The following is a 56,824-nucleotide window of genomic DNA, read 5'->3' as shown; positions in this document are numbered from 1 at the left end:
TTGCCCTTCTTGCCTTGTCGGGCTTGCTACTAGCTGACCTCCTTCAGTCCTTCACAGGTGAGATACAGGCAGATGCTTTTATTCAGAGCTTTTTGAGTAAAGCCATGACCCTGGCAGTTGGGGTTGAATTTATCAAAATGCTCTGCAAACAATCCCCTAGCACGGTGATTGAGGTACTCCTGGTTGCCATTGCTCGCCAATTGATTGTGGAACACGGCTCCAGTATGGATTACTTGATTGGAATCGTATCGGTTGCCATCTTATTTGCGGTGCGAAAATATCTCTTTACCCAGTTTGATGATTCCAATAACATCATCATGCGTGCCAGTCAAAAGGTCAAGGTTGCCAATATCATTGCCCGTGTCAAAATTCCTAGCCAAGGTAGTGAGACTCTGCGCGAATTTGTCACTCGCAAACTGAATGAAGAGGAAAAAACGATCGCCATTGGTGCCTGTGTCTATCTGAAAAATGTCGCCCTACGGATTGACAATATGCACGGAGATTTGATCACACGGGTAGAAATTATTAAGAGCATCTATTGATGTGTAAAAATGCATACCTATTTATATAATTGTTAGAATCTCCACTTCAATTATGGTAAGATAGAATAAGATATGAAAGGAGGAATAGGGGTGTTTCTAGATCAAAGTAGCTGTGCCTTGTTACGGTATTTGATTGGACTGCAAGAGTCGGAAACAATCATGAAAATTTCAAAGGAGTTGCAGCAATCCAGACGGAAAATTTACTACCATCTGGAAAAGATTAACGCTGCCTTTCCAGATCATGTCGAGCCAATCGAGAGCCTGCCTCGCATTGGAATCCGCTTGTCAGATAGCCAACGGCAAGTTTGCCGTTATCTGCTTTCGACCATTGATTCCTATAGCTACATTATGAATATGGATGAGCGCATGCAGTTGATGCTCCTTTATATTTGTATCGCGCGCGAACGGATTACCTTGGAAAAATTAATGGATCTGACAGAGGTTTCACGAAATACTGTTCTCAATGACCTTAATGAAATCCGCAGTCGATTGAGTAAGGAACAGTATCAGATGACCCTCTATGTTTCTAAGTCACAAGGCTACGATCTGGCCTGTCATCCCTTGACAAAAATCCAATATATCCACTCTTTACTCTATAGTTTGTTCACAGAAGCGAGCAAGAGTTTTGTCAGCATTTTGGAAGACAAGGTTAGTCTTTTCAGTGGTTGCCAGTCCCTTTTTTCAAAAGATTTGGCCCAGTTTTTGTCCCGCCAGGTATATGGTATTGAAAAAGACCTTGGTAAGAAAATCAATCGTTCTGAAATTGAACTGATGCTTAAGATTCTTCCTTATATGCTGCTCACCTATCGCAATATGAGTTTAGAACAGGAGGAAAAGGATGCGATTGTCCGAGAATTTGCCTTGGTTTATGAACGGATTGAGTATGGTGTTGCTCAAAAAATTAGCCAGTCCTTAGAAGAGCAGTTTGGTCTTGATTTAGACGAGATTGAAGTGTCGCTGATTGCCGTCTTGCTCTTGTCTTATCGAAAGGACCGAGATGCCCATGTTACTAGTCAGGATTTTGCGGATTTGAAGAAGGTGGTCGATGCCTTTATCCGTCATTTTGAACTACATTCAGATTTTGATTTGGAGAAAAAAGAGGAGCTAGCCCATGATTTGCTGGCTCACTGCAAGGCCATGCTGTTTCGAAAAACCTATGGAATCTTATCGCGAAATCCCTTGGTTGACCAGATTCGCTACAAGTATGACACCCTCTTTCGATTGACAAAATCTTCTAGTCATATCTTGGAGGAAGCCTGGCAAATCCAGTTGACAGATGAGGATATTGCTTATTTGACGGTGCATTTGGGTGGAGCCCTTCGTCGAAGCAGTAGTCGAAAGCTGACCAGTCCGACTGTCTTTCTTATCTGTGATGAGGGAGTTTCTGTGCAGAAATTGTTGATGAAACAATGCCAGCACCACCTACCTGAAAAAACCATCTCTGCCGTCTTTACAACAGAGCAATTTAAGAGTGTGGAAGACCTGTTGGAGGTGGACTTCTTGATTTCGACCAATGAAGTGACGGATACGGATTTGCCTGTGATTCAGGTTCATCCGATTCTGGATTTTGATGATGTCTTGCGTTTGATTCATTTTGCCAAATACCGCAGTCTGACAGACAGCCAAAAAGGTTTTGCCATGGAATTGGACAAACTCCTAGCGTCATATGTTGAAAATGGCCAGGAAGCCTTGGAATTGAAACAGCGTTTGCAAAATCTGATTGCCAATGAATTATTGGCAAGCTTAGCTAGTTCCGATCTGGAAACGGATTTGTATTAGCCATCTGCGTACAAAAGTCCAAATGTGAACACAAGCCTGTGTTTTATTTGGTCTTTTTTTTGTGACCTGTTGCGCATATACTAGAAACATAGAAATACAATCAGCCTTATAGGAGGAATGAAAAAATGGCTAAAGTTCAAGATATTACAAGAGAATCATGGATTCTTTCAACCTTCCCAGAATGGGGAACTTGGCTCAATGAAGAAATTGAAGAAGAAGTAGTGCCAGAAGGCAACTTTGCTATGTGGTGGCTTGGAAATTGTGGTGTCTGGATTAAAACACCAGGTGGTGCGAACGTGGTCATGGACCTTTGGTCATCGCGTGGCAAGTCAACTAAAAAAGTGAAAGATATGGTTTGGGGACACCAAATGGCTAACATGGCAGGTGTTCGCAAATTGCAACCAAACTTGCGTGTGCAGCCGATGGTTATCGATCCATTCGCCATCAATGAATTGGATTACTACCTGGTATCACATGTCCACAGCGACCATATGGACATCAGCACTGCAGCTGCTATCATCAACAATCCAAAATTAGACCATGTCAAATTTGTAGGACCAGTTGAAAGTGGCGACATCTGGGAAAAATGGGGCGTTCCAGCTGACCGTATCATCCGTATCGCACCGGGCGACAGCTTTGAATTCAAAGACATCAAGGTACACGCTGTAGAATCCTTCGACCGTACTTGTTTGGTAACTCTTCCAATCGATGGCTACGAAGAAAATGGAGGCAAACTAGCAGGACTTCCTGTGACAGATGAGCTCATGGCTCGCAAGGCAGTCAACTATGTCTTTGAAACACCTGGTGGAACCATCTACCACGGTGCAGACTCCCACTTCTCAAACTACTTTGCAAAACACGGCCGTGACTTCAACATCGACGTTGCTATCAACAACTATGGTGACAACCCAATCGGTATCCAAGACAAGATGACCTCAATCGATCTTCTCCGTATGGCAGAAAACTTGCGTGCTAAGGTAATCATTCCTGTTCACTATGACATCTGGTCTAACTTCATGGCATCAACGGATGAAATCTTGCAACTCTGGAAAATGCGTAAGGAACGCTTGCAATATGATTTCCATCCATTCATCTGGGAAGTTGGTGGCAAGTATACTTATCCGATGGACAAGGACCGTATTGAATATCACCACCCACGTGGCTTTGATGATTGCTTCTTAGAAGACTCAAATATTCAATTCAAGGCCTTGCTATAAGAAGACAAGAGGGGCGGGACGCAAGTCCTGCCTTTTGAAACTGACAAGCGAAAACGCTTTATGGTATAATGTACCTATGACTTTTATAAAAGGAGAATAAGATGTCACAACTTTCAGTAAACGCAATTCGTTTCCTTGGTATTGACGCCATTGAAAAATCAAAATCTGGTCACCCAGGTATTGTTATGGGGGCAGCACCAATGGCTTACAGCCTCTTTACCAAGGAGCTCCGCATTAATCCAGCACAACCAAACTGGATCAACCGCGACCGCTTTATTTTGTCTGCTGGTCACGGCTCAATGCTCCTTTATGGATTGCTTCACCTTTCAGGTTTTGAAGAAGTAAGCATGGACGAGATTAAGAACTTCCGTCAGTGGGGTTCAAAAACACCAGGTCACCCAGAGTACGGTCATACAGCAGGTGTAGATGCGACTACAGGCCCTCTTGGACAAGGGATCTCAACTGCGACAGGTTTTGCCCAAGCAGAGCGTTTCCTTGCAGCTAAATATAACCGCGACGGTTTCCCAATCTTTGACCACTATACTTACGTAATCTGTGGTGATGGCGACTTGATGGAAGGTGTGTCTGGAGAAGCTGCGTCTTATGCAGGCTTGCAAAAACTAGACAAACTGATTGTATTGTACGATTCAAATGACATCAACTTGGATGGTGAAACCAAGGATGCCTTTACAGAAAACGTTCGTGCCCGTTACGATGCCTACGGTTGGCACACAGATTTGGTAACAGATGGTACCGATGTAGATGCCATCTTTGCGGCTATTGAAAAAGCTAAAGCAGCTGGCAAACCGTCCTTGATCGAGGTTAAGACTGTGATTGGTCACGGTTCACCAAACAAGGCAGGAAGCAATGCAGCCCACGGTGCGCCACTTGGTCCAGAAGAAACAGAAGCAACTCGCAAAGCACTTGACTGGAACTATGCACCATTTGAAATCCCAGCAGAAGTGTATGCGGACTTCAAAGCTAATGTAGCAGACCGCGGTGCCGCAGCCTACGATGCTTGGGTGAAATTGGTAGAAGACTACAAGCAAGCTCATCCAGAATTGGCTGCAGAAGTAACAGCTATCTTGGAAGGTCGCGAATTGGCGGAGTTGACAGAAGCTGATTTCCCAGTGTATGAAAATGGTTTCTCACAAGCAACCCGTAACTCATCACAAGATGCCCTCAACGCAGCGGCTAAGGTCTTGCCAACCTTCCTCGGTGGTTCAGCAGACTTGGCACACTCTAACATGACCTATATCAAGGAAGATGGTTTGCAAGATTCAGTAAATCCACTCAACCGCAACATCCAGTTTGGTGTTCGTGAATTTGCAATGGGAACTATCTTGAATGGTATGGCAGCCCACGGCGGACTTCGTGTCTATGGTGGTACCTTCTTCGTCTTCTCAGACTATGTCAAAGCAGCAGTTCGTTTGTCAGCCCTTCAAGGACTTCCAGTGACTTATGTCTTCACTCACGATTCAATCGCGGTTGGTGAAGATGGTCCAACTCACGAGCCAATCGAGCACTTGGCAGGACTTCGTGCTATGCCAAACCTCAATGTCTTCCGTCCAGCAGATGCGCGTGAAACACAGGCTGCATGGTACTTGTCATTGACCAGCAAGTCTACACCGTCAGCTCTTGTCCTGACTCGTCAAAACTTGACAGTTGAAGAAGGAACCGACTTTAACAAGGTTGCCAAAGGTGCCTATGTGGTTTACGAAGCAGAAGGCTTTGATACTATCCTTCTAGCATCTGGTTCAGAGGTTAACTTGGCTGTTAAAGCTGCTAAAGAACTAGAAGCTGCTGGTACAAAAGTGCGTGTGGTTTCTGTACCATCAACTGAGCTATTTGATGCCCAAGATGCAGCTTATAAGGAAGAAATCCTTCCGAATGCTATCCGTCGTCGTTTGGCGATTGAAATGGGTGCGACTCAAGGTTGGTATAAGTATGTCGGTCTTGACGGTAAAGTTCTCGGTATCGACACATTTGGTGCATCAGCTCCAGCCCAAACAGTTATTGACAACTACGGCTTCACAGTAGAAAACGTAGTGAAATTGGTTGGCGAATTGTAATAAACAATATAGAAACAGCCCCTTGGGGCTGTTTTTTGCTATAATAGACCTATGAATTACACACAAGAAGAAAAAGAATACTTTATGAGCCAGGCCTTGGCAGAGGCTGAAAAATCACTGGACAAGGAAGAAATTCCTATCGGCTGTGTCATTGTTAAGGATGGACAGATTATTGGCCGTGGGCACAATGCGCGCGAGGAACTCAATCAGGCTATCATGCATGCCGAAGTCATGGCCATCCAAGAAGCCAATCAAACAGTGGGAAATTGGCGTTTGCTGGATACGACCCTCTTTGTCACCATTGAACCCTGTGTTATGTGTAGTGGTGCCATTGGGCTGGCCCGTATTCCCCAGGTGGTCTATGGGGCTGCCAACCAAAAATTTGGAGCGGCGGGCAGTCTCTATGATATTTTGACAGACCAGCGGCTCAATCACCGTGTGGAGGTTGAAACGGGGATCTTGGAAGAATCCTGTGCCCAGATCATGCAAGATTTTTTTAGACAGCGCCGAGAAAGGCAGAAGACTGAAAAACGAGCTTTGAAAGCCCAAGAGTGATTAGACAAATCATCCATCTCACTCAGTCTCCGCTTGCACTTTAGTAAATTTGTGTTATAATAATAAACGGAGCAACATTCGTGCGTGAAGCGGGTCAGGGGAGGAATCCAGCAGCCCTAAGCGAAGTCGGGTGTGTGCTCTTTTTGCGTATAATCTAAAAACCCTTTGAAATCAAGCTTTCAGAGGGTTTTCTTTGGCTGATTTTTAGAAATAGGGGCAGTTTTAGCTGATTTATCCGTCTGAGGATGTATTTTTGGGGAAAAGTATTGCTTTTCTGAAAAGATAGTGTAAAATACCAATTCTTAAGAAATGTTTTGGAAACCTATGGTAGCATGATGGGTACAAAGGAGGAAAGCCTATGTTTTTATTTGCTTTTCCAGGTATGGGTAAGACGACCCTTGCAAAGAATTGGAGCAAGGTAGTCGATCTTGAAATGTCCGACATAAAATATGACAATAGTAGCGTCAGCCATCTAACAAAAGAAGAACGCAAATCCATCAAACGACCAATTAAGGATAAACAATACCGGCAGACTTATGTAGAAAAGGCCTTTGAGTGGGAGCAGGCTGGGAAAATCGTCTTGGTCGCCCTCAATTTTTTGCCTCGCATGTTGTGGGCCATGTGGCTGGCTGGGAAAAAGAATGTCCACATTTTCATTCCACACCCTTCCTTGAAGGAGGAGTACCGCCAACGGTATATCAAACGTGGCAATAATGCACGCTTTATCTTTGAGGTTATGCTGATATGGTATGTCACCTTATTGCCCCTCTATCTTTTATCCAAGTGCTTGCCACAGCTGATTACGGTGACAGAAGCGGGGGAGACCTTGGAGGATTACCAAGAGCAAATTCAGACCGAAAAAATGATTGCAAAAATTCTGTTCACGCAAACCATTTCATGAAAATGAATGAAAATTCACAAATCCCTTGAAAAAAATATGATAAAGCGTTATCATATTATGGTACACAAATGGAGGAAAAAGATGACACATATTACATTTGACTATTCAAAAGTCTTGGGCCAATTCGTTGGAGCTCAAGAAGTAGACTACATGCAACCACAAGTTACCCTTGCAGACCAAATGCTCCGTCAAGGAACAGGTCCTGGTAGCGACTTTATCGGCTGGTTGGATTTGCCAGAAAACTACGACAAAGAAGAGTTTGCTCGTATCAAGGAAGCAGCAGCTAAAATCCAAAATGAAAGTGAAGTTTTGGTAGTTATCGGTATCGGTGGTTCTTACCTTGGTGCTAAAGCAGCTATTGATTTCTTGAGCAATGCCTTTGTAAACTTGCAAACACGTGAAGAGCGCAAAGCTCCACAAATCCTTTACGCTGGAAACTCGATCTCATCAAGCTACCTTGCTGACTTGGTGGACTATGTGGCAGATAAGGATTTCTCAGTTAACGTGATTTCTAAATCAGGTACAACAACTGAGCCTGCCATTGCTTTCCGCGTCTTCAAAGAATTGCTTGTGAAGAAATACGGTCAAGAAGAAGCTAACAAGCGTATCTATGCGACAACTGACAAGGCAAAAGGTGCTGTTAAGGTTGAAGCGGACGCAAATGGTTGGGAAACCTTTGTTGTTCCAGATGATGTTGGCGGCCGTTTCTCAGTCCTGACAGCAGTTGGTCTTTTGCCAATCGCGGCAGCTGGTGCAGACATTGATGCCCTTATGGAAGGTGCAAATGCTGCTCGCAAGACCTATACATCTGATAAAATTGCTGAAAACCAAGCATACCAATATGCAGCTGTTCGCAACATCCTTTACAGAAAAGGCTATGTAACAGAAATCTTGGCTAACTACGAGCCATCACTGCAATACTTCAGCGAGTGGTGGAAACAATTGGCAGGTGAGTCAGAAGGTAAGGACCAAAAAGGTATCAACCCAACATCTGCTAACTTCTCAACAGACTTGCACTCTCTTGGACAATTCATCCAAGAAGGAAACCGCAACATCTTTGAGACAGTGGTTCGTGTTGACAAACCAAGAAAAAATATCTTGATTCCTGAAATGGCAGAAGACCTTGACGGTCTTGGCTACTTGCAAGGTAAGGACGTTGACTTTGTAAACAAAAAAGCAACGGACGGCGTACTCCTTGCCCACACAGATGGTGGCGTACCAAACATGTTTGTGACCCTTCCACAACAAGATGAGTTCACACTTGGTTACACCTTCTACTTCTTCGAGTTGGCGATTGCTATCTCTGGTTACCTCAATGCGATCAACCCATTTGACCAACCAGGTGTAGAAGCCTACAAGAAAAATATGTTCGCTCTTCTTGGCAAGCCAGGATTTGAAGAACTCGGTGCAGAATTGAACGCACGTTTGTAGGATAATTTCAATTATTGAACTAGATAGGAGCAGCTCCCAAAGGGGGCTGTTTTCTTTTTCTGATTTTTTTCAGTAAGATTCTGCAGTCAATAAAAATTTGCTATACTAGAAGACAAGAGACTTCTAGACAGTATTTTTTATCCATGGGAAAAAACCTGTCCTTAACTTTAAATCGTTTTCATTTTATACTGAGAATGTAAATAGAAAAGGAGGACAGATGATGACAGATTGGTTAGGAATCAAAGATAAGGTCTATGTTGTCACAGGAGGAAGTTCAGGGATTGGTCTAGCAATTGTAGAGGGCTTGCTTGAACAAGGAGCCTTGGTTGCGAATTTGGATATTCGAAATTCAGACCTGTCTCATGAAAACTTGTTGTTTGTAGAAACAAATGTGGCTAATCATCAAGCTGTAAAAGAGGCTGTATCCAAGGTAGTAGAACACTTTGGAACCATCGATGGTCTAGTGAATAACGCGGGGATAAATATTCCGAGCTTGTTGATGGATATCAAGACGGAAGCAGGCCCATATGAACTAGATGAAGACAAATTCGATCGAATGGTTGGAATCAATTTCAAAGGACTATTTTTTGTTAGTCAAGAAGTAGCACGGGTATTGGCAACTAAACAAGCTGGTGTTATTGTCAATATGGCATCAGAAGCAGGATTAGAGGGTAGTGAGGGACAGAGTATCTATGCAGCAACTAAAGGTGCCGTATACTCGCTGACTCGGTCATGGGCTAAGGAATTGGCCAAACATGGAATTCGTGTAGTGGGGATTGCCCCAGGGATTATGGAGGCGACAGGTCTTCGCACGATAGCTTATGAAGAAGCGTTAGCTTATACGCGCGGAAAAACAGTTGAAGAACTACGGGCAGGCTATGGAAATACAAGTACGATCCCGCTTGGAAGAAGTGGGCGACTGAGCGAGGTGGCAGACTTGGTTTGCTACTATCTTTCAGATAGATCAAGTTACATTACTGGTGTAACGACAAACGTGTCCGGAGGAAAAACCAGAGGTTAGGAAGAAGAAATGAGTTTAGAGCTAAACAAGAAAGCCTTATTGTACTATTTATCATCTCATGCTGGTGTCAGCTACGAGAACTTGGAAGAGAGATTGAACCTTTCCAAGCATTCTGTAAAGCTGTTGATTGAGGGGCTTTTGTATAGCTATGACCATATCTTTTCCATTCAGGAACAAGGTGGAAAATTAAGTCTGCATATCTTTGATGATACCGCTTTTAAGACCTTGGTAATTGAGGATTTGTTGTTGTCAACGGACTTGAACTCTTTCCACAAAAGGCAGGCCATTTTTTTCAAAATGCTTCTGGAGACAGATGACTATCTTTCAGCTGATAGTATCGCAGAAGCACTGGGCATTAGTCGGCGTAGCCTCAGTCGAGATATCAATCGGATGAAAGAGGTGCTTCAAACCTACTGCTTGCAGTTAGAATCTAAATCAGGTGTCGGCATTAAGATTGTAGGAGAGGAACTGCATAAGCGACTTCTTTACCTGTATGAAATCATGGACTATCTAGAGCCTGAGACTGGGTTGCCACAGGAGCTTCTAGATACTTATATGGATTTTATGGAAAGCCAACACTTTCCGATTGATGTAGAGCGAACCTTTCTAGCTACACTTAACATTACTGTGTTGAGGAGAGAACATGCTTTAAAAGACAATGTCTTGACTTGGTTTACTAGCCAGGATAAGTTGGACTTGCCATCGATTTTTTACGAGATATTAGCCTATTTTCTAGGTAGAGAGGTGACAGCTGCTGAAAGAGCCTTTTTGACTTTTCCAATGCAAATTGGGTTGCTGGCATCGGAGATCGGTCGGCCTGATATTTTGACCATGGCAGAGGATGTTTTATCGCTCACAGTTCAAGAATTTGGAATTAGTCTTGATATCGAAGAGAGTGCTCTTATCTTGCAACGTCACCTGGTTTACATGCTCAATCGTAGCGTTATGAAGTGGCAGTTCACAGAAATTAGTTTGAGAGAACAGCTGATTCAGAGTTCGTTCTCTAAGGTGGTTTCACAGTTTTTTGTAGATCGTATAGTGGAACGGACTGGTTTGAACATTTCTGACAAGGAAGTTGTTCTGTTGGCAGCTTGGATGGAATTGTTACTGGCTCGAAAGAGTAAGCCGTTGATTGCTAAAGTAGCGGTGATTACACAGTCAGGTCAGTCATTCAGCTATCTTGTTGACCACCAAATTCGTCAAATTTTTAACAGTGACATTCAGTTGGACTTTCTAGATTTTGTGAACCATCCGCCTTATGAAGAGTTGAATCGTACCTATGATTTGATTTTTACAGACAATCTTTTGTACAGTCAAGAATTATTTCAGCCCTTTTTATCATTGTCTTTGGTTACCAAGGAAAATCAAGCAGAGCGAGAGGCCTTGGAACGGACGGTATTAGGACGAAAAATACAAATGTATTGCCAAGTTGAAACCGTTCGATTTGATGAAACCAAAAGCTATGAAGCGAATCTAAGGATTCTACTAGATCAGCTAGTGGAGAAGGGGCTGATCCCACAGGAGGTCGTTGAAAAGTTAAAACAAAAAGAACAGGCTCATCCAGCTATTTCAGATAATGGCTATGCTTTTCCGCATTTGACGGATGTTAGTTTGGAACAAATCTGCATCGTTGTGTTGGAACAAGACCAGCTGCAGTTAGAAAGTCGTATAGGCACTCCTATTCGTGATTTTATCTTGCTATTTGTTCCTTCTGAACTGGATGACTTCAATCAAGATCTACTGTTTAATATATTTGATAATACTTTCCGAATGAAAGAAACCTTGCGTATCAAACAACGTTTGGGACTAGAAAACTGTGGTAAAAAATAGCTGATTAGCTAATAAGAATAGGAGGAAAAATGGATTCAGTTTATATTTTTGGAGCTGTTGTGATTGCTGCCTACGTTTTGCAAATCTACTTAGGTCTCAAACAGTTGAAGCATTTTAATGCCGCCTATTCTGAGTTGCGTCAGAAAGGCCGAGTAGCGATTGGGCGCCGATCAGGGAAGATTAAAGCTGGGACAATTGTAATGTTTGCCGTCGATAGAAACGGCAAGGTAGTCGATGCCAAGCGGATGCAGGGTGTGACAGTCGCAGCGCGCTTTAAGTCAATGCCATCCTATGTCGGTCAAGATATCCATTACCTAGATACTTACAACCCACTGGTTAGAAAGGAGAATAAGCTGTTACAAATTGCAATCGAAGATGCGAGGGAGCTATTCCTTAGAATTGAAGCAGGAAACTATGAGGATGTTCCGAAACTTGCACCAGTGTTAAGTGTGGGCAACCAATTGAAACTCTTGTCCACAAGGTTAAAATTACAATTTAAAAAATAGAGAAGGAGTTTACTATGGACTATATTGTGCAATTTGCCGAAGGATTTATGAATCTTTTTAAGCTGGGTGGAGAGACCTTTATCAGCTGGATGACAGGGATTGTACCTGTTGTTCTCATGCTCTTGGTGGCAATGAATACCTTGATTGCTCTTTTAGGAGAGGAGAAGGTGAACAAGTTAGCTCAAGCCTCTGCTAAAAATCCAGTTAGTCGTTATATGATTTTGCCATTTGTCTCTGCATTTATCTTAGGAAACCCCATGTCTATCAGTATGGGGCGCTTCTTACCTGAGTATTACAAGCCAGGATTTGTTGCAGCACAGATGCAATTCTGCCACACTTCAAATGGTGTTTTTCCTCACATTAACCCAGGTGAACTATTTGTATGGATGGGGATTGCTTCTGGGATTCAAACCTTGGGGCTCAATACAATGGATTTAGCCATTCGCTACCTGTTGGTTGGTTTGGTGATGAACTTCGTAGGTGGCTGGGTGACAGACTTTATGACGGCTTATGTATCAAAACAACAAGGCATTACGCTTAGCAAGACACTTTGATAGAAAGAGGAAACAGTTATGGCATATAAAAGCATTAAAGTGGTAAAAGGTAGTGGAGGATACGGTGGTCCGTTGGTCATTACTCCAACGGCAGAGAAACACAAGTTTATTTATATTACTGGTGGTGGAGAGAAACCAGCTATTGTAGATAAAATCGCTGAGTTGACAGGTATGGAAGCTGTAAATGGATTTAAAACATCGATTCCAGATGAAGAAATCGCACTTGCTATTGTTGATTGCGGTGGAACGCTTCGTTGTGGTATCTATCCTAAGAAAGGAATTCCGACGATCAATGTGATTCCAACAGGCAAAAGTGGTCCGCTAGCCCAATACATCAATGAAGATATTTATGTTTCAAATGTTGGAGTGGATCAGATTCGTTTAGCGGATGATTCGGATGAGGTGACTGTAACAAGTGTTGCAGAGGAGAAAAAACCAACTTACGACACTAGCAAAAAAATTACAGAACAGCGAGCTGAATCAAGCTTTATTGCTCGGATTGGTATGGGAGCTGGTAAGGTCGTTGCCACCTTTAACCAGGCTGCACGAGATGCCATCCAAACGATGTTGCATACCATTTTACCTTTCATGGCCTTTGTTTCGCTGTTGATTGGGATTATTCAAGGTTCTGGCGTAGGGAACTGGTTGGCCAAGTTAATGGTTCCGCTAGCAGGAAATATTTGGGGCTTGATTTTGATTGGTTTCATTTGCTCGCTTCCATTCTTATCTCCGCTCCTGGGGCCAGGTGCTGTTATTAGCCAGATTATTGGAACCTTGATTGGTGTTGAGATCGGAAAAGGCAATATCCCACCGCAAATGGCTTTGCCAGCACTCTTCGCCATTAATACCCAGAATGGCTGTGATTTCATTCCAGTTGCACTTGGTTTGTCAGAAGCGGAGTCTGAAACCGTTGAAGTTGGGGTGCCAGCAGTGCTTTACTCACGTTTCCTAAACGGGGTTCCACGTGTCATTGTGGCGTGGTTAGCAAGTTTTGGATTGTATAGTTAGATAGAAATAATAAATTAGGATAGGATAGAAGGATGACAAAAATTTTTGAAGCAACTATTGTAAGTGTTGGGGAACAGGCTCCAAGTATGATTATGGAAGCAAATATGCTGATTCTATTTGGCATGGAGGCTCCTGCAGATTTGGCAGACTACTGCTACAAGATAAGTAATAAGGATTTGTCAGGTTCTATCCGAGTTGGAGGTCAACTGGTTATTGATGGAAGAGCTTATCCAATCACAGCAGTTGGCTCTGTAGTGGAACAAAATCTTTCTGCCTTGGGTCATATCACGATTGCTTTAGATGGGTCCTCAGAAGGCTCTCTGCCAGGGACGCTTCATGTAGCAGTGGATAAGATGCCAGAATTACAGGAAAATAGTATCGTTCAGTTATTTGCATAACTATGGCCACCATTTCTCTTGTTTACTAGTCGGCAAATCATTGATTGTAGCTAGTAAACAAGGGATTTTTGTCTATCCAATTTCTTATGGTACAATAGTGCAGTAGAAATAGGAGATCGGATGAAAATAGAATTTTTTGTAGTAGGTGATATTCACGGTAAATTTGAATTGCTGCTCGATATTTTAAAAAAATGGGATGAAGAGAGACAACAGCTTATTTTTCTTGGTGATGTGATTGACCGTGGTGAAAATTCAAAGGGCTGTCTAGAGCTGGTCTGGCAGCTGGTGCGTGAAAAGGGAGCGATTTGTTTAACAGGTAATCATGAACGGATGTTGTTGGCCTGGTTGCGGAATCCTTTGGAACGCTATGACCACTATCGGAGAAATGGTGGCGATACGACCATCAATTCTCTACTGGGCCGTCCCTTGGATGCCCCTGTGGATGGTCTGGTGGATGCAAATGCGGTGATGGAGCAATATGCGGATATGATTGACTTTCTCAAGTCTTGCCCCTATCATCTGGAGACCGAGCGCTATATTTTTGTCCATGCGGGCATTGATCTGACCTTGACAGACTGGAGAGAGACTAGTGAGCATGACAAGGTTTGGTTGCGAACTGCCTTTCATGAAGCGGAAAATACCACAGGTAAAACCATTGTCTTTGGACATACCCCTGTTTACAATCTTTATCAGACCAAACTCCGTATCAGTCAGATTTGGACCAGTCCAGATGGAAAAATGGGAATCGACGGTGGAGCTGTTTACGGAGGGGTTCTACACGGCATTCATCTAGATACTGACGGGCTTGTGGCAGACTATAGTGTTGCTTGTGTGAAGGGGCAGAAATTTACCTAAAAATTAGAAGAATAGCTTTGACTTTTGATCCTTTTTATACTAATATATAAGTAAATAGGAGGAATAAATTATGAAAAAGAAACTCTTTTCGCTCTGTGCTACTGGCTTGGTGCTGCTTGGATTGACTGCTTGCTCTACGACAAGCAAAGAGTCAACAAGTGCCTCTTCATCAGAAGCATCTAGCTCATCTACCGTTGCATCCTCGACAACTGAATCTTCCAAAACAGTGCTCAAAGAGTCAACGGTGACCTACCTTACTGATGAGGAAATTCAAAACATTGTGACCATTGGTGATTTTAAAGCTGCCTTTAAATCCTTAATGGATTCTTATATTGCGGATTTCGAAGAGTTGATTGCCCAACTCCCAGAAGAGCAACAAGACACCTTATTGCAGACGAGAGATCAATTGGTTGTGTCACTAGAAGAGCAGTATGCACTTTTGGACCAACAGTTTGCAGTGATCGGTGGAGACGAAACAGAGATTCCAGCTGATGTCAAAGATATGCTGTTGACAACGGTGACGACTGTCCGTGACCAATTAAAATCCGCAATGGATTCTGCTCGTTCACAAGTGGAAGAATTGCTTCAGTAATTGATAGTTACATAAAAAAGAGAGTTTTTCATAGACTCTCTTTCTTTATACCAAATTTTCTGAAAATTTGATATAATGGTAAAAATACTTTTATAGATTGGAAAATATTATGACTGCACAAAAAATGACTGCCCAAGAGATCATTGCCTTTATCGGTAATGCTGTGAAGAAGACAACTGTTAAAGTAACTTTTGAAGGTGAATTGGCTGGGCCTGTTCCTGCTGAAGTGACAAAGCTTGGCAATGTCCTCTTCGGTGACTGGAAGGATGTCGAGCCACTCTTAGCAAACTTGACTGAAAATGTGGACTACGTTGTAGAACAAGACGGCCGCAATTCAGCTGTGCCCTTGCTTGACAAGCGTAACATCAACGCCCGTATCGAGCCAGGTGCCATTATCCGTGACCAAGTGACCATTGGTGATAATGCCGTTATCATGATGGGAGCAGTGATTAACATCGGTGCGGAAATCGGTCCAGGTACCATGATTGACATGGGAGCTATCCTTGGTGGTCGTGCAACGGTTGGTAAAAACAGCCACATCGGTGCAGGTGCGGTCCTTGCAGGTGTCATCGAGCCAGCTTCTGCCGAGCCAGTTCGTGTCGGCGACAACGTTTTGGTCGGTGCCAATGCTGTTGTTATCGAGGGCGTGCAAATCGGTAGCGGTTCTGTTGTGGCCGCAGGTGCTATTGTGACCCAAGATGTTCCTGAAAATGTAGTGGTAGCAGGTGTGCCAGCCCGTATCATCAAGGAAATCGACGCTCAAACCCAACAAAAAACAGCCTTGGAAGAGGCTTTGCGGACACTTTAAGAGGTAGCTATGCTAGATTTAATCGCGACACGTCGGGCCCTCCACCAGATTCCAGAGCTGGGCATGGAGGAGTTCAAGACCCACGCCTTTCTTATGGAAACTATCGAAGGTTTACTTCAAGATTGTACTTTTGCCCAAGTCCGCACTTGGAAGACAGGAATCTTGGTTTATCTGACAGGTTCTGCTCCAGAGAAAACGATTGGCTGGCGGGCGGATATTGACGGTCTACCGATCGTGGAGGAGACGGGCCTGGACTTCAAGTCCCTCCACCCAGACAGGATGCACGCCTGCGGACATGATTTCCACATGACCATTGCCTTGGGGCTTTTGGAGAAAATGGCAGAGCAGCAACCGAAAAATAATCTTCTCTTCTTGTTTCAGCCTGCGGAGGAAAATCTAGCAGGTGGCATGCTCATGTATGAAGCGGGAGCTTTCGGGGATTGGTTGCCAGATGAATTTTATGGGCTCCATGTTCGACCAGACCTCAAAGTCGGTCAAATGGCCACCAACCGTGCGACCCTCTTTGCTGGGACCTGTGAAGTCAAGATACGGTTTACAGGAAAGGGTGGCCACGCAGCATTTCCCCATACCGCAAATGATGCCTTGGTGGCAGCAAGCTACTTTGTGACCCAGGTCCAGTCGGTGGTCAGCCGTAACGTTGATCCGATTGAGGGGGCTGTGGTGACCTTCGGCTCCATGCACGCGGGTACGACCAATAATGTCATTGCGGAAACGGCCTTCTTGCATGGCACCATTCGGGCTTTGACCCAGAGCATGAGTCTTCTGGTGCAAAAGCGGGTGCGGGAAGTGGCAGAGGGAATCGCCCTGTCTTTTGGAGTGGAACTGGACATCGAGCTCAATCCAAGCGGCTATCTGCCTGTGGAGAACAATCCTCAGTTGGCGGATGAACTCATGACCTACTTTGAAGGTGTTGACGGAGTGGAGATGATTGACTGTCCACCTGCCATGACGGGTGAAGACTTCGGCTACCTGCTTAACAAGGTTCCGGGTGTTATGTTCTGGTTGGGTGTGGATACGCCTTATCCCCTTCACAATCCACGTCTCAGTCCCAAAGAGGAAGTGCTTCCCTTTGCTGTGGATAAGTTGAGCGATTTTTTGAAAATGAAAGCAAACTAGACTGGTTTTTCCGGTCTTTTTCTGAAAAGAAAGGAGTTCCTGTGGATAAAAAAGAAATTCGGCAAGAGGTCTTGCAGAGATTGAAAGCCTTGACTAGTAGCCAGCGAGCAAGATGGAGTCAGCAACTAACAGAAAGGCTCCTTTCATCTGACACCTATAAGTGCTCAAAGTCGCTTGGGACCTACCTTTCCATGCCCCATGAGTTTGACACTTTTTACCTGATTGAGCAGGCTCAAAAGGACGGCAAGCAGATTTTCATCCCTAAGACCTATTCACAAGGGCGTATGGATTTTGTAGAATATAATCCTGATGATTTGGTGAAATCTAGGTTTGGAGTTTGGGAACCTGGGACTTATTCACAACCTGTGGATAAGTCTGTGGTTAAGTTGATCCATGTTCCTGGTTTAGCTTGGAATCAAGCGGGTTTTCGAGTGGGCTATGGAGGCGGTTTTTATGATCGCTACCTAGCAGATTATCAGGGGGAGACGGTATCGACTTTGACAGACTTTCAAGTCTATGATTTTGAACCAGATGTATTTGATATTCCAGTAAAGGAGTTGTTGATTTTTGAAGAACTTTTTTGATAAGCGCTATCCTGTGACCAATGCCTTGTTGGCAGTCACGGCTCTTGTTTTTCTTTTGATACAAGTGTTTCGATTTGGGCAGACCACTACAGCCTATACGATTTTTGAATTCGGTGGAATGTACGGTCAAGTGGTGCGTTATGATCCGACTCAGTTGTGGCGCTTGATTTCCCCTATCTTTGTCCACATTGGTTGGGAACATTTCTTGTTTAACAGCTTCACTCTCTATGCCTTGGGATATCAGTTGGAGCCTTTATTTGGCAGTCGGAGGTTTTTCTTGCTCTACCTTCTTTCGGGAATCATGGGAAATGTCTTTGTTTACTTCTTTACTCCTGGAGTTGTTGGTGCAGGCGCCTCCACTTCCTTATTTGGATTGTTTGCTGCTATGGGCTTCTTACGTTATTACAGTAGAAGTGCCTATCTTCAGCTCCTGGGGCAGCGTTATACAGCTTTGCTCTTGATCAACCTAGCCTTGGGGCTCTTTAATCCAGCTATTAGTATGGCAGGTCATATTGGTGGGGCTATCGGTGGCTGTTTGGCAGTGGTTTGTCTGCCGCCAAGACTGGAAAAACAAACCTTTACTGCCCAGCAGACAGGATGGGCCCTTGTGGGCTATCTACTCTTGTTTTTTGGTCTCTTATTTGTAGGATTTTTGTTTTAAAAGGACCGTTTCAGTCGGTCTTTTTTTGTGGAATAACCAGAGCATACAAATAATTGCTTTTTTACAGAAAAGACTGTATAGTGAATGGAGAAGCTAGATCGGCCTTGTGGATAAGTCCTTCGAGTAGTCAAGGCTCTAGCCAATAGGACATGGGAGGGTCTGACTTGGGATATTTTTTGTTGGCACTTGTATCTTTTCTTGCTTATCTGGCAAGCGAGGGACACTGGTATGATTACCGCAGAAAAGTAAGAAGTGGTGAATTGAGAGACCGTGGAGATTTGTTTTATACACAGGCTAGCCAATTCACACCTTCAGCTCCAATTAGTTTGTTAGAAATCTATAGGCAGTTGCCAGAGGAAGAGTGCAGGAGATGGGGCATCAGCTGTCAGTTGAAAGAGCAAGAGCTGATTTTTCAATTGCATCCGCTACTTGGCTACCATCGCATGGATTTTAAGATAGAAGCGCGCATGGTCCAGTCGCCTCTGTCGGGTTGCTTGCTGTATTACATTAGCCATTGGCAGGAGCGTCATCCTGAATTGGCTTTGGAGCAGTGTAATCGTCTGTTGACAATGCTTGAAGAAGCCTTATTGTTGTTGGATTCTCGTTTGGAAATACATTAAGAAAGGACAGGTTATTTCCCTGCTTAGCTCAGGGGAATAGCCTGTCCTTGTTTTTTTATTGGTTTGATTATTCTGCGTCTTGGAGTTGTTGAGCGAGCTCAATGATGTAGTCTTTGACATCATCTTTGACCTGTGGATGGGTCAATGCGTAGTCAATCGAAGTTTTCATGAAGCCAAATTTATCTCCGACATCATAACGTTTGCCAGTAAATTCACGAGCAAATACGCGCTGTGTCTTGTTGAGGGTATCAATGGCATCTGTCAACTGGATTTCATTGCCGGCACCTGGTTCTTGATTTTCCAAGATATCAAAGATTTCAGGTGTCAAAAGGTAGCGACCAATAATGGCAAGGTCAGATGGTGCATCTTCTGGTTTTGGTTTTTCTACAAAGGTTTCAACACTGTAAAGGCCGTTGACTCCTTCACCATGAGGTGCGATGACACCATATGATGAAACTTCTTCATGTGGAACAGGCATCACTGCGATGGTAGAAGCATGTGTTGCTTCATAGTCTTCAATCAGCTGTCTGGTGATTGGTTTAACAGACTCATCGGTGATATCCATGAGGTCATCGCCTAGCATCACGACAAAAGGTTCATTTCCAACAAAGGCTTTGGCTTGCAAGACAGCATCTCCCAATCCTTTTGGATAGCTTTGGCGAATGAAGTGAAGGCGAATGGCAGTTGCATCATCCACCAGTTTCAAGAGGTCATCTTTTCCTTTCTCACGTAGGTTATGTTCCAATTCAAAGTTTGAGTCGAAATGGTCTTCGATGGAACGCTTTGATTTATTGGTTACGACCAAGATATCTTCGATACCAGAACGAAGGGCTTCTTCAAAGATGAATTGGAGGGTTGGCTTGTCAACGATTGGCAACATCTCTTTGGCAAGGGCTTTAGTTGCTGGAAGGAAACGTGTTCCCAAACCTGCTGCAGGGATAACGGCTTTTCTAACTTTTTTTGTCATGATGGATTCTCCTTATTCTTTATGACCATTCATTTTCCTGGCGGAATTCACCAGACATGATTTCTTGGATAGCATCTTGGATACTTGCCCCTTGGTAAATCACGCTGTAGATGGCCTGGGTAATAGGCATGTAAACACCCAATTCTTGTGCCAATTCGTAGGCTGCTTTGGTAGTGGAAATCCCTTCGATAACCATGCCCATATTGGCTTCGATATCTTCGAGTTTCTCTCCTTTGCCAAGCAAATCGCCGGCTCGCCAGTTACGAGAGTGAACAGATGTACCTGTAACAATCAAGTCGCCGACGCCAGATAGACCGCTGTAAGTCAAGGGATTGGCCCCCATGGCTACACCGAGTCGGGTAATTTCTGTTAATCCACGAGCAATGATAGCTGCCTTGGCATTATCACCGTAACCGAGGCCGTGAAGGGCACCTGCACCAACTGCGATGATGTTTTTCAAAGCACCCGCTGTTTCCACACCGATGACATCATTGTTGGTGTAGAGGCGGAAGTAGCGGTTGCTAAAGAGATTTTGGACGTAGGTTGCAGTTTCCAAATCTTTCGATGCGGCAGAAATTAAGGTTAAATCGCGGACAATAGTTTCTTCTGCATGGCTTGGTCCTGAAACCACAACGATTTCTGATCGGAGTTCAGCAGGAATCTCTTCTTCCAAGACCTCTGACAAGCGCTTGTGACTATCAGGCTCCAGACCTTTAGAAGCGTGCATCACAACGACCTTGTGCTTGAGAGCTTGGGCCACTTGCTTGGCAACCAGACGGGTCACCTTGGTCGGTACAACGAAGAGAACGGCATCCACACCGTCTAAGGTTTCTGCCAAATCCTTGTAGCCTTTAATCTTCTCGTCTAGGACGATCTCTTTGAAATACCGTTTATTGGTATGCTGTTCATTGATTTCGTCAATTTGTTCAGGAATATTTCCCCAAATACGGACCTGATGGCCGTTGTCATTGAGTACCTGTGCGAGGGCTGTTCCCCAAGAGCCAGGCCCTAGGACAGCGATGGTTTGTTGACTCATATGCTTCCCCTGTAATAATATTTTCTCCATTATACCATAGATGTTTTTTTTTGGAAAATGGCAGAGCAGAAACTTGACAATAGTTCTCTAGAAAACTATAATAGTTCTCATGCTAATAAATTGATTGGGAAGGATCTATCATGGGACACACCATTGCAGATTTTCGGAATCTATTAAATCAGATTGAACAAATCAGTGAAACCATTGCAAAGGAATATGATGTGGAACACCTGGCAGGTCCACAGGGTTGGGCCTTACGTTTCATAGCGGAACGGTCTGAAGTTGAAACCTTTGTAAAAGACATTGAAGCCGAGCTAAAGATTTCCAAATCCGTTACCAGTAATCTGGTCAAGCGAATGGAGAAAAACGGCTTTATTCAGGTTTTGCCATCTCAGGTTGACAGACGTTACAAGCAGGTGGTCTTGACAGAGAAAGGTCAGAGCAAGATTTGTCACCTAAAAGCCTTTCATGAGGAAATGCACCGCTCGCTTTTTCAGGGAATTCAGAAGGAAGAATTTCAACTGATTAAGCAGGTTGCCGATCAATTAAAAGAAAACATTCGAAATTATAAGGAGAATTACCATGTTTAAACAAGCAATTCTACGCTATAAATGGTATGCCTTGGCCTGTATCACCTTGACATCGATTGTCGTTATTACGACCCTCTTGCAGCCCAACTACTTAAAGGATGTCTTGGCAGCAGTCTTGGCTAATGACAAGGAAGAGATTGTTCGTGTGGGCCAGTTGCTCTTGGTGATTGCGGGGATTGGTCTCTTGGCTGGTCTGGCTAACACTATTGCTGCGGCGAAAATTTCACAAGGGGTATCTGCGGATATTCGTGAGCAAACCTTTCGCAAGATTCAGAGCTTTTCTTATGCTAACGTTGAAGAATTCAATGCGGGGAACTTGGTCGTTCGGATGACCAACGATGTAACCCAGATTCAAAACTTGACCATGATGCTCTTTACCATCTTGCTACGGGTTCCCCTCCTCTTTATCGGAGCCTTCATCATGGCGGTACGGACCATGCCAGAACTCTGGTGGATGATTATCCTCATGGTGGTCTTGATTATGGCCATTATGGCAGTTGTCATGGGGCAAATGGGACCACGTTTTGGGAAATTCCAGTCCCTTATGGATAAGATGAACAGTATTGCCAAGGAAAACCTACGGGGAATCCGAGTAGTCAAGTCTTTTGTACAAGAAAAAAATCAGTATGCCAAGTTCAAGAAAGTATCCAATGAACTCTTGGACCTCAACCTTTTTATCGGCTATGGTTTTGCTATCTTGCAACCCTTGATGATGTTTATCTCTTACATGGCGATCTTTGCCTCGCTCTACTTGGTGTCTGGGATGTTGAAAACCAACATGGAAGCAGTTGGTGGCTTTACTTCCTTTATGAGCTACCTCATGCAAATCATGTTTGCCATTATCATGACTAGCTTTATGGGGATGCAGGCTTCACGTGCTGCCATTTCTATTAAACGTATCAGTGAGGTCTTGGATACGGAGCCTGCAATGACCTTCAAGGATGTGGCGGATGAAGAATTGACTGGTAAGATTGTCTTTGACAATGTTAGCTTTACCTATCCACACGATACCGAGCCGACGTTGAAAAATATCTCATTTGAGATTGAACCAGGGCAAATGGTCGGTGTGGTTGGTGCAACAGGTGCGGGTAAATCTACTCTTGCTCAGCTGATTCCGCGTTTGTTTGACCCGCAAAAAGGAACGGTATCCATCGGTGGCCGGGACTTGAAAGAAGTAAGCAAGAACACCCTGCGTGATACGGTATCGATTGTCTTGCAAAAGGCTATTCTCTTTTCGGGAACCATTGCAGACAGCCTGCGTCAAGGGGCACCTGGTGCTGATTTAGCAAAATTGGAGCGGGCCGCAGGTATTGCCCAAGCCAAAGAATTTATCGACCGCTTGGATGATACCTATGAGAGCCAAGTAGAAGAACGAGGAAATAACTTCTCTGGTGGTCAGAAGCAGCGGATGTCCATTGCACGTGGTGTGATTGGCGAGCCTAAGGTTTTGGTCTTGGATGACTCGACCTCAGCCCTGGATGCCAAGTCTGAGAAACTAGTCCAAGAGGCTCTCAACCATGATTTGAAGGGGACAACAACTGTCATCGTTGCCCAGAAGATTTCTTCTGTTGTCAAAGCTGATAAGATTTTGGTTCTTGACGAAGGTCGTCTGATCGGCCAAGGTACCCACGCTGAGTTGGTAGCTACGAACGATGTCTACCGTGAAATCTACGAAACACAGAAAGGGAGGGAGGAATAGATGAAGACGTTACGTTTTTTCTGGTTTTATTTTAAACGCTATAAACTGTCCTTTGCTGTGATTTTTCTAGCCATTGTGGCAGCGACCTACTTGCAGGTTAAGACACCTGTTTTCCTTGGAAATGCCATTACAGAAATGGGAAAAATTGGACAGGCTTACTTTGCTTCGGTACAAATGGGTCAGTCAAATTTCAAACCTGACCTGTCTGATTTTAACGGGGTTATGCTCAATCTTTTCTTTGCCTATGCGGCGACGGTTGTGGCTTCCTTGATTTACACCCTCCTCTTCACGCGTATCGTGGCACATTCGACCAACCGTATGCGTAAGGGCTTGTTTGGCAAGCTGGAACGTTTGACAGTTGCCTTCTTTGATAGCCACAAGGACGGGGATATTCTTTCTCGCTTTACCAGTGATTTGGACAATATCCAAAACGCTTTTAACCAGTCCTTGACCCAAGTGGTGACCAACATCGCTCTTTATGTTGGTATGGTCATCATGATGTTCCGTCAGGATACTCGCTTGGCCTTGGTGACCATTGCTTCTACGCCAGTTGCCTTGATTGCCTTGGTCATTATCATCCGCCTATCACGGAAATACACGGATAAGCAACAGGCTGCGGTATCTAAGCTCAATGCCTACATGGACGAGAAAATTTCTGGACAAAAAGCGATTATTGTACAAGGTGTACAGGAAGAAACGATTGAAGGTTTCTTGGAACTCAATGAAGAAGTTCGCCGTACGACCTTCAAGGGTCGCTTGTTTGGTGGAATTCTCTTCCCATTTATGAATGGGATGAGCTTGGTCAATACGGCTATTGTTATCTTTGCAGGCTCCAGCATTGTTCTCAACGATAGCTCGCTGGAAACAGCTGCCGCACTTGGTTTGGTGGTGACCTTTGTTCAATATTCGCAACAGTATTACCAGCCAATCATGCAGGTTGCTGCCAGCTGGGCAGAATTGCAGTTGGCTTTCACAGGAGCTCATCGTATTCAGGAAATGTTTGATGAGCCTGAGGAAGTTCGCCCTCAAAACGCTCCGCTATTTACCGAATTAAAAGAAGGTGTTGAAATCAAGGACATCGACTTTGGCTATCTGCCGGGTCAGAAGGTCCTGGACAAGGTGTCAATCTCTGCTCCTAAGGGCAAAATGGTGGCGGTCGTTGGGCCGACGGGGTCTGGTAAGACTACCATTATGAACTTGATCAACCGCTTCTACGATGTCAATGGTGGTAGCGTGGCCTTTGACGGTCGCGATATTCGGGAATATGATTTGGATAGTTTGCGGGATAAGGTCGGTATTGTCTTGCAGGAGTCGGTACTCTTCTCTGGCACTATTGCGGACAATATCCGCTTTGGCGATGAGAGTATTTCGCAAGAAATGGTGGAAACCGCAGCTCGTGCCACCCATATTCATGACTTTATCATGAGCTTGCCAGAGGGATATGAAACCTTTGTGACCGATGATGAGAATGTCTTCTCCACAGGTCAGAAACAGCTGATTTCCATTGCCCGTACGCTCTTGACAGATCCGCAGGTCTTGATTTTGGACGAAGCAACGTCTAACGTTGATACCGTAACGGAAGCCAAAATTCAAAAGGCTATGGAGGCCATTATCGCAGGACGGACCAGCTTCGTTATTGCCCACCGCCTCAAAACCATTCTCAACGCGGATGAAATCATCGTCCTCAAAGACGGAAAAGTTATCGAGCAAGGCAATCACAGCCAGCTCCTTAAACAGGGCGGCTTCTACGCCGAACTCTACCACAACCAGTTTGTGTTTGAATAGTAAAAAATAACAGCCAAGATAAGCAGGCCACAATCCTTAAACTTTTAGGATGTGGTTTATCTTGGCTGTTTTTGTAGTATCATTACTGTTCAAGGTGGTTGGTTTTGGTCTGATTGAGCCAAGCATAAGCAATTCCAATAAAGAGGCCGGCTCCAAGCCAATTTCCAAAGAAAACAACAATCCACTGACGAAGAATATTTACTATAGTAAAGGTATCTACATTAGTACGAGCAGCATTAAAGGCTAAGAGCATGAATGATGCGAAATTGGCGACCAGATGCTCATTGATGAGGAAAACGAACATAAAAATGGAGGAAATGATGACAAAGAACTTAGCAGACTGTTCTTTGATGAGCATGAAGCCAAGGATTGCCATATTTACAAACATATTAGCCGTGATCCCTTCAATAAAATTGCTCCAGTCAGATTTTCCAAGTTTGATGGTAACGGCATTGACGACAAAGCTCTTATCAGAGAGATTGAGGTAGGAAAAGGACTGATTGAAGAGCCAGGCTAGAATAGTAGCGCCTACAAAGTTAAAGAAAGTACAGTATAGCAGCATCTGTGTCACTTTTTTCCAGCTAATTTGCTTATAGTAGGCACCAGTTGTGAGATACATCATGTTAGAAGTGGCTAATTCACCACCAAAAATAAGAACAAAAACCAGCCCAATAGCAAAGATGAAGGTAAAGACAAAGCGCGACAAACTTGGAAATTGACTGGCAATAACGTCTGCTCCGATAATACCGACAGCTGTTGACATAGTCAGGTAGGCTCCTGCATACATAGAACGCAAGGCATAGCGGCCTAGACTTTCGTCAAAAAGGGCTTCTTTTTTTGAAACAGCAACTGAAATTTTTTCTTGAAATGGTGACATAGGAACTCCTTGTGAAATCAATATCAATGTTTTTGTTTGAAAAATATGGGAGTGGGAAAGAACTCGACCAGTCTAAAAAGAGTTCGTCTTCCCACCCCCGCACAGTTGATTAGGCCAGATTTGGAGTGTAAAAAACGAACAAATCTGCCAATCAACCACTGCGCTGAGATGTTGACACGAACTCTGAGAAGAGGTGCTGGGCTTTCTTCCCAGCCACTATATGTGAACGATTAGTGAGCGGATGCACCAGAATTTGCATCTGTCGGTGTGGAAGTAGCAGGGGCACTACCAGCATCTGATGCACCAGAGGTTGCGTCAACATGTGCAGGAGCTGCGGCAGTTCCCGAACCACCAACCAAGCGTTGACCAGTAGCTTCAAGATACCAATCTAGCCATGGTTTGAAATTAAAGATAATTTCATTGATACCAGCGTAGGATCCGTCAGGATAGTACATAGCTTGGTAGTTGTGGGTGTTGATAATTTCAGCAGGGGTACCGGGTACAATGGTACGAACATATTCCTGGTTACCATTACGCAAGGTACCGACAACCCATTCAACATTCTTCATGCGGGCAGGAGGTAGCGTACCGTGGACAGTTGACAGGCGATTTCCTACTTGAGCAAGTACCCGTTTACCCAACATGGTATCAGGTTCTTGGTGACTATTGTTGTAGTAGAGGAACTGGTTATTATCATCTGCATAGGTCAATTCAAATGGCATCGCATTGAGGAACATATTGAGTTGGTTAACGGTCAACAGACCATTGTCCAGTTTAACATAGGTGTCTCCCTCAACTGCGTTAACCAATTTAGAAGCCTTTTCTAGCCAATCTGGATCATCGGGATCCACACCAGTGATGGTCGTTGCGATTGGTTTGGTACAGTCTAAATCTTCTGGTGCGATTGGTTTTGGTTTTTTCAATTTGGATACAACACCGACATACTTGATAAAGTTGTCTAGACAGCTTTCTAAGAATTTCACGGTGCCTTCATTGATGATATTGCCCTTATCGTCAAAAGCTTCTTTGGCCTTACCAAGGAGGAATTCATTACCTGGTAGTGTGTAAGCATTGACACCTGGTGCATCTAAAATTTTCCGTAGGTGAACTTGGGCACGAGAAGTTCCTTGATCGTAATAAGAAGCCCCGATAATCATAACTGGTTTATTTTCAAATGGATGTAAATTGAAACTGAGCCATTCCAGAGTACTCTTAAGGGCAGGGGTAATGGTATGATTGTGCTCAGGTGTAGCAATGATGACACCATCAGCACGTGTGATTTTGTTGTAAAGGTATTGGATCGCAAAACTATTAGACTGGTCTTCGTCCTGATTGAACATTGGGACATCTTTGATTTCCAAAAGCTCTAATTCAAATTTTACTTTAAAGTGGCGTTGAATAAATTGCAATAGCATGCGGTTATAAGATTGGTCTGCATTAGACCCGACGATTCCGACAAATTTCATAGTATATTCCTCTCTTACAGGTTTTCCCAATCGAAGTTTTCAGCTTCTTTTTGGAGTAATTTTTTTGCGTTAGACAGCTTGCCAGTCATGGTGACAAAGAGGCGGAAGTCATCAAAGATGGCATCCAGTTTTTGACTAGTTTCTAAATCAATGAGCTCCCCATTGGCATCAAAGGCTTGCAAGGAATGTGACAATAAAAATTCATCTGGCAAGACAGTGGCCTTGAGTTCAGGAGCGTTGAGAATTTGACGTAGCTGTAGTTGGGCACGAGAGGAACCAAGTGTTCCATAAGAAGCACCAGTAATCATAACTGGTTTGTTTAATAGTGGATAGACACCGTATGATACCCAAGCAAGGGCATTCATAAGGACAGCTGGAATAGAGTGGTCATATTCGGGAGTTCCGATGATGACTCCGTCAGCAGCCTCAATTTTTGCGACCAATTCTTTGACAATTTCTGGTAATTCTCGATTGGCTGGTTTATTGAAGATTGGGAGTTCCTTGATTTCAACCAGTTCGATATCTGCCTTATCAGCGAAGTGCTGTTCAATGTACTGCAAGAGTTTGCGGTTGGTTGAGCGAGCGGAGTTTGTTCCGACCAGTCCTAGAAGTTTCATAGCGTCTTCTCTCTTTCCTAAATTTGGTACCTTTATCATACCCTTTTATCCAATAAAATGCAAGCGCTTTCTGAAAATGTGATAAAATTGTTCAAAAATTCACGAGTTCTTTTGGTATAATATTAGTATGCAGAGAATATTCTATCTAGTATTTGGTTTTGTTAGTTTGATGGTTGGTGTCATTGGGATTGTTTTACCGATAGTTCCGACAACCCCTCTTTTACTTTTGGCTGGTTTTTGCTTTGCGAGAAGTTCAAAAAGGTTTGAAAAATGGCTACGCAATACAAAAATTTATCAATTTTACGTAGCTGATTACGTTGAGACCAAATCCATTTCCCGTAAACGAAAAAAGCAAATCATCTGGCAAATTTACTTACTTATGGCAATTTCTATCTGGCTGGCTCCTATTTTATTGGTCAAAATAGGACTGGGACTGTTAACAATCTTCATCACTTACTATTTGTTTTGGGTCATACCGGAGAAATAAAGTCAGATTTGAGGGTTGAACATCGTCCTAAAAGACGGAAAAGTGATTGAGCAAGGCAACCACAGCCAACTCCTTAAACAGGGCGGCTTCTACGCCGAACTCTACCACAACCAGTTTGTGTTTGAATAAATTCAAAATTCCAGCCATTAGGTTGGAGTTTTGCTTTACCTTGTATTTCCTGTATAATAGACCTATGAAAAGACAGAGTGTTCGAGTTGAATTATTTCCCCTGAAAAAAGAAGAAATCCCTGCCTATTTAGATGACAAGGGGATTTTGGTAAATGACTATTTCAAGACCTACTTAGCTCATCCAACTTATCAAGAAGTGGTGGAGAGACAGAAGTGTTTAGTTGAGATTGTCAGTCTAGCCGAAATGGGATTTGATCGGGAAGCAACTGCTCCTCAGATAGAGGGGAGAGCCGTGGAGATGGGTTATCAGTTACCACCAGCTCATCTGGGAGTTTATCTTCGCCTGGCCTTGTTGGAACAGGAAGTCAGTCGGGATGCTATACTCTCCCAAGGGAAATCACCAGACGGAGCCATTTGCCTGCTGTCGCCTCAGTTGGAAGAAGAATTCACCTTCCCTCGCAGTGTCTATCTCCGTAAGGTTGACCAAGACTTGTGGCTACGTGCGGCTCGCTTTGATGACGAGTATGCCTTTCCCTTAACAACGCTTTTTGCATTTGTGACGAACAATGCGAATGAATACAATGAATAAAAAGAAGAAAATGATGTAAGGAGTTCTTATGAAAATCCGTGGATTCGAACTGGTTAGCCAGTTTACTGATGAAAATTTATTGCCAAAACGTGAGACAGCCCACGCAGCAGGTTACGACCTGAAAGCTGCGGAGACGGCTAGCTTGGAGCCAGGTGAGATTAAGCTGGTGCCGACAGGTGTCAAGGCCTATATGCAGGCCAATGAGGTCCTCTATCTCTACGACCGTTCGTCCAACCCTCGCAAGAAGGGTTTGGTCCTGATTAACTCGGTTGGGGTTATTGACGGCGACTACTATGGCAATCCAGCTAATGAAGGTCATATCTTTGCCCAGATGCGAAACATCACAGAGGAGACCGTCGTGGTGGAAGCTGGCGAGCGAATCGTACAGGCTGTTTTTGCCCCCTTCCTCTTGGCTGACGGTGACCAGGCCGACGGCGTTCGGACGGGTGGATTTGGCTCAACGGGGAAATAGGAGGAAATCACCATCGCTAAGAAAAAAACAACCTTTATCTGTCAATCCTGCGAGTATCACTCGCCCAAGTATCTGGGCCGTTGCCCCAACTGTGGCTCCTGGTCTAGCTTTGTCGAGGAAGTGGAAGTCGCTGAAGTCAAGAACGAGCGGGTCAGCCTGACAGGTGAGAAGACCCGACCTATGAAACTCAATGAAGTGTCGTCCATTCAAGTGGCTCGCACTAAGACCAACATGGAAGAGTTCAACCGTGTCCTGGGTGGCGGCGTGGTGCCGGGCAGTCTAGTTCTCATTGGAGGCGATCCAGGGATTGGCAAGTCCACCCTGCTCCTGCAAGTATCAACCCAACTTTCGACCATTGGCACCGTCCTCTATGTGTCGGGGGAAGAGTCTGCCCAGCAGATTAAGTTGCGAGCGGAGCGTTTGGGCGACATCGACAGCGAGTTCTATCTCTATGCGGAGACCAATATGCAGAGCATTCGGACCGAGATTGAGAAGATAAAACCAGATTTCCTGATTATCGACTCTATCCAGACCATTATGAGCCCTGACATTTCTAGCGTGCAAGGTTCTGTCAGTCAGGTCCGTGAAGTGACCAATGAACTCATGCAGATTGCCAAGACCAACAATATCGCAACCTTTATCGTCGGCCACATGACCAAGGAAGGCACCTTGGCTGGACCGCGGACCCTGGAGCACATGGTGGACACCGTTCTCTATTTTGAGGGCGAGCGACAGCACACCTTCCGTATCTTGCGGGCGGTCAAAAACCGCTTTGGCTCCACCAACGAAATCGGCATTTTTGAGATGCAGTCGCAGGGTTTGGTCGAAGTCCTCAATCCTAGCGAGGTCTTTCTAGAAGAGCGTCTGGACGGGGCGACAGGTTCTGCTATTGTCGTGACCATGGAGGGCACCCGCCCTATCCTTGCAGAAGTGCAGGCCCTGGTGACGCCGACCATGTTTGGCAATGCCAAGCGGACCACGACAGGCTTGGACTTCAACCGTGCCAGCTTGATTATGGCGGTTTTGGAAAAACGGGCAGGCCTGCTCCTCCAAAACCAAGATGCCTACCTTAAGTCAGCAGGCGGTGTCAAACTGGATGAGCCAGCTATTGACCTAGCGGTCGCAGTTGCCCTTGCCTCCAGTTACAAGGATAAGCCTACCAACCCACAAGAGTGCTTTATAGGCGAAATCGGTTTGACAGGTGAAATCCGCCGCGTCAATCGGATTGAACAACGGATTAACGAAGCCGCCAAATTGGGCTTTACCAAGGTTTATGCCCCCAAAAATTCTCTGACAGGTATCAAGGTCCCCAAGGAAATCACCGTTATCGGCGTGACTACCATTGGCGAAGTCTTGCAGAAAGTGTTCAACTGATGAAATCATTCGGGAGTGACAGCTAGTCGCTCCTCTTTTTGCGACAAATGGTCGGGAATGTGATAAGCTAGGTCTAACCTATTTCTGAAAATTTCAGAAATTCTCATCAGACAAGGAGGTCCTATGTCTTATTTTCAAAACTTTATGAAGGCCAACAAGGCCTATGTTGACCTGCATGGTGATTACCATTTGCCTCTTCGTCCAAAGACCAAGGTGGCTATCGTGACCTGTATGGACTCACGGCTTCATGTGGCGCAGGCCTTGGGCTTGGCTCTGGGTGATGCCCACATTTTGCGGAATGCAGGTGGGCGCGTGACGGAGGACATGATTCGCTCGCTAGTCATTTCCCAGCAGCAGCTCGGCACAAGAGAAATCGTGGTCCTTCACCATACAGACTGCGGTGCCCAGACCTTTACCAATGAGGACTTTGCGGCTCAACTCAAGCGGGATTTGGGAGTGGATGTGGCTGGTCAGGACTTTCTTCCTTTTACAGACATTGAAGAAAGCGTGCGGGAAGATATTGCTCTCTTGAAACAATCTCCGCTCATACCTGATGACGTTGAAATTTTTGGTGCGGTTTATGATGTGGATACGGGTCGTATGACAGAAGTTCGATAGTAAAACTGGGGAAACCCAGTTTTTTTTATGAAACAAAATACTTCGCTAAAAAATCCTTGACAAAGATTGGTAGATGGTTTAAAATTGTGTTATAACAATAATACAAAAGTGAGGACCTCTTATGTCAGACAACCGTATGAAATACACAATTGATAGCAATATGCAATTTCCTTTGGTTGAAATTGCTTTGGAAGCGGGCGAGTCTGCTTACATCCAACAGGGAAGCATGGTTTACCATACACCGAGCGTGACCCTTAATACCAAGCTCAACGCCCGCGGTGGTTCAGGACTTGGTAAGTTGATGGGAGCCATCGGTCGTTCCATGGTATCGGGTGAGTCCATGTTCCTTACCCAAGCTATTTCAAATGGGAATGATGGTAAAATCGCTCTGGCTCCATCTGTGCCCGGTCAAGTTATTGCCCTTGAACTAGGTGCCAAGCAGTACCGTCTTAATGACGGAGCCTTCCTGGCTTTGGATGGTTCTGCCCAGTATAAAATGGAGCGTCAAAGTGTTGGCCGTGCCTTCTTTGGTGGCCAAGGTGGACTCTTTGTCATGACAACAGAGGGTGAGGGTACTCTTTTGGCCAATGCCTTTGGTTCCATCAAGAAAATTGAGCTAACAGGTGGAAGCATTACCATCGATAATGCTCATGTCGTTGCATGGAGCCGTGATCTCAATTATGATATTCACCTTGAAAATGGTTTCCTCCAGTCTATTGGTACTGGTGAAGGGATTGTCAATACCTTCTCAGGCTATGGGGAAATCTATGTGCAAAGCTTGAATATTGAAACATTTGCCCAAGTCATCGGCAGCCATATTGTCACAGGTGGCGATGGCGGTGGTGGTAGCACTTCCTTGCTCGATGCGATTTTCTAAGACCCAACCAGCTGCGGCTGGTTTTTTACTTATCTTTCGTCACCACTTACCAGGCATTTTTTACCACTTACTAAAAAGCCCTTGTCTTCACACCATAGCCTGATATAATAGGTATATCAAATGAAAGGGAGGTCTTATGAAAGTTCGGATTGAATTAGATGACAGCTTAGAACAAGTCGAAGTGATTATCAGAAGCAATCAGTTAGGACCAGAGTTGGAACAAATCCAGCAAGCACTGAGTCGCCTGAGTCGTCCTAGCCTGGTTTTTTACAAGGGCACTAGTGAGTATTTCTTGAAACTAGAAGACCTACTCTTTTTTGAAACCGATGGGACTAAGCTGATGGGGCATACTAGAGATGACGCCTATGAAGTCAAGATGAAGCTCTATGAACTGGAAGATTGTCTCCCTTCTCATTTTTGCCGGGTTTCCAAGTCAACCATTGCCAATAGCAAGGCCATCTACTCGCTGGACAAGTCCTTTTCAGGGACTAGTCGGATTTCCTTTTATAAGACCCACAAGGAGGTCCATGTGTCGCGGCATTATTACCATTTATTAAAAGAGAAGTTACAGGAAATGAGGTAGGACGATGAAAAAATATGGTTTAGGAATTGCTCTGCTGGTCTTGGCAGGCTTGGTTCTGTTTAGGGATTCACTAGGTTTGCATTTGGCCATGTCCTTTTGGACCACTGTCTGGTTTGTTTTAACTTTTGTGACTGGTTTTCACCGCTTGGTGAAGCTGGATTGGCTTGCCAGTATCTTTTGTTTTGGTCTAGCTTTTATAGCAGTGAACTCTGCCTATGAATGGGTGGAATTTGGGACCTGGAATATGGTTCTGTCACTTGTCCTGCTGTGCCTTGGTTTGAAACTGATTTTTAAACCGAAGAAGCGCAGACCAACTCATGGAGTTGGTACAGGGGTGATTGGCGACAAGGGTAGGGAAATAGCTTTTGGTTCCTCTACTCGTTATATTCATGAGGAAAATTTTACCTACGATAGTGTGGAGGTGGCTTTTGGCTCCAGTATGGTTTACTTTGATCAGGCGATTATTCTGGGAGATACGGCTGAATTTCATATCGATGCGGCCTTCGCGTCAGTTGATCTTTATCTGCCGGCTAACTGGCAAGCTGTTGTACAAGTAGACAGCGCCTTGTCAACCACTAATAATTATGCATCTGAGCCAAAAGAAAAGATTCTTTTGGTAACTGGTGACCTAGCCTTCTCAAGCTTAACCATTTATTCTATATAAAGGATGAAGAGGAAAGTCTATCCAGGCTCCTCTGCGGAATGAAAAGTCAGAATATTTTGGAAATTATACAAAAGAAAGGGATTATCATGAAAAAGATTTTGAAAAATGCTACCTACCTATGGGTACTGACGGCGGATATGCTGTCCAATTTTGGTGATGTTGTCTATTATCTGGCCCTGATGAACTATGTTTTACTGGTGCCCAACAGCCGTCTGGCTCTGGCGATTGTGACCTTCTCGGAAATCTTCCCTAGCTTTATGGGCCTCTTCACAGGCTACTTGGCAGACAAGACGGTCAACAAAATCAGTACTATCAAGCTGACCCTCCTCTTTCGTGTCCTTCTTTACGTCATCCTCGGATTCTGCATGGGCTTTGAGCCAGCCCTCTGGATTGTCGTGGTGGCTGCAAGCTTCAATGTCTTTGCAGACTTCGCTGGCTTCTATGAAAATGGCCTCTATACACCTCTGGGATTGCGAGTAGCGCCCAAAGAAGAGCGGGAGCAGTACTCGGCCTTTCGCCAGACCGTGACCAGCCTCCTCAACATCGCCTTTCAGGCCCTCTCTGCCCTCTTGGTCGGCCTCCTCTCCTACCAAAACCTCGCCTTTCTCAACGCTGGCACCTTTTTGGCTGCCCTCCTCATCATGCAACTACTGACACCAGCCTTTCGTAAACTCCTGACGGAGCAGCCTTTGAAAATAGCCGAGCAGCCGAGCCAGCCCGAGCCAGAAACCAAGGGTCCAGGCATTCTAGCTTCTTTCAAGCAAGCCATCGTGGAGCTTCGCAAGATTCCCGAGTTCCGCCTGGTCCTGATTACCAGTCCCCTTATCAATGCCTGCGGAGCGATTCTCTATCCTATTCTGGTCCTGCTGATTAGCGAAGACTCAAGCCTTGTCTTTCTCAATGTTGAAACCACCCTTGCCCTGACAATTCTAATCTTCTTTGTCGGCAATATCTTGGGCTCGACCTTGGTCTTTACCCTTTTCAAAAAGACCAGCATGGTGACGCTTGAAGTGGCAGCCACTTTCTCTCTATTTGGAGTGTTTGTCGGAATGTTGCTCCATCAACTGCCAATTATTTTCTTCTTCCTTACAACTATGGGGATTAGCTTTGGGGCTAGCGGTCCCAAGTTTAATGCCAAGTTTGTCAATTCTATGCCAGAGGAGCAGCTGGCAACTATCGGCGGTGCAGTATCCACCTACTTCATGCTGGGTCAGGCCTTTGTCCGACTACTGGTATCAGGTCTGGTCTTGGTTCTGGCCGTCGATCAGATTAGCGGACTTTTCCTAGCGGCAACTGGCTTCTTGGTCCTCTATGTCCTCTACTGGCTGGCTAGTAACCAAAAAACACCTCAAAATCAGTCTATCTAGGCTGATTTTTTCTATCTTCTTATGCTTATCTATGCTATAATGTTCTTGATTGCTACTCTTCGAAAATCAAATTCAGACGTCGTTGACTTGACTTGATGAACTTCAGTTCTATCTTCGTCTGCATCGCCTAGTCTGATTTCGATTTTCATTGAGTATGAAAATTTTACAGGAGAGAAACATGACTAAACCAATTCGTGTGCGTTACGCACCAAGTCCAACGGGACTGTTGCATATCGGAAATGCCCGTACAGCATTGTTCAACTATCTTTTTGCCCGTCATCACGGCGGTACGTTCCTTATTCGTATCGAAGACACAGACCGCAAGCGCCATGTGGAAGACGGCGAGCGTTCTCAGCTTGAAAACCTGCGTTGGTTGGGTATTGACTGGGATGAAAGCCCAGAAACCCATGAACAATACCGTCAATCAGAGCGTTTGGATATTTACCAAAAGTATGTTGATCAACTTTTGGCAGAAGGTAAGGCCTACAAATCTTACGTGACAGAAGAGGAATTGGCGGCGGAGCGTGAGCGTCAGGAAGCTGCGGGTGAAACACCTCGCTACATCAACGAATACCTGGGTATGTCTGAAGATGAAAAAGCAGCCTACATGGCAGAGCGTGAGGCGGCTGGCATTGTCCCAACTGTTCGCTTAGCTGTCAATGAAACAGGTATTTACAAGTGGAATGACATGGTTAAGGGCGAAATCGAGTTCGAAGGTGTCAATATCGGTGGTGACTGGGTTATCCAGAAACGTGACGGCTATCCAACCTACAACTTTGCCGTGGTGGTGGATGATTATCTCATGAACATCTCGCACGTTATCCGCGGAGATGACCATATTGCTAACACACCGAAGCAACTCATGGTCTATGAAGCACTTGGTTGGGAAGCGCCAGAGTTTGGTCACATGACCTTGATTATCAACTCTGAGACTGGTAAAAAACTGTCCAAACGTGATACCAACACCCTTCAGTTTATCGAAGATTACCGTCGTAAAGGGTACATGCCTGAAGCTGTTTTCAACTTTATCGGTCTCTTGGGTTGGAACCCTGGTGGTGAAGAGGAAATCTTCTCCCGTGAGCAATTTATCCAACTCTTTGATGAAAATCGTCTCAGCAAGTCACCAGCAGCATTTGACCAGAAGAAAATGGACTGGATGAGCAATGAGTACATCAAAAATGCTGATTTAGAAACTATTTTCAACCTTGCCAAACCATTCTTGGAAGAAGCGGGTCGCTTGACAGACAAGGCAGAAAAATTGGTGGAACTTTACAAGCCACAAATGTCATCTGCAGATCAGATCGTTGGTTTGACAGACCTTTTCTTCTCAGATTTCCCAGAATTGACAGACGAGGAAAAAGAAGTCATGGCAGGCGAAACGGTACCGACGGTCCTCAATGCTCTCAAGGAAAAATTGGAGGCTATGACGGACGAAGAGTTCCAACCAGATAATATCTTCCCGCAAATTAAGGCAGTCCAAAAAGAAACAGGCATCAAGGGCAAAAATCTCTTCATGCCAATCCGTATCGCCGTTTCAGGCGAAATGCACGGACCAGAGTTGCCAAATACTATTTACCTCCTCGGTCGTGAAAAATCCATCCAGCATATTGATAATATGTTGAAGAGTTTGTAAGATAAATAATCCCCGCTGTCCTGTGACGGCGGGGATTTGATTTAGCTTTCTAAAAACAAGCTCTCCACATAGTCCTTCTGCCTTGGAATAACCTGTTCATTTTCCAGGAAATCTTTCAGTTTTTCTTGTGGGACCCAGATGTAGTGGCTGGTTTCTTCGGCTTGGAGTTGGATAGCAGATTTGTCCCAGTCGGTTTCAGCCCAGTAGCAGTGGAAGATACACTGGTCATCATGGGCGACAAAGTGTGTATGGTGGCGGAGTTGGTTAGCTGTCAGTTCAATACCTGTCTCCTCGCGGACTTCGCGTAAAATGGCCTGCTCTGCTATTTCCCCAAATAAAGCCGAGCCTCCTGCTGTCGCTTCATAATAGTCAGGGTAGGAGGGCTTGGCGCTGTCGCGCTTCATGAAGAGGGTGCTGCCGTCGCGGTGGCGGATGATGCACTCGACGACTAGGTGGTATAGGCCATCGGGAATGGCTTCTCCGCGTGTGAGGGTATGGTCGGTCAGGTGACCGTCGGCTGTGTAGGCATTCCAAGTTTCCATTTCATTCTCCTGTCAATTTTGTGGTTATTCAGTATAGCACATCTGTAAGTGCAGGGCAACATGTTTTGTTTTTGTACGGACAAGTGTTATACTGGGGCTATTAACTCAAAGGAGCACCTTATGCAAACCATTATCCCTCATCTCTGGTATGATACAGAGGCAAAAGAGGCTGCGGCCTTTTATGTGGACCTTTTCGGAGGCAAGATTGACTGGACCTATACCATTACGGATACGCCTTCTGGCGAATCTGACTTGGTCCAATTCCAACTGGGGGACATAACCCTGGCGGCGATTAGCGCGGGGCCTTATTTCAAGCTCAATGAGTCCATGTCCCTCATGGTGTCGGTGGCTGACAAGGCAGAGCTGACCCGCCTTTATGAAGCCCTGTCAGACGGTGGCCGTGTGCTCATGCCTTTGGCGGAATATCCATTCAGTCCTTACTATGTCTGGTTGGAAGACCGCTTCGGTTTGTCTTGGCAATTGTCCTATGCACCGGACTTGGACAAGCCCTATCAATTTGATATCTGCCTGCTTTTCTCGCAGGACCAGGTCGGTTTAGCCGAGCCTATGTTGGACTACTACAAGGACAAGCTGCCTCAGGCTCGTCTGGGTCAACTCTCATATTACGGTGAAGGTGAGGCTGCGGTGGCTGCTGCCAAGTTAAATTATGCGGAGCTGTTTATCGGAGACCAAAAAATGATCGCTATGGACCACGGTTACGGTGGCGAGGCCTCTTTCAACGAAGCCTTCTCGCTCATGGTCTATGTGGACTGTCAGGAAGAAGCAGAAAGTTGGTATGAAAAAGTATCGGCAGTTCCAGAAGCGGAGATTTGCGGTTGGGCCAAGGACCAGTTTGGGATTTCCTGGCAGATTGTGCCGCGTATTTTGATGGAGGCATACGATACGGCTAGCCCAGAAAAGGTCAAGGCAGTTAATGCAGCGGTGATGACCATGAAGCGTTTGGACATTGCGACCATACAAGAATTACTGAATTAAAAAGCTGACTAGAGTCAGCTTTTTTAGTTGTTTAAACAAAAAAGAATAAAAATACAGTTTTCTCTTGAAGTTTGAATAAATATGCAGTATACTATGACTACGTTTCAATCAAACGAATGAAAAAAAGAGGGAATAGATATGTCAAAAGAAAAATTAATCTTAGCTTATTCAGGTGGTCTTGATACTTCAGTTGCGATTGCTTGGTTGAAAAAAGACTATGATGTCATTGCGGTTTGTATGGATGTTGGTGAGGGCAAGGACCTTGATTTTATTCATGATAAGGCCTTGTCAATCGGTGCTATCGAGTTTCATGTATTGGATGTAAAAGAAGAATTCGCCCAAGAATATGTCCTACCTGCCCTACAAGCCCATGCCTACTATGAGCAAAAATATCCGCTGGTATCGGCTCTCAGCCGTCCTTTGATTTCTAAAAAGTTGGTGGAAATGGCTCATAAGACAGGAGCAACCACTATCGCCCACGGCTGTACTGGTAAGGGCAATGACCAGGTGCGGTTTGAGGTAGCCATTGCAGCCCTGGATCCAACTTTGAAAGTTGTAGCACCTGTTCGAGAGTGGAAGTGGGCGCGTGAAGAGGAAATTATCTTCGCCAAGGAAAATGGTGTACCAGTCCCTGCTGACCTGGACAGTCCTTACTCAGTTGACCAAAATCTTTGGGGTCGTGCCAATGAGTGCGGAGTTTTAGAAAATCCATGGAATGAAGCGCCAGAAGATGCTTTTGGCATCACTACTTCTCCAGAAAATGCACCAGATACTCCTGAGTATGTCGATATTGAGTTTAAAGCAGGTGTTCCTGTTGCTGTAAATGGTGAAGAGTTAAGTCTTGCTAATCTCATTCAAAGACTCAATGTCATTGCTGGTAAGCATGGTGTGGGTCGGATTGACCACGTGGAAAATCGTTTAGTCGGAATCAAGTCACGTGAAATTTATGAGTGTCCAGGTGCTATTACCCTTCTGACAGCCCACAAGGAAATTGAAGATTTGACCCTGGTGCGGGAAGTATCGCATTTCAAACCGATTGTTTCAAACGAACTCTCTAACTTGATTTACAATGGTTTGTGGTTCAATCCTGCAACAGATGCCTTGAAAGCTTACTTGCAAGCAACTCAATCGGTCGTGAATGGTACAGCAAAAGTGAAATTGTATAAGGGATCAGCCAAAGTAGTTGCTCGGAAATCTCCAAATTCACTTTATGACGAAGATTTGGCAACCTATACCAGTGCAGATACTTTTGACCAAGATGCAGCAGTTGGTTTCATCAAGCTTTGGGGATTACCAACCAAAGTCAATGCGGAAATTCATGAAAAGAGCTAGAAAGTAGGAGCTTATGGAAGCAAAGAAATTATGGGGAGGTCGCTTTGAAGCCAGTCTTGAGGAATGGGTAGAAGAATTCGGAGCCTCCATTCGCTTTGACCAAAAACTGGCCAAGTATGATATTCAAGGTTCACTGGCGCATGTACAGATGCTTGGAGCCACAGGGATTATCAAGCTTGAAGAAGCCCAGGCTATTCAAACTGGTCTGGAAGAATTGTTAGCAGAATATGAAGCTGGCAAGTTGGTGTTTGATATTCGAAACGAAGATATTCACATGAATATCGAAAGTCTATTGACGGAGAAAATAGGGCCAGTTGCAGGTAAACTCCACACAGCCCGTTCTCGCAATGATCAGGTAGCGACGGATATGCACCTTTATCTGAAGGACACCCTCTTTCAAGCTGTAGATAAATTGACCAACCTACGTCAGGTTTTACTAGACCTTGCACAGGAGCATGTGGAAACAATCATGCCCGGCTATACCCACTTGCAACATGCTCAACCTATCAGTTTTGCTCAGCACTTGTTGGCCTATTACAACATGTTCAGCCGAGACAGTGAGCGCTTTGCATTCAACATGCAGCATACAAATGTATCCCCACTTGGTGCGGCGGCTTTAGCAGGGACGACCTTTCCGATTGATCGTCAGATGACGTCGGATTTAATGGGATTTGCCAAGCCCTATAGTAATTCTCTCGATGCTGTGTCTGACCGTGATTTTATCCTTGAATTTCTGTCAAATGCCAGTATCCTCATGATGCACATGTCGCGTTTGTGTGAAGAAATTATTAACTGGTGTTCGCATGAATACCAATTTGTCACCCTATCCGATACCTTTTCAACAGGTTCTTCCATCATGCCTCAGAAGAAAAATCCAGATATGGCTGAGCTGATTCGGGGGAAAACAGGTAGAGTTTATGGAAACTTAGTTGGCTTACTGACGGTCATGAAATCCCTGCCTTTAACCTATAATAAGGACTTGCAGGAAGACAAGGAAGGCATGTTTGATACGGCAGAAACGATTTTGATTTCGATTGATATTTTGGCGGGTATGCTGAAAACGATGACGGTCCATAAGGAAAGGATGGCTCAGTCGACAGAGAAGGATTTTTCAAATGCAACTGAATTAGCGGATTACTTGGCTAGTAAAGGTCTGCCCTTCCGCCAAGCGCATGAGATTGTTGGGAAACTGGTCTTGGAATGTAGCAGAGCAGGACACTATCTCCAGGATGTTCCTTTGGAACGTTTTCAAGAGCTGTCGCCTGTCATTGGACCGGATATTTATACAGCCTTAGAGTCTAAGACTGCAGTCTTACGAAGAAATTCGCTAGGTGGAACTGGATTTGAATCCATTCATTGGCAAATTCAACAAGCAAAAGAGCAAATACTAGCTCCAAAAAGCCTCTAAACGTGATGTTTATTGGCTTTTTTGAATTTTATGGTATAATAGAAGTAATTTTGAAAGATGGAGTTCAGTTTTGAGAAAAACCTACCGTGTTAAACGAGAGCGTGATTTCAAGGAGATTTTTAACAAAGGTAAAAATGTAGCCAACCGTAAATTTGTTGTCTATCATCTGCCACAGGGCCGGGACCATTTTCGGGTCGGTCTATCGGTTAGTAAAAAACTTGGAAATGCAGTCACTCGCAATCAAATCAAGCGCCGTCTGCGCCATGTGTTACAGGAACTCAAACCCTTTCTTCAATCAGAAGACTTTGTCATCATTGCACGAAAGGGTGTGGAAGAATTGAGTTACCAAGAAGTCTATCAAAACCTGCTTCATGTTTTAAAACTAGCCAATCTATTCCAGGAAGGTGAAACTCTTGAAAAAGAAAGTTAAGTGGGCTAGCCTCTCTGCCTTTGTCCTTTTATTTTTGTCAGCATGTGGGACAGGTGAAGTGACCAGCCAGTCAACAGGTATCTGGGACCAGCTTATTTACTGGTTTGCCAGCATGATTCAATTTTTGTCCATCAATGGCCAAATTGGTATCGGGATTATCCTCTTTACCATTTTGATTCGGACCCTGCTCTTACCCCTCTTCCAAATCCAAATGGAATCCAATCGGAAAATGCAGGACCTTCAACCACAGCTACGTGCCCTCCAAGAGCAGTATCCAGGGACAGACTTAGATAGCCGCCAGGCCTTGACAGAAGCGACACGAGCGCTTTACAAGGAACACGGTGTCAGCATGCGATCGTCCATGATGCCACTCTTTATTCAGTTGCCGATTTTGATGATTCTTTACAATGCCTTGACTAGTGTTGAAGCATTGAAAGTAGGGCAATTTCTCTGGTTGAACCTTGGCGAAACGGACCCTTATTTTATCCTACCGCTATTGGCTGCTGCCCTGACATTTGCCAGCAGTTGGCTTACCAATAAAGCTGCGCTGGAAAAAAATGGGGCTTTGACGGTGATGATGTACACCATGCCCTTGGTAATTTTTTTCTTTGCTATCAATGCAGCAAGTGGTGTCGCCCTTTACTGGACCGTTTCAAATGCCTATCAGGTCTTCCAAACCCTGCTATTAAACAATCCATTTAAAATCATCGCAGAGCGTCAAGCCAAGATTGATGAAGAAAAAGAACGGCAGGCGCGGATTCGACGGGCTAAGAAAAAAGCTGGGAAAAAGAAATAGGAGATGAGGAGAGAAGAAGATGAAATTTACAGGATCAAGTGTAGAAGAAGCCATACAGAATGGTTTGCAGGAATTGGATATTCCGCGTAAAAAAGCACATATCACCGTCATCGCTCGCGAGAAAAAAGGTTTCTTTGGTTTTGGGAAGAAGCCAGCTGTTGTTGATATCGATGTGATCAATGAAACAACGGTTGTCAAAGCCAATCAAAAAGCGGTTCGTGGCGTCCCTTCAGAGATTAACGAGCTCAATGAACCGGTGAAAAGTGTTTCAGAAGCAACGATTGACCTTGGGAAGGTGGTCGCAGCTGTGAAAGAATTTGAGAAGTCTGGTGAGGTATTGGATGACCGCATCAAGGCTCAGATTTTGAAAAATGAAAAAGATGCGAAGACGATTTTGGAAGAAACAGGTCGTATCGAAATCATTCAAGATGATGTGATTGTAGCCCAAACTAGTCCAGAAATCGCGCCAGCAGTGGAAGTAACTGAGCCAGTGACACCAGTTGAGGAAGAGCGAACAACAGTTCAACAAGAATTTGCTGATTTAGATATTCCAGTTCAGGAAAGCTACCAGATTGAAGAGGTGGTGGAGCAGGTGACAGCCTACATCCAATCCATTTTGGATGATATGGATGTGGAAACCACTATCGACAGCAGCCACAACCGTCGTTCGATCAATTTGCAGATTGACACCAATGAACCAGGGCGTGTGATTGGCTACCATGGTAAGGTTCTGAAATCCTTGCAACTCTTGGCGCAGAACTACTTGTTCAACCGTTACGAGCGCAATTTTTACATTTCTATCAACGTGAATGACTACGTCGAGCACCGTGCAGAAGTCTTGCAGGGCTACGCCCAAAAATTAGCAGAGCGTGTCTTGTTGGAAGGCGAAGCCTACCACACAGACCCAATGTCTAGCAGCGAGCGGAAGATTATCCACCGCATCATTTCGAAAATGGAAGGTTTGACCAGCTACTCAGAAGGTAGCGAACCAAATCGCTATGTTGTCGTAGATGTGGATAGCCAACGCAATTAGGAATCGCTTTCATATTGAATTTCATAACTTGATGAAAGAATAGCTTGACAAAGCGACCGATTTTCGGTAAAATAGCCTGGTATGTTTAGTAACTGATCAAAACTAGCCGGCTAAACGAATACAAGAATCTAAGAGGAGGTATTCATCGTGAAACGTACTTTTCAACCAAGTAAAATCCGTCGTGCTCGTAAACACGGATTCCGTAACCGTATGTCAACTAAAAACGGCCGTCGCGTATTAGCAGCTCGTCGTCGTAAAGGACGCAAAGTGCTTGCAGTGGCATAAGATGAAACAAATGAAACCAACAGAAACTCGAGTCTGTTGGTTTTTTTGTTGCTATTGGGAAAGGATAAAGCGTTCAATGGCCTTGGCAACGCCTGCTTGGTCGTTGGTGGTGGTTGTATAATCTGCTAGGCTTTGGATGGCTGCTGTTGCGTTGCCCATAGCGATTCCAAGCCCTGCCACGGTGAGAAGTTCAGTGTCGTTGTTGCCATCGCCAATGGCCATAATCTGTTCTGGCTCAATCTGAAGTTTGTGGGCGAGAGCTAAGACGGTGCTTCCCTTATTGACCCCCTTGGGCAGTATTTCAAAAGCATGGTCTAAGCTACGTACGGGATGGTAGTGCTGAGATAGGTTAGCTTCGTAGCGTTTTTGGAAGGCGGTCAGCCGCTCGGTTTCACCCATGAAAATCGGAACAAGGACGGGTAATTGTAGGGCTAGAAAGTCATCCAACCGGCTATGATAGAGGATAGATGATTCGACCTGAGCATCTCGGATGGCAGCTGCATTGAGATACTTGCCCAAGGCATAGTTGGCGTGAGGGGTGAAGAGGACCAGATTCAGGTCTGGAAAGTCTTCTAAAAGAGCGTAGAGAGAGGAAAGTTGCTCGGCAGGTACCGAGTGATAGTCTAGGATGGACCAGTCTTTGGTTGCCAAGGTCAAGCAGCCATTGTTGCCAATAGCATAAGGTTGCTCGGGGATATCAAGTTGTTCAAAATAATCCCTGATCCCTGAAATGGGTCTGCCCGTTGCCAATAAGATGGTCACTCCCAGTTGGCTGGCAGCTTGAATAGCAGCCTTGTCCTGAGGGTGAATCGTCTTTTCAGAAGTCAGTAAGGTGCCATCTAAATCAATGGCTAAGAGTCGAATCATGAAGTACCTCCTAAGTAGGCTCATTGTACCATACATGTCTGGCGCATACAAGATTAGGTCCTCCATGGGACTTGTGGTACAATAAGAGTATGACACTACAAATTTTTGATACACACACCCACCTCAACGTAGAGCAGTTTGACGGTCGGGTTCAAGAGGAATTAGATTTTGCCAAGGAAATGGGGGTCACCCTCCACAATGTGGTCGGTTTTGACCGAGCAACCATTGACAAGGCTATGGAACTGGCTGACCAGCATCCTGAAATTTATCTGACACTGGGCTGGCATCCGACAGAGGCTGGCACCTATGACGAAGAAGTAGAAAGCTACTTGCTTGAGGCACTCAAACATCCCAAGGTCATTGCCCTGGGGGAGATTGGGCTGGACTACTACTGGATGACGGCGGATAAGGATACTCAGGCTCGTGTTTTCAAGCGACAGATGGAGTTGGCCAAGCAGTTGGATTTGCCCTTTGTGGTTCATACTCGCGATGCTTTGGAAGATACTTACCAGATCATCAAGGAAGTCGGCGTCGGTCCGCGTGGAGGCATCATGCATTCCTTCTCTGGTACGCTAGAGGAGGCTCAGGCCTTCATGGATTTGGGTATGCACATCTCCTTCTCGGGAGTGGTGACCTTCAAGAAAGCCGTCGAACTTCAGGAAGCGGCGCAAGCATTACCCCTAGAAAAAATCCTAGTCGAGACGGATGCGCCCTACCTGGCCCCAGTTCCTAAGCGTGGTCGGGAAAATCGCACCGGCTACACCAGATATGTGGTGGATATGCTGGCCCAGCTTCGCAACCAGTCGGTCGAAGAAGTGGCGAAAGCGACCTACGAGAATGCAAGGAGCCTGTTCAGAATTGACACAGAAAATTAAGATACAAGAAGTCCTCGTTGTTGAAGGAAAAGACGACACGGCAAACCTCAAACGCTTTTACGAGGTGGATACCTACGAAACCAGAGGCTCTGCCATATCAGACGATGACTTGGAACGCATCGAGAAACTCCATGACCTGCGTGGCGTTATTGTCTTTACTGACCCAGACTACAATGGGGAGCGGATTCGGAAGATGATTATGCAGGCTATTCCCACGGTCAAACACGCCTTTTTACATCGGGACGAGGCCAGGCCCCAGTCCAAAACAAAAGGGCGGTCCTTGGGCATTGAGCACGCCAGCTTTGAGGACTTGGAAAAAGCCCTCGCAGGCGTGCGTGGTTATTACGATGATGAAAATAACTTTGACATCACCAAGTCAGACCTAATGCGCCTAGGCTTGCTTATGGGTGGGGACAGCCGCAAGCGGAGAGAGTATCTAGGAGAACGCTTGCGCATCGGCTACTGCAACGGCAAGCAACTACTCAAACGCTTAGAACTCTTTGGGATTGGTCTGGCGGAAGTGGAGGAAGTGATGGGAGAGTATGAGTAGGACAGAGCAAGTTATCCTAACCAATATGTGCATGATTACAGACGGTCAGCAGGTATTAGTCCAGGATAGGAAGTCTGAAAAGTGGCCTGGTATGACTTTTCCAGGTGGCTCTAAGAGCCTGGGGATAGGCTCTTAGAGGTTGGAAATTGGAAAAGCGTAGCTTTTTTCGGTCGTGAATGTGGAGAGAGTATTATTGCCTCCGTTATTCGTGAGGTCAAAGAAGAAACAGGTTTGACAGTATCTAATCTCGAGCTTTGTGGCATTCAAAACTGGACGGACCCTACTGACCACTATCGTTATCTGGTATTTTGTTACAAAACCAGCCATTTTTCAGGCTCTATCCAATCTTCAGATGAGGGCGAGGTCTTCTGGATTGACTGTGCGAAGCTGAGGAATATTCAGCTGGCAGACGGTTTTGAATCCATGCTGGAAATCTTTGAACAGCCACAGCTGACGGAGAATTTTTACTGGTTTGAAGACGGCGAGTGGAAGGTGGAGAATAAGTGAGTTTAGCGAAGCAAACTGCCGATTGACTTGACAATTCCACTTAAAAAGCCTACAATAAAAACAGAAAGGTCACCAAGTTTTCACCTGATGACCCATAGGACCGTTTTAAAGACGGGACGGATTTGTAGATAACAGAAAAACCGCTACTTACAGACCTGTCAAAGTTGGAAGTGCGGTTTTACTGTTTATTTTTTTCGTTGAAATGTTAAAATAGCCAGTAAAAGAATGCCAAAGTTTATCATTAGCTCAATTGCCTCATAAACTGACATCGACGGTCACCTTTCTAAGGAGTTGTGCCATGGCCTCACCTCCTGCATCAGATTTCCGTCCCGCCTTCGGAACTTCCCTACAATAGATTAATTCGGAAAACAACAAGTATTTTGTTCCGCTTTTTTAAAATAAAAGGCAAAAAATGAGAAACACGCATAAGAATCGCTAAAGAGTTGTACAATAAGTTTGACAACTCTTTTTTTCTGTGCTATAGTAAGCCTAGAAATGATGAGAGGTATTGCTTATGGAAGCTATTGTATATTCCCATTTTCGAAACCACTTAAAGGACTATATGAAAAAGGTCAATGATGAGTTTGAGCCTTTGGTCGTGGTTAATAAAAATCCAGAGGAAGATATTGTTGTACTGTCAAAGAGTGAGTGGGATAGTTTACAAGAAACCCTCGCTGTTGCTCGGAACGCTTACCTATCTCAGAAAGTCTTGCGTGGTATGGCTCAAGTCAAAGCAGGACAAACCCAAGAACGAAACCTGATAGAGGCAGACTAGCATGGGAATCCATTTTACAGACGACGCCTGGGAAGACTATCTTTATTGGCAAGGTCAGGATAAGAAAACATTGAAGAGAATCAATAAGATTATCAAGGATATGCAACGACATCCTTTTGAAGGCATTGCCAAACCAGAGCCTTTGAAGTATGATTATCAAGGTGCTTGGTCAAGAAGGATTGATGCGGAGAATCGGTTGATTTACATGGTAGAAGCAGACCAGTTGTATATCTTGTCGCTAAAGGACCATTATGGGTGAGAGTAGAAGAAACAGAGATAAAAGATGCAGATAATCAAACTGACAAAAGTTGCTTTTGTTACCTCGCTGTCTATCTGAAGCTTGCCTAGAAATAAAAAACAAGAAAGAACACACATGAGAATCGCAGACAAAAACGTTACTCGTGCCGTCCTTGAACGCCACGGGTTTACCTTTAAGAAATCTTTCGGTCAGAACTTTTTGACCGATACCAATATTTTACAGAAGATTGTGGACACGGCAGAGATTGACCGAAATGTCAATGTCATCGAGATTGGTCCTGGAATCGGAGCCTTGACCGAGTTTTTGGCGGAGAATGCTGCTGAGGTCATGGCTTTTGAGATTGACGACCGCCTGATTCCGATTTTGGCAGACACCTTGGACCGCTTTGACAATGTGACCGTGGTCAATCAAGACATCTTGAAAACCGACCTGCAGACCCAGATTCAGAATTTCAAGAATCCTGACCTGCCCATCAAGGTCGTGGCCAACCTGCCTTACTACATCACCACCCCAATCCTCATGCACCTGATTGAGAGCAAGATTCCCTTTAGCGAGTTCGTGGTCATGATGCAGCGGGAGGTGGCCGACCGCATTTCTGCCGAGCCAAACACCAAGGCCTACGGCAGCCTGTCCATTGCAGTCCAGTACTACATGACTGCCAAGGTAGCCTTCATCGTGCCTCGGACCGTCTTTGTGCCCGCACCAAACGTGGACTCCGCCATTCTCAAAATGGTCCGCCGCGAGCAACCCCTGGTGAGCGTCAAAGACGAAGATTTCTTCTTCCGGGTGTCCAAGGCCAGCTTTGTGCACCGCCGCAAGACCCTGTGGAACAACCTGACCAACCATTTCGGCAAGTCCGAAGAGGTCAAGGACAAACTGACGCAGGCACTTGGCATGGCAGAGCTGGAAGCCAGTGTCCGTGGAGAAGCACTTTCCATGGCTGACTTCGCACGTTTGTCTGACAGCCTCCAGGAAGCAGGTTTAGCATGATACTATCGCAGGCAGTTAATCAATTAGCCCAGTTTTGTGGACCGCGGGATCTGTCTTCCTTGACAAAACAAGCTCTCCAAACAGAGCAAGGACTAGAACAAGTAGATGTTCTAGCCTTTTTTGGCGGTTCCATTCTAGCTGGTGGTGACCAACTGGCAGAAGCTATTCGAAACAAAATTGCTAAAACCTACGTCATCGTAGGTGGAGCAGGTCACACGACCGACGGACTTCGCCAACAGGTACGGGACCATTTTCCTCAGCTGGATCCAAGTGGCTTGACCGAGGCAGAGATTTTTCAAGCCTACCTGGAGCAGAAGTACGGTCTGTCAGCTGATTTGCTAGAAACCCAGTCCACCAACTGCGGTAATAATGTCACCTTCCTACTGGACTTATTGGCTGAGAAGGGCATTGACTTTCAGTCCATTCTGCTCATGCAAGATGCCACCATGCAGCGTCGGATGTGGGCAACGATGAAGAAGTACGCAGCGGATAAGCTCCTGCTCAATTACGCCAGCTACCAAGTGACTGTCAAAGAAGAAAATGGACAACTCCACTTTGATAATGCTCCCTTTGGTATGTGGGGCATGGACTGCTACCTCAGCCTGCTTTTAGGCGAAATTCCCCGCCTGCGAGATGACGAAGAGGGCTACGGACCAAGAGGAGCCAACTATTTGGCCCATATCGACATTCCAGAAGAAGCCCAAGCCAGCTACCAGTTGGTCCAGGAAAAGACAGGCCTAACCAGTCGCAAAGCCAATCCCAAGTATGCAGGATAAGCAAAAAACCAAGCCAGATGTGGCTTGGTTTTTTGTGAAAAATCAAACAAACATAATGGGAGTGTGGTAAAATAAATAAGTGGTGACGATGTTTAGAGTTGAGATTTAGTTCCAGTCGCCTGTCCATGCTTGTATCTACTAGTGTTGGCCATACAAACCAGACAATAAGAGGAGGAGTTATGAAAAAGATTATCTATCAATTGAGAACAGTGATTGCCATTCAGTTGATTTTCCATATCTTATATAGTTTGACCAATGTCGTCTTGCCTGAGTTAAATAAGTATCTTTTTGATCATATTTTTCAGATAGGCTGGACAGGGCTTGTCTGGCTCTTGTTGGCCTATGCCTTGACCATTATTGCTAATTCAGTTTTTCAGTACATTTCCCAGGTTTATGAGTGGAAGGTGTCTCAGGGGTTCTATGTCACGGCTAAAAAAGGCCTGGCAAACCGCTTGTTATCACAGCCTTTATCCAAATTTTCAGAGAAGAATGTCTCTGCCTATCTGTCCATTTTTGACAACGATTTGGAAACCATTGAGGAGAGTTATCTGAGTCCTCTCATGGACATTATCCGCTCTAGTTTGAGCATGCTCATCTATGCGGTTTCCCTCTTTCTCTTTGTTCATCCGCTGGTTGCGGTGGGCATTATTCTGTCTTCTGCTCTGGCAGTCTTCATTCCCAAGTTGATTTCTGGTCCTCTTTCTCAGCGTCAGCGGGCATTTTTACAGAGTTTGGAAAGCTATTTTCAGGTGGTGACGGACCTCTTTTCTGCCAAGAATCGTGTCAATACCGAAACTTTCGGCTCCATCAGTCGTGTCCACCATCGGTCAGTAGAAGAAAGTGAACAGGCTCGTTTTCGCTTTGGGCAATTCAAGACCTTGGCCAATGTCGTCAATGGATTTTCCATGTTTTTGGTGCAATTAACGGCTTTTGGCTTGGTCGGCTACCTCTTGCTACAAAAAAAGTTGACCATCGGTGCTGCCATTGCGACTTTTAGCTATGTTGAAAATTTCATCTATCCCATGAAATACATCCTCTTGGATGTCAATTATATCCATTCGACCAAGGAAACGGTCGCTAATTTAGAAGATTATCTTGCTGGTCAAGTCTTGTCTGAGCAAGTGCCAAGCTATCCCAAGGTGACAGCTTTGGAAGTCAGGGATGTGGCCTATCGTGTGGGAGAATTAGCGGTAGCAGATTTTTCCTATCGGTTTGACAAGGGGAAAAAGTATGCCATCATTGGCCCGTCAGCCAGCGGGAAATCGACTTTTCTACGAGTGTTGGCAGGGGAACTGGCTCTGGACATGGGAAGTGTTTCTTATTTGGAACATGATGTTTCACATGAAATGGAAGCAGCTACCGCCTTCTATCTTAGCCAGTTTGAGCATCTTTACCATACCGATTTTGAAAACAATGTGTCTGTTTTTGGAACCTATGAGAAGGGAAGAGATGTCATGCTTGGCTTGTTAAGGAGCTTGCCAACGAGTTTACAGGACACCTTGCGTACAACAAGCGATCCCAGTCTCTTGAGTGGTGGCGAGAAAAATACCCTGTGTCTGCTCCGTGCCCTGATGAGCGGCAAGGACATCTTGCTCTTGGATGAACCGACCGCCCATTTAGACCCTGCCTTGACCAAACAGGTCTTGACCCACCTTTTGCAGTTGGAGGACAAACTCATCATTACTATCTTGCACCAATCAGACCCTGCCATCCTAGACATGTTTGATGTGGTTTTGGAAATGCGTGATGGGAAATTGAATGAGAAGATATAAAAATGACCCCAAGTCATCAACTTTGACTTGGGGTTATCCTTTATAAATAATGCGGAGGAAGGGATTTGAACCCTCACACCCGTACGGGCACATGCGCCTGAAGCATGCGTGTCTGCCGTTCCACCACCTCCGCTTGTTTTTTATTATACTATTTTTTTCTTGACTTGGCTAGAGGGAACAGTTGTTTTGGTCTTTGAAAGATGAATTTTTCTGATGGAGCAAGATATCATGCACGACATCATAATTTCAAGGAAATTTTTGTTATAATAGTAGCAAGTACACACAAAGGAGTCTTCATTGCAAGGAAGAATTATCAAGGCCTTGGCAGGTTTTTACTATGTTGAGGCAAATGGAATTGTTTATCAAACCAGAGCCAGAGGAAATTTTCGTAAGAAAGGCCAAACGCCCTACGTGGGTGATTTTGTGGACTTTTCTGCGGAGGAAAACTCAGAAGGCTATATTTTAAAGATCCATGAGCGGAAGAATAGTTTGGTTCGACCTCCTATCGTTAATATCGATCAGGCGGTGGTTATCATGTCGGCCAAGGAACCTGATTTTAATGCCAATCTACTAGACCGTTTCCTAGTGCTTTTGGAACAGAAGGACATGGATCCTATTATTTATATCTCTAAGATGGACTTGGTAGAAGATCGGACGGAAATGGATGCCTTCAAGGCTATCTATGAGAAAATTGGCTATCCATTTGTCCATAGTTTGGAGGAATTGACGCCATTATTACAGGATAAGGTGACGGTCTTTATGGGGCAGACAGGGGTTGGTAAGTCGACTCTTCTCAATCGCATTGCGCCAGAATTAGCCTTGGAAACAGGGGCTATTTCAGATAGTCTGGGGCGTGGTCGCCATACCACTCGTGCGGTCAGTTTCTACAATGTCTTCGGTGGGAAAATTGCGGATACGCCAGGTTTTTCATCCCTAGACTATGAAGTCAAGGAGGCTGAGGCTCTGACAGATTGTTTCCCAGAGATTGCGGAAAGCAGCCAGGACTGCAAATTTAGGACCTGTACCCACACCCATGAGCCGGATTGTGCGGTCAAGGAAGCTGTTGCCAGCTCTGCCATTTCCCAAAGTCGCTTTGACAATTATCTCCAATTCCTCTGCGAAATCCAAAATCAGCGCGAAACCTATACCAAGGTAAGTAAGAAATTCAAATAGAAAGTTGGTTCTGTATGTCATATTATAAGATTGCACCGTCTATTTTGGCGGCAGATTATGCAAATTTTGAAAAAGAGCTCAAGCGTCTAGAAAAGACAGGTGTGGAGTATGTGCACATTGATGTCATGGACGGTCATTTTGTGCCAAATATCAGCTTTGGGGCGGATGTGGTTGCGGCTATGCGTCCTCATAGCAAGCTGGTTTTCGATTGCCATCTCATGGTGTCCAATCCTGAAAATCATATTGAGACCTTTGCCCGTGCGGGTGCAGATATTTTAACCATTCATGCAGAAGCAACGGTTCATCTACATGGAACACTACAAAAAATCCGTGCCGCTGGTATGAAGGTGGGTGTGGTCATCAATCCAGGTACACCACTTGTGACCATTGAGCCTGTGCTCGACTTGGTGGATCAGGTTCTGCTCATGACGGTCAACCCAGGTTTTGGTGGACAAGCCTACATTCCAGAAGTGGCTGAGAAGATTGAGGCCTTGGCCAAACTGCGTGAAGCCAAGGGCTTGAACTTTGACATCGAAGTGGACGGCGGGATTGACGACAAGACCATTCATTCAGCCAAAAATGCGGGTGCCAATGTCTTTGTGGCAGGTTCCTATCTCTTCAAAGGAGACTTGGATGCCAACGTTGCCAAATTGAGAGCTGCCCTTCATGACTAAGGTGACCTTGGTAGCAGGAGGTCCGCTTACTCTCTTGCCTGAGCCTGCGGATCTTTACGTGGGAGTCGATGCTGGCTCTCTTCGTCTTCTGGACCATTCCCTGCCTCTTGACTGGGCCATGGGTGATTTTGACTCGGTGACTTCTGAAGAGTTGGGGCGGGTAAAGGATCAAGCAGAGCGTTTTTTGCAAGCTCCTGCTGAAAAAGATGATACAGACTTGGAGCTGGCTTTAAAGGAAATCTTCAAGGCCTATCCGCAGGCTCAGGTTCGCATATACGGAGCCTTGGGTGGCCGCATGGACCACATGATGGCTAATCTCTTTCTGGCTGCAGAGCCTGACTTGGCAACCTATATGGAGCAGATTGAATTGGTAGATGATCAGAACGTTATCCGTTTTCGACCTGCAGGTCAGCACCGTTTGTCACCGATTGCTGGTATGAAGTACATTTCCTTTATGCCGTCGGACCAGAGTCGCCTGACCATTCGTCATGCCAAGTACCCGTTGGATGCCAGCAATTATTTTTTCAAAAAATGTTATTCCTCTAACGAATTTATAGATAGAGACATAGACATTCAACTGGATAAGGGCTATGTGGTCCTTATCTACAGTAAGGATAAGGATTAGATGGATATTGTATTACTTATTTTGCTGATACTGGTCTTGCTCGCCTTGGTTTTTCTTTATGGAAAATGGCAGAGCTTGGCCCTGCTTTTGCAAGATCAGGCAGAAGACACAGCAGACAACTTGTCTGATCAGCTCAGCTATCAACTAGAAAATGCAACTCTCAAACAGCAACAGGCCATTCATCAGGAAGTAGAAAGACTCCGCACGGAGCTTTACCAACAGCTAACCGACATCCGTCAAGAGCTGAATAAGAGCCACTTGGAAACGCGAGATGCCACCGACCGCCGTTTGCAGGCCATTCAGGAGTCCAATGAAAAACGCCTGGAAGAGATGCGGCAGACGGTTGAGGAAAAGCTAGAGAAAACCCTGCAAACCCGCCTACAAGCCTCCTTTGAAACGGTGTCCAAGCAATTGGAATCGGTCAATCGTGGTCTGGGCGAAATGCAGACGGTGGCGCGTGATGTGGGTAGTCTTAACAAGGTGTTGTCTGGCACCAAAACCCGTGGCATCATGGGTGAATTGCAGCTGGGACAGATTATCGAGGATATTTTGACACCTAGCCAATATGAGCGAGAGTTTGCCACGGTTTCAGGCTCTAGTGAGCGCGTGGAGTATGCGGTCAAGCTACCAGGACGGACGGAAGGCGACTATATCTACTTGCCAATCGATTCCAAGTTTCCGCTGGCGGATTACTACCGCTTGGAAGATGCTTACGAAAGTGGGGACAAAGATCAGATTGACCTCCATCGGAAAAATCTCTTGGCTGCTATTAAACGCTTTGCCAAGGACATTCAGAGCAAGTACCTTAATCCGCCTGAAACGACTAACTTTGGCGTGTTGTTCTTGCCAACCGAAGGGCTGTATTCAGAAGTGGTCCGCAATCCCATTTTCTTTGATGACCTACGCCGACAGGAAAATATCGTGGTAGCAGGACCGACCACACTTTCTGCCCTGCTCAATTCCCTCTCCGTCGGCTTTAAGACCCTCAACATTCAACGGTCAGCCGATGATATTTCTAAGGTCTTGGGCAATGTCAAGCTGGAATTTGGCAAGTTTTCTGACCTCTTGCTTAAGGCTCAGAAACAACTCAATCAGGCTAGCAGCAATATTGACAAACTCCTAACCACTCGCACCAACGCTATCGAGCGTAGTCTTCGTACCATTGACCTGTACGAAGATGATCAAACCAAGGGTTTACTTGGTCTGCCACCCCTAGATGAGGAAGACAATGAAAATTAACCAAATGAAAAAAGATGAATTCTTCGAAGGATTCTATCTAATCAAGTCAGCAGAAGTCCGACAAACACGGGCTGGAAAAGACTACCTAGCCCTGACCTTCCAGGATGATACTGGTGAGATTGAAGGCAAGGTCTGGGATGCCCAGCCAGGGAAAATCAAGGATTTTACTGCTGGGACAGTTGTTCATATGCAGGGACGCCGTGAAGTTTACAACAACACCCCTCAGGTCAATCAACTGGTTCTGCGTTTGCCTATGCTGGGGGAGCCGAGCGATCCCGCTGATTTTAAGGAAAAACCACCTGTGGATGTTAAAGACACTAAGGACTATCTGAGCCAGATGATTTTCCGCATCGAAAATGCCACATGGCAGCGGATTGTCCGTGCTCTTTACAGCAAGTACGACAAGGAATTTTATTCCTATCCAGCGGCCAAGACCAATCACCATGCCTTCTATTCAGGTTTGTCCTTCCATACGGCGACCATGGTCCGTTTGGCTGATAAAATTGGTGACATCTATCCCCAGCTCAATAAGAGCCTGCTCTTTGCAGGAATTATGCTGCATGACCTAGCCAAGGTGATTGAACTGACAGGACCTGATAACACAGGCTACACTGTCCGTGGCAATCTGATTGGGCACATTTCCTTGATTGATGAAGAGATTACCAAGGTTTTGGTGGAATTGGGCATCGACGATAGCAAGGAGGAAGTGACTGTTCTGCGCCATGTTATCCTCAGCCACCACGGCCTCTTGGAGTATGGTAGCCCTGTCCGTCCGCAGATTATGGAGGCGGAAATCCTCCACATGATTGACAACATCGATGCGGAAATGATGATGATGCTATCGGCCTTGGACAAGGTCGGCCCAGGCGAGATGACCAACCGTATCTTTGCCATGGATAACCGCGCCTTCTATAAGCCCAATATCGACTAATGGTAGTTAGGATAGTGTCTCGACAACCCCTCACCAAAGGCTGGTCCACGGACCAAAAGTACAAGGTCCAGCTAGAAGATGGCCGCTTTGGTCTGTTGAGAATAGCAGAGCGGCCAGCCTATGAGGCTAAGCGATTAGAGTTTCGATTGGTTCAAAGCTTGTTTGAGAAAGACTTGCCTGTGGCAGAGCCACTAAGTTTTTGGGCGGATGACTTGTCTGTTTACACCCTTTATGAATGGGTGGAAGGTCAGGACATGAATGAAGTGGCTTCCGATCTGTCTGATTCTGTCTTGTATGATTTGGGTTGTCAGGCTGGACAGATTTTGCGAACCTTGCATGTCCTACCGATTGACCAAAGTCAACGGGACTGGAACAGTTTTTATCAAGCTAAGATTGACAGTAAAATCAAGGCCTACCAAGCAGCTAGTCATTCCTATCCAAATGGTCAAGCCATGATAGACTTTGTTCAGGCCAATCGTCACTTGCTTGAAGGGAGACCAATTACCTACCATCATGGTGATTTTCATACAGGGAATTTTCTACTGGGAAGAGATGGAAAGCTAAAAATCTTAGACTTTGATCGCTACGATATAGGAGATCCCTGGGAAGAATTCAACCGTTTGATTTTCACGGCAGATTTGTCTCCAGCCTTTGCGCGTGGTCAGGTAGATGCCTATTTTGACGGAGCTATTCCAGAGGAATTTTGGAGACTCATGGCTCTTTATGTAACAGTAAATAGTCTAGGCGCTCTTTCTTGGGCAGAGCAAGTCGATCCTGACCAAGTTCCCTTGATGCAGGAACAGGCGGCCACCATCACAGAATGGTATGCGGACTTTAATCACTTGGTTCCAACTTGGTATGCCTGAAAATGAAAGAAAAAACGAAAAAAGTGAACTGTTTTACTAAAAATGGTTCGCTTTTTATTTTTCTTGTGTTATAATAGGAAAAAGCCTAAAAAGGAGAGGACGAATGAAATTGAGACGCAGTGAACGGATGGTTGTTATCTCAAACTATCTAATCAATCATCCTTACAAATTGACTAGCTTGAATACCTTTGCTGAAAAGTATGAGTCAGCAAAATCTTCTAT

62 protein-coding genes, 1 tRNA gene, 1 other RNA gene and 1 pseudogene (2 of these 65 cut by a window edge) are annotated in these 56,824 nt (G+C 45.1%); 56 read left to right on the top strand and 9 right to left on the bottom strand.

The genetic code is table 11. The annotated features are described in order from the left end of the window. The 21 genes from PXH68_RS08950 to PXH68_RS08850 form a co-directional block, all read left to right on the top strand. Positions 1-542, top strand: partial view of a hypothetical protein gene (locus tag PXH68_RS08950; RefSeq protein ID WP_158456326.1) — the 3' portion only. Its footprint begins 76 nt before the window's first position; only the last 542 of its 618 coding nucleotides appear in the window; the start codon falls outside the window, past its left edge; the stop codon is at positions 540-542. Between the two features lie 90 nt (positions 543-632). Continuing rightward, positions 633-2,321 carry a BglG family transcription antiterminator gene (locus PXH68_RS08945; RefSeq protein WP_158456328.1) on the top strand — a complete coding sequence of 563 codons (1,689 nt, stop codon included), beginning with the start codon at positions 633-635 and terminating at the stop codon, positions 2,319-2,321. A gap of 125 nt (positions 2,322-2,446) precedes the next feature. Continuing rightward, positions 2,447-3,538: an L-ascorbate 6-phosphate lactonase gene (ulaG, locus tag PXH68_RS08940; protein WP_044773542.1), complete on the top strand. Its 1,092-nt coding sequence runs from the start codon at positions 2,447-2,449 to the stop codon at positions 3,536-3,538. Between the two features lie 101 nt (positions 3,539-3,639). After that, a complete protein-coding gene (gene tkt / locus PXH68_RS08935) occupies positions 3,640-5,610 on the top strand; it encodes a transketolase (protein WP_208561881.1) in 1,971 nt (656 codons plus the stop codon). A gap of 51 nt (positions 5,611-5,661) precedes the next feature. After that, on the top strand, positions 5,662-6,165 hold the full coding sequence (gene tadA, locus PXH68_RS08930) for a tRNA adenosine(34) deaminase TadA (RefSeq protein ID WP_205030957.1): 504 nt from the start codon (positions 5,662-5,664) through the stop codon (positions 6,163-6,165). A gap of 61 nt (positions 6,166-6,226) precedes the next feature. Beyond that, positions 6,227-6,316, top strand: an RNA gene (gene ffs, locus PXH68_RS08925) — signal recognition particle sRNA small type. A 207-nt stretch (positions 6,317-6,523) separates the two neighbouring features. Then, a complete protein-coding gene (locus tag PXH68_RS08920; RefSeq protein ID WP_248027024.1) occupies positions 6,524-7,066 on the top strand; it encodes an ATP-binding protein in 543 nt (180 codons plus the stop codon). An 81-nt stretch (positions 7,067-7,147) separates the two neighbouring features. Continuing rightward, positions 7,148-8,497, top strand: a complete 1,350-nt coding sequence (locus tag PXH68_RS08915; protein WP_248027026.1) for a glucose-6-phosphate isomerase — start codon at positions 7,148-7,150, stop codon at positions 8,495-8,497. Between the two features lie 220 nt (positions 8,498-8,717). Further along, positions 8,718-9,518, top strand: coding sequence for an SDR family oxidoreductase (locus tag PXH68_RS08910; RefSeq protein WP_158456546.1), 801 nt, complete (start codon positions 8,718-8,720; stop codon positions 9,516-9,518). Positions 9,519-9,527: 9 nt separating this feature from the next. Further along, positions 9,528-11,348 (top strand): HTH domain-containing protein, encoded by a 1,821-nt coding sequence (locus PXH68_RS08905; RefSeq protein ID WP_248027028.1) that lies wholly within the window; start codon positions 9,528-9,530, stop codon positions 11,346-11,348. Positions 11,349-11,377: 29 nt separating this feature from the next. Further along, positions 11,378-11,854 (top strand): transcriptional regulator GutM, encoded by a 477-nt coding sequence (locus tag PXH68_RS08900; RefSeq protein ID WP_248027030.1) that lies wholly within the window; start codon positions 11,378-11,380, stop codon positions 11,852-11,854. Between the two features lie 14 nt (positions 11,855-11,868). Continuing rightward, positions 11,869-12,408, top strand: a complete 540-nt coding sequence (gene srlA / locus PXH68_RS08895; RefSeq protein ID WP_158456342.1) for a PTS glucitol/sorbitol transporter subunit IIC — start codon at positions 11,869-11,871, stop codon at positions 12,406-12,408. A gap of 18 nt (positions 12,409-12,426) precedes the next feature. After that, positions 12,427-13,416: a PTS glucitol/sorbitol transporter subunit IIB gene (srlE, locus tag PXH68_RS08890; RefSeq protein ID WP_158456344.1), complete on the top strand. Its 990-nt coding sequence runs from the start codon at positions 12,427-12,429 to the stop codon at positions 13,414-13,416. Positions 13,417-13,448: 32 nt separating this feature from the next. Beyond that, the gene (locus PXH68_RS08885; protein WP_248027031.1) at positions 13,449-13,814 is read left to right on the top strand and encodes a PTS glucitol/sorbitol transporter subunit IIA; all 366 of its coding nucleotides are present in this window, start codon (positions 13,449-13,451) and stop codon (positions 13,812-13,814) included. Positions 13,815-13,934: 120 nt separating this feature from the next. After that, positions 13,935-14,669, top strand: a complete 735-nt coding sequence (locus tag PXH68_RS08880) for a metallophosphoesterase family protein (protein WP_248027033.1) — start codon at positions 13,935-13,937, stop codon at positions 14,667-14,669. A gap of 70 nt (positions 14,670-14,739) precedes the next feature. After that, the gene (locus PXH68_RS08875) at positions 14,740-15,261 is read left to right on the top strand and encodes a hypothetical protein (RefSeq protein ID WP_205030962.1); all 522 of its coding nucleotides are present in this window, start codon (positions 14,740-14,742) and stop codon (positions 15,259-15,261) included. A 109-nt stretch (positions 15,262-15,370) separates the two neighbouring features. Then, positions 15,371-16,069 carry a 2,3,4,5-tetrahydropyridine-2,6-dicarboxylate N-acetyltransferase gene (gene dapD / locus PXH68_RS08870; RefSeq protein ID WP_024376132.1) on the top strand — a complete coding sequence of 233 codons (699 nt, stop codon included), beginning with the start codon at positions 15,371-15,373 and terminating at the stop codon, positions 16,067-16,069. A gap of 9 nt (positions 16,070-16,078) precedes the next feature. Then, positions 16,079-17,206, top strand: a complete 1,128-nt coding sequence (locus PXH68_RS08865) for an N-acetyldiaminopimelate deacetylase (RefSeq protein ID WP_248027036.1) — start codon at positions 16,079-16,081, stop codon at positions 17,204-17,206. A 41-nt stretch (positions 17,207-17,247) separates the two neighbouring features. After that, entirely contained in the window at positions 17,248-17,790 is a 543-nt protein-coding gene (locus PXH68_RS08860; RefSeq protein WP_248027039.1) for a 5-formyltetrahydrofolate cyclo-ligase, read from the top strand. Then, entirely contained in the window at positions 17,774-18,451 is a 678-nt protein-coding gene (locus PXH68_RS08855) for a rhomboid family intramembrane serine protease (RefSeq protein WP_248027041.1), read from the top strand. The genes PXH68_RS08860 and PXH68_RS08855 overlap by 17 nt, the downstream gene beginning before the upstream one ends. A 164-nt stretch (positions 18,452-18,615) precedes the next feature. Next, a complete protein-coding gene (locus PXH68_RS08850) occupies positions 18,616-19,071 on the top strand; it encodes a hypothetical protein (RefSeq protein ID WP_248027042.1) in 456 nt (151 codons plus the stop codon). A 67-nt stretch (positions 19,072-19,138) separates the two neighbouring features. Here PXH68_RS08850 and galU read toward each other — a convergent pair whose 3' ends face one another. Next, the gene (gene galU, locus PXH68_RS08845; protein WP_205030966.1) at positions 19,139-20,038 is read right to left on the bottom strand and encodes a UTP--glucose-1-phosphate uridylyltransferase GalU; all 900 of its coding nucleotides are present in this window, start codon (positions 20,036-20,038) and stop codon (positions 19,139-19,141) included. Positions 20,039-20,057: 19 nt separating this feature from the next. Beyond that, on the bottom strand, positions 20,058-21,074 hold the full coding sequence (locus PXH68_RS08840; protein ID WP_248027045.1) for an NAD(P)H-dependent glycerol-3-phosphate dehydrogenase: 1,017 nt from the start codon (positions 21,072-21,074) through the stop codon (positions 20,058-20,060). Positions 21,075-21,214: 140 nt separating this feature from the next. Between PXH68_RS08840 and PXH68_RS08835 the strand changes: the two genes are divergently transcribed. Genes PXH68_RS08835 through PXH68_RS08825 form a run of 3 tightly spaced genes read left to right on the top strand, consistent with a single transcriptional unit; the run spans position 21,215 to position 25,148 of the window. Further along, positions 21,215-21,664, top strand: a complete 450-nt coding sequence (locus PXH68_RS08835) for a MarR family winged helix-turn-helix transcriptional regulator (protein WP_248027047.1) — start codon at positions 21,215-21,217, stop codon at positions 21,662-21,664. Continuing rightward, positions 21,657-23,363 (top strand): ABC transporter ATP-binding protein, encoded by a 1,707-nt coding sequence (locus PXH68_RS08830; protein ID WP_248027049.1) that lies wholly within the window; start codon positions 21,657-21,659, stop codon positions 23,361-23,363. Before PXH68_RS08835 ends, PXH68_RS08830 begins: the two co-directional genes overlap by 8 nt. Next, on the top strand, positions 23,364-25,148 hold the full coding sequence (locus tag PXH68_RS08825; RefSeq protein WP_248027050.1) for an ABC transporter ATP-binding protein: 1,785 nt from the start codon (positions 23,364-23,366) through the stop codon (positions 25,146-25,148). It begins immediately after the preceding gene. Positions 25,149-25,230: 82 nt separating this feature from the next. Here PXH68_RS08825 and PXH68_RS08820 read toward each other — a convergent pair whose 3' ends face one another. The 3 genes from PXH68_RS08820 to PXH68_RS08810 all read right to left on the bottom strand — a co-directional run bounded on the left by PXH68_RS08820 (position 25,231) and on the right by PXH68_RS08810 (position 28,108). Then, positions 25,231-26,025, bottom strand: coding sequence for a formate/nitrite transporter family protein (locus tag PXH68_RS08820; RefSeq protein ID WP_248027052.1), 795 nt, complete (start codon positions 26,023-26,025; stop codon positions 25,231-25,233). 230 nt (positions 26,026-26,255) lie between these two features. Then, complete coding sequence (locus tag PXH68_RS08815; protein WP_105242242.1) at positions 26,256-27,491, bottom strand: NAD(P)H-dependent oxidoreductase; 1,236 nt, start codon at positions 27,489-27,491, stop codon at positions 26,256-26,258. Between the two features lie 14 nt (positions 27,492-27,505). Beyond that, entirely contained in the window at positions 27,506-28,108 is a 603-nt protein-coding gene (locus tag PXH68_RS08810; RefSeq protein WP_015647489.1) for an NADPH-dependent FMN reductase, read from the bottom strand. 127 nt (positions 28,109-28,235) lie between these two features. Between PXH68_RS08810 and PXH68_RS08805 the strand changes: the two genes are divergently transcribed. From PXH68_RS08805 to gltX, 10 genes are all read left to right on the top strand, one after another. Continuing rightward, entirely contained in the window at positions 28,236-28,595 is a 360-nt protein-coding gene (locus PXH68_RS08805; protein WP_029175487.1) for a YbaN family protein, read from the top strand. Positions 28,596-28,788: 193 nt separating this feature from the next. Further along, positions 28,789-29,313, top strand: coding sequence for a hypothetical protein (locus PXH68_RS08800; protein WP_248027054.1), 525 nt, complete (start codon positions 28,789-28,791; stop codon positions 29,311-29,313). A gap of 28 nt (positions 29,314-29,341) precedes the next feature. Further along, positions 29,342-29,785 carry a dUTP diphosphatase gene (locus PXH68_RS08795; RefSeq protein WP_248027056.1) on the top strand — a complete coding sequence of 148 codons (444 nt, stop codon included), beginning with the start codon at positions 29,342-29,344 and terminating at the stop codon, positions 29,783-29,785. Positions 29,786-29,791: 6 nt separating this feature from the next. Beyond that, on the top strand, positions 29,792-31,159 hold the full coding sequence (gene radA / locus PXH68_RS08790) for a DNA repair protein RadA (RefSeq protein WP_248027101.1): 1,368 nt from the start codon (positions 29,792-29,794) through the stop codon (positions 31,157-31,159). A 123-nt stretch (positions 31,160-31,282) separates the two neighbouring features. Beyond that, positions 31,283-31,777: a beta-class carbonic anhydrase gene (locus PXH68_RS08785; protein WP_248027059.1), complete on the top strand. Its 495-nt coding sequence runs from the start codon at positions 31,283-31,285 to the stop codon at positions 31,775-31,777. Between the two features lie 121 nt (positions 31,778-31,898). Continuing rightward, complete coding sequence (locus PXH68_RS08780) at positions 31,899-32,654, top strand: TIGR00266 family protein (RefSeq protein ID WP_125265875.1); 756 nt, start codon at positions 31,899-31,901, stop codon at positions 32,652-32,654. A gap of 136 nt (positions 32,655-32,790) precedes the next feature. Next, positions 32,791-33,237 carry a LytTR family DNA-binding domain-containing protein gene (locus tag PXH68_RS08775; protein WP_248027061.1) on the top strand — a complete coding sequence of 149 codons (447 nt, stop codon included), beginning with the start codon at positions 32,791-32,793 and terminating at the stop codon, positions 33,235-33,237. Between the two features lie 4 nt (positions 33,238-33,241). Further along, positions 33,242-33,901: a LiaF transmembrane domain-containing protein gene (locus PXH68_RS08770; protein ID WP_248027063.1), complete on the top strand. Its 660-nt coding sequence runs from the start codon at positions 33,242-33,244 to the stop codon at positions 33,899-33,901. 86 nt (positions 33,902-33,987) lie between these two features. Next, entirely contained in the window at positions 33,988-35,268 is a 1,281-nt protein-coding gene (locus PXH68_RS08765) for an MFS transporter (protein WP_248027065.1), read from the top strand. A gap of 178 nt (positions 35,269-35,446) precedes the next feature. Beyond that, entirely contained in the window at positions 35,447-36,901 is a 1,455-nt protein-coding gene (gltX, locus tag PXH68_RS08760; protein ID WP_248027067.1) for a glutamate--tRNA ligase, read from the top strand. A gap of 41 nt (positions 36,902-36,942) precedes the next feature. Here gltX and PXH68_RS08755 read toward each other — a convergent pair whose 3' ends face one another. Next, the gene (locus tag PXH68_RS08755) at positions 36,943-37,443 is read right to left on the bottom strand and encodes an NUDIX hydrolase (protein WP_248027069.1); all 501 of its coding nucleotides are present in this window, start codon (positions 37,441-37,443) and stop codon (positions 36,943-36,945) included. A 120-nt stretch (positions 37,444-37,563) separates the two neighbouring features. Here PXH68_RS08755 and PXH68_RS08750 point away from each other — a divergent pair, with 120 nt between their 5' ends. From PXH68_RS08750 to rpmH, 7 genes are all read left to right on the top strand, one after another. Then, positions 37,564-38,439 carry a VOC family protein gene (locus PXH68_RS08750; protein ID WP_248027071.1) on the top strand — a complete coding sequence of 292 codons (876 nt, stop codon included), beginning with the start codon at positions 37,564-37,566 and terminating at the stop codon, positions 38,437-38,439. Positions 38,440-38,577: 138 nt separating this feature from the next. Then, positions 38,578-39,771: an argininosuccinate synthase gene (locus tag PXH68_RS08745; RefSeq protein WP_248027073.1), complete on the top strand. Its 1,194-nt coding sequence runs from the start codon at positions 38,578-38,580 to the stop codon at positions 39,769-39,771. A gap of 13 nt (positions 39,772-39,784) precedes the next feature. Then, positions 39,785-41,179 carry an argininosuccinate lyase gene (gene argH / locus PXH68_RS08740; RefSeq protein WP_248027075.1) on the top strand — a complete coding sequence of 465 codons (1,395 nt, stop codon included), beginning with the start codon at positions 39,785-39,787 and terminating at the stop codon, positions 41,177-41,179. Between the two features lie 70 nt (positions 41,180-41,249). After that, positions 41,250-41,609: a ribonuclease P protein component gene (rnpA, locus tag PXH68_RS08735; RefSeq protein ID WP_205030981.1), complete on the top strand. Its 360-nt coding sequence runs from the start codon at positions 41,250-41,252 to the stop codon at positions 41,607-41,609. Further along, a complete protein-coding gene (locus PXH68_RS08730) occupies positions 41,593-42,405 on the top strand; it encodes a YidC/Oxa1 family membrane protein insertase (protein WP_158456404.1) in 813 nt (270 codons plus the stop codon). The genes rnpA and PXH68_RS08730 overlap by 17 nt, the downstream gene beginning before the upstream one ends. Positions 42,406-42,424: 19 nt before the next feature. Then, complete coding sequence (gene jag / locus PXH68_RS08725) at positions 42,425-43,438, top strand: RNA-binding cell elongation regulator Jag/EloR (RefSeq protein ID WP_248027077.1); 1,014 nt, start codon at positions 42,425-42,427, stop codon at positions 43,436-43,438. Between the two features lie 147 nt (positions 43,439-43,585). Next, complete coding sequence (gene rpmH / locus PXH68_RS08720) at positions 43,586-43,723, top strand: 50S ribosomal protein L34 (protein WP_018368178.1); 138 nt, start codon at positions 43,586-43,588, stop codon at positions 43,721-43,723. A gap of 51 nt (positions 43,724-43,774) precedes the next feature. On the opposite strand, the gene PXH68_RS08715 is transcribed toward rpmH, so the two are convergent. Continuing rightward, positions 43,775-44,590 carry a Cof-type HAD-IIB family hydrolase gene (locus PXH68_RS08715; RefSeq protein ID WP_248027078.1) on the bottom strand — a complete coding sequence of 272 codons (816 nt, stop codon included), beginning with the start codon at positions 44,588-44,590 and terminating at the stop codon, positions 43,775-43,777. 89 nt (positions 44,591-44,679) lie between these two features. Between PXH68_RS08715 and PXH68_RS08710 the strand changes: the two genes are divergently transcribed. The 3 genes and pseudogenes from PXH68_RS08710 (at position 44,680) to PXH68_RS08700 (ending at position 46,522) form a co-directional block, all read left to right on the top strand. Further along, on the top strand, positions 44,680-45,465 hold the full coding sequence (locus tag PXH68_RS08710; protein WP_248027080.1) for a TatD family hydrolase: 786 nt from the start codon (positions 44,680-44,682) through the stop codon (positions 45,463-45,465). Then, positions 45,449-46,015 (top strand): ribonuclease M5, encoded by a 567-nt coding sequence (rnmV, locus tag PXH68_RS08705; RefSeq protein WP_248027083.1) that lies wholly within the window; start codon positions 45,449-45,451, stop codon positions 46,013-46,015. The genes PXH68_RS08710 and rnmV overlap by 17 nt, the downstream gene beginning before the upstream one ends. Further along, a pseudogene (locus tag PXH68_RS08700) lies at positions 46,008-46,522 on the top strand (NUDIX domain-containing protein). Before rnmV ends, PXH68_RS08700 begins: the two are co-directional and overlap by 8 nt. Before the next feature lie 185 nt (positions 46,523-46,707). Here PXH68_RS08700 and PXH68_RS09905 read toward each other — a convergent pair. Next, on the bottom strand, positions 46,708-46,764 hold the full coding sequence (locus PXH68_RS09905; protein ID WP_398582981.1) for a hypothetical protein: 57 nt from the start codon (positions 46,762-46,764) through the stop codon (positions 46,708-46,710). A 272-nt stretch (positions 46,765-47,036) separates the two neighbouring features. On the opposite strand from PXH68_RS09905, the gene PXH68_RS08695 reads away from it, so the two are divergent. From PXH68_RS08695 to PXH68_RS08675, 5 genes are all read left to right on the top strand, one after another. After that, a complete protein-coding gene (locus PXH68_RS08695; protein ID WP_029693774.1) occupies positions 47,037-47,297 on the top strand; it encodes a type II toxin-antitoxin system Phd/YefM family antitoxin in 261 nt (86 codons plus the stop codon). Position 47,298: 1 nt separating this feature from the next. Next, on the top strand, positions 47,299-47,556 hold the full coding sequence (locus PXH68_RS08690; RefSeq protein WP_044773375.1) for a Txe/YoeB family addiction module toxin: 258 nt from the start codon (positions 47,299-47,301) through the stop codon (positions 47,554-47,556). 114 nt (positions 47,557-47,670) lie between these two features. Then, positions 47,671-48,546, top strand: a complete 876-nt coding sequence (gene rsmA, locus PXH68_RS08685; protein WP_248027085.1) for a 16S rRNA (adenine(1518)-N(6)/adenine(1519)-N(6))-dimethyltransferase RsmA — start codon at positions 47,671-47,673, stop codon at positions 48,544-48,546. After that, on the top strand, positions 48,543-49,322 hold the full coding sequence (locus PXH68_RS08680; protein WP_248027086.1) for an ElyC/SanA/YdcF family protein: 780 nt from the start codon (positions 48,543-48,545) through the stop codon (positions 49,320-49,322). The genes rsmA and PXH68_RS08680 overlap by 4 nt, the downstream gene beginning before the upstream one ends. Before the next feature lie 179 nt (positions 49,323-49,501). Beyond that, positions 49,502-51,094: an ATP-binding cassette domain-containing protein gene (locus PXH68_RS08675; protein ID WP_248027088.1), complete on the top strand. Its 1,593-nt coding sequence runs from the start codon at positions 49,502-49,504 to the stop codon at positions 51,092-51,094. Between the two features lie 50 nt (positions 51,095-51,144). Here the strand turns inward: PXH68_RS08675 and PXH68_RS08670 are convergent. Continuing rightward, positions 51,145-51,227, bottom strand: a tRNA-Leu gene (locus tag PXH68_RS08670). A gap of 164 nt (positions 51,228-51,391) precedes the next feature. On the opposite strand from PXH68_RS08670, the gene rsgA reads away from it, so the two are divergent. The 7 genes from rsgA to purR all read left to right on the top strand — a co-directional run. After that, positions 51,392-52,267, top strand: coding sequence for a ribosome small subunit-dependent GTPase A (gene rsgA, locus PXH68_RS08665; RefSeq protein WP_248027090.1), 876 nt, complete (start codon positions 51,392-51,394; stop codon positions 52,265-52,267). Between the two features lie 14 nt (positions 52,268-52,281). Continuing rightward, the gene (gene rpe / locus PXH68_RS08660) at positions 52,282-52,941 is read left to right on the top strand and encodes a ribulose-phosphate 3-epimerase (RefSeq protein WP_248027092.1); all 660 of its coding nucleotides are present in this window, start codon (positions 52,282-52,284) and stop codon (positions 52,939-52,941) included. Then, a complete protein-coding gene (locus tag PXH68_RS08655) occupies positions 52,934-53,566 on the top strand; it encodes a thiamine diphosphokinase (RefSeq protein ID WP_248027093.1) in 633 nt (210 codons plus the stop codon). The genes rpe and PXH68_RS08655 overlap by 8 nt, the downstream gene beginning before the upstream one ends. Continuing rightward, positions 53,567-54,805 (top strand): DNA recombination protein RmuC, encoded by a 1,239-nt coding sequence (locus PXH68_RS08650; RefSeq protein WP_205030992.1) that lies wholly within the window; start codon positions 53,567-53,569, stop codon positions 54,803-54,805. Next, a complete protein-coding gene (locus tag PXH68_RS08645; protein ID WP_141599312.1) occupies positions 54,795-55,736 on the top strand; it encodes a 3'-5' exoribonuclease YhaM family protein in 942 nt (313 codons plus the stop codon). The genes PXH68_RS08650 and PXH68_RS08645 overlap by 11 nt, the downstream gene beginning before the upstream one ends. 14 nt (positions 55,737-55,750) lie before the next feature. Next, positions 55,751-56,602: an aminoglycoside phosphotransferase family protein gene (locus PXH68_RS08640; protein ID WP_248027095.1), complete on the top strand. Its 852-nt coding sequence runs from the start codon at positions 55,751-55,753 to the stop codon at positions 56,600-56,602. Between the two features lie 103 nt (positions 56,603-56,705). Beyond that, a protein-coding gene (gene purR, locus PXH68_RS08635) for a pur operon repressor (RefSeq protein ID WP_158456438.1) crosses the window boundary here: on the top strand, positions 56,706-56,824 show its beginning. It continues 694 nt past the right edge of the window; 119 of the gene's 813 nt are visible here — the first part of the coding sequence; its start codon is at positions 56,706-56,708; the stop codon falls past the right edge of the window.

Origin of the sequence: Streptococcus sp. 29896 (genome assembly GCF_032594915.1) — a bacterium.
Taxonomy (GTDB): Bacteria; Bacillota; Bacilli; order Lactobacillales; family Streptococcaceae; genus Streptococcus; species Streptococcus suivaginalis.
The sequence above is the reverse complement of the archived record's forward strand: the minus strand, read 5'-3'. Positions and strand labels throughout refer to the sequence as shown.

Excerpts from the sequence above, each read along its gene's own strand:
- ulaG (WP_044773542.1), top strand. The coding sequence starts at position 2,447 with ATGGCTAAAGTTCAAGATATTACAAGAGAATCATGGATTCTTTCAACC.
- tkt (WP_208561881.1), top strand. The coding sequence starts at position 3,640 with ATGTCACAACTTTCAGTAAACGCAATTCGTTTCCTTGGTATTGACGCC.
- tadA (WP_205030957.1), top strand. The coding sequence starts at position 5,662 with ATGAATTACACACAAGAAGAAAAAGAATACTTTATGAGCCAGGCCTTG.
- PXH68_RS08920 (WP_248027024.1), top strand. The coding sequence starts at position 6,524 with ATGTTTTTATTTGCTTTTCCAGGTATGGGTAAGACGACCCTTGCAAAG.
- PXH68_RS08915 (WP_248027026.1), top strand. The coding sequence starts at position 7,148 with ATGACACATATTACATTTGACTATTCAAAAGTCTTGGGCCAATTCGTT.
- PXH68_RS08910 (WP_158456546.1), top strand. The coding sequence starts at position 8,718 with ATGACAGATTGGTTAGGAATCAAAGATAAGGTCTATGTTGTCACAGGA.
- PXH68_RS08905 (WP_248027028.1), top strand. The coding sequence starts at position 9,528 with ATGAGTTTAGAGCTAAACAAGAAAGCCTTATTGTACTATTTATCATCT.
- PXH68_RS08900 (WP_248027030.1), top strand. The coding sequence starts at position 11,378 with ATGGATTCAGTTTATATTTTTGGAGCTGTTGTGATTGCTGCCTACGTT.
- srlA (WP_158456342.1), top strand. The coding sequence starts at position 11,869 with ATGGACTATATTGTGCAATTTGCCGAAGGATTTATGAATCTTTTTAAG.
- srlE (WP_158456344.1), top strand. The coding sequence starts at position 12,427 with ATGGCATATAAAAGCATTAAAGTGGTAAAAGGTAGTGGAGGATACGGT.
- PXH68_RS08885 (WP_248027031.1), top strand. The coding sequence starts at position 13,449 with ATGACAAAAATTTTTGAAGCAACTATTGTAAGTGTTGGGGAACAGGCT.
- PXH68_RS08880 (WP_248027033.1), top strand. The coding sequence starts at position 13,935 with ATGAAAATAGAATTTTTTGTAGTAGGTGATATTCACGGTAAATTTGAA.
- PXH68_RS08875 (WP_205030962.1), top strand. The coding sequence starts at position 14,740 with ATGAAAAAGAAACTCTTTTCGCTCTGTGCTACTGGCTTGGTGCTGCTT.
- dapD (WP_024376132.1), top strand. The coding sequence starts at position 15,371 with ATGACTGCACAAAAAATGACTGCCCAAGAGATCATTGCCTTTATCGGT.
- PXH68_RS08865 (WP_248027036.1), top strand. The coding sequence starts at position 16,079 with ATGCTAGATTTAATCGCGACACGTCGGGCCCTCCACCAGATTCCAGAG.
- galU (WP_205030966.1), bottom strand. The coding sequence starts at position 20,038 with ATGACAAAAAAAGTTAGAAAAGCCGTTATCCCTGCAGCAGGTTTGGGA.
- PXH68_RS08840 (WP_248027045.1), bottom strand. The coding sequence starts at position 21,074 with ATGAGTCAACAAACCATCGCTGTCCTAGGGCCTGGCTCTTGGGGAACA.
- PXH68_RS08835 (WP_248027047.1), top strand. The coding sequence starts at position 21,215 with ATGGGACACACCATTGCAGATTTTCGGAATCTATTAAATCAGATTGAA.
- PXH68_RS08830 (WP_248027049.1), top strand. The coding sequence starts at position 21,657 with ATGTTTAAACAAGCAATTCTACGCTATAAATGGTATGCCTTGGCCTGT.
- PXH68_RS08825 (WP_248027050.1), top strand. The coding sequence starts at position 23,364 with ATGAAGACGTTACGTTTTTTCTGGTTTTATTTTAAACGCTATAAACTG.
- PXH68_RS08820 (WP_248027052.1), bottom strand. The coding sequence starts at position 26,025 with ATGTCACCATTTCAAGAAAAAATTTCAGTTGCTGTTTCAAAAAAAGAA.
- PXH68_RS08815 (WP_105242242.1), bottom strand. The coding sequence starts at position 27,491 with ATGAAATTTGTCGGAATCGTCGGGTCTAATGCAGACCAATCTTATAAC.
- PXH68_RS08810 (WP_015647489.1), bottom strand. The coding sequence starts at position 28,108 with ATGAAACTTCTAGGACTGGTCGGAACAAACTCCGCTCGCTCAACCAAC.
- PXH68_RS08805 (WP_029175487.1), top strand. The coding sequence starts at position 28,236 with ATGCAGAGAATATTCTATCTAGTATTTGGTTTTGTTAGTTTGATGGTT.
- PXH68_RS08800 (WP_248027054.1), top strand. The coding sequence starts at position 28,789 with ATGAAAAGACAGAGTGTTCGAGTTGAATTATTTCCCCTGAAAAAAGAA.
- PXH68_RS08795 (WP_248027056.1), top strand. The coding sequence starts at position 29,342 with ATGAAAATCCGTGGATTCGAACTGGTTAGCCAGTTTACTGATGAAAAT.
- PXH68_RS08785 (WP_248027059.1), top strand. The coding sequence starts at position 31,283 with ATGTCTTATTTTCAAAACTTTATGAAGGCCAACAAGGCCTATGTTGAC.
- PXH68_RS08780 (WP_125265875.1), top strand. The coding sequence starts at position 31,899 with ATGTCAGACAACCGTATGAAATACACAATTGATAGCAATATGCAATTT.
- PXH68_RS08775 (WP_248027061.1), top strand. The coding sequence starts at position 32,791 with ATGAAAGTTCGGATTGAATTAGATGACAGCTTAGAACAAGTCGAAGTG.
- PXH68_RS08770 (WP_248027063.1), top strand. The coding sequence starts at position 33,242 with ATGAAAAAATATGGTTTAGGAATTGCTCTGCTGGTCTTGGCAGGCTTG.
- PXH68_RS08765 (WP_248027065.1), top strand. The coding sequence starts at position 33,988 with ATGAAAAAGATTTTGAAAAATGCTACCTACCTATGGGTACTGACGGCG.
- gltX (WP_248027067.1), top strand. The coding sequence starts at position 35,447 with ATGACTAAACCAATTCGTGTGCGTTACGCACCAAGTCCAACGGGACTG.
- PXH68_RS08755 (WP_248027069.1), bottom strand. The coding sequence starts at position 37,443 with ATGGAAACTTGGAATGCCTACACAGCCGACGGTCACCTGACCGACCAT.
- PXH68_RS08750 (WP_248027071.1), top strand. The coding sequence starts at position 37,564 with ATGCAAACCATTATCCCTCATCTCTGGTATGATACAGAGGCAAAAGAG.
- PXH68_RS08745 (WP_248027073.1), top strand. The coding sequence starts at position 38,578 with ATGTCAAAAGAAAAATTAATCTTAGCTTATTCAGGTGGTCTTGATACT.
- argH (WP_248027075.1), top strand. The coding sequence starts at position 39,785 with ATGGAAGCAAAGAAATTATGGGGAGGTCGCTTTGAAGCCAGTCTTGAG.
- jag (WP_248027077.1), top strand. The coding sequence starts at position 42,425 with ATGAAATTTACAGGATCAAGTGTAGAAGAAGCCATACAGAATGGTTTG.
- PXH68_RS08715 (WP_248027078.1), bottom strand. The coding sequence starts at position 44,590 with ATGATTCGACTCTTAGCCATTGATTTAGATGGCACCTTACTGACTTCT.
- PXH68_RS08710 (WP_248027080.1), top strand. The coding sequence starts at position 44,680 with ATGACACTACAAATTTTTGATACACACACCCACCTCAACGTAGAGCAG.
- PXH68_RS08695 (WP_029693774.1), top strand. The coding sequence starts at position 47,037 with ATGGAAGCTATTGTATATTCCCATTTTCGAAACCACTTAAAGGACTAT.
- PXH68_RS08690 (WP_044773375.1), top strand. The coding sequence starts at position 47,299 with ATGGGAATCCATTTTACAGACGACGCCTGGGAAGACTATCTTTATTGG.
- rsmA (WP_248027085.1), top strand. The coding sequence starts at position 47,671 with ATGAGAATCGCAGACAAAAACGTTACTCGTGCCGTCCTTGAACGCCAC.
- PXH68_RS08680 (WP_248027086.1), top strand. The coding sequence starts at position 48,543 with ATGATACTATCGCAGGCAGTTAATCAATTAGCCCAGTTTTGTGGACCG.
- PXH68_RS08675 (WP_248027088.1), top strand. The coding sequence starts at position 49,502 with ATGAAAAAGATTATCTATCAATTGAGAACAGTGATTGCCATTCAGTTG.
- rpe (WP_248027092.1), top strand. The coding sequence starts at position 52,282 with ATGTCATATTATAAGATTGCACCGTCTATTTTGGCGGCAGATTATGCA.
- PXH68_RS08655 (WP_248027093.1), top strand. The coding sequence starts at position 52,934 with ATGACTAAGGTGACCTTGGTAGCAGGAGGTCCGCTTACTCTCTTGCCT.
- PXH68_RS08650 (WP_205030992.1), top strand. The coding sequence starts at position 53,567 with ATGGATATTGTATTACTTATTTTGCTGATACTGGTCTTGCTCGCCTTG.
- PXH68_RS08645 (WP_141599312.1), top strand. The coding sequence starts at position 54,795 with ATGAAAATTAACCAAATGAAAAAAGATGAATTCTTCGAAGGATTCTAT.